General features: G+C 53.1%; 58 protein-coding genes and 2 tRNA genes (2 of these 60 running past the window's edge). 22 read left to right on the forward strand and 38 right to left on the reverse strand.

The features are described from left to right. From pnp to rlmE, 14 genes are all read right to left on the reverse strand, one after another. Positions 1-5, reverse strand: the start of a protein-coding gene (gene pnp, locus B9Y90_RS08510; RefSeq protein ID WP_085540972.1) for a polyribonucleotide nucleotidyltransferase. The gene continues 2,125 nt to the left of window position 1, outside the view; only the first 5 of its 2,130 coding nucleotides appear in the window; the start codon lies at positions 3-5; the stop codon falls past the left edge of the window. A 247-nt stretch (positions 6-252) separates the two neighbouring features. Beyond that, positions 253-522: a 30S ribosomal protein S15 gene (gene rpsO, locus B9Y90_RS08515; RefSeq protein ID WP_008454776.1), complete on the reverse strand. Its 270-nt coding sequence runs from the start codon at positions 520-522 to the stop codon at positions 253-255. A gap of 154 nt (positions 523-676) precedes the next feature. Continuing rightward, a complete protein-coding gene (gene truB, locus B9Y90_RS08520) occupies positions 677-1,621 on the reverse strand; it encodes a tRNA pseudouridine(55) synthase TruB (RefSeq protein WP_085540973.1) in 945 nt (314 codons plus the stop codon). After that, a complete protein-coding gene (gene rbfA / locus B9Y90_RS08525) occupies positions 1,621-2,022 on the reverse strand; it encodes a 30S ribosome-binding factor RbfA (protein WP_008454782.1) in 402 nt (133 codons plus the stop codon). Before rbfA ends, truB begins: the two co-directional genes overlap by 1 nt. Before the next feature lie 65 nt (positions 2,023-2,087). Beyond that, positions 2,088-4,775 carry a translation initiation factor IF-2 gene (gene infB, locus B9Y90_RS08530; RefSeq protein WP_085540974.1) on the reverse strand — a complete coding sequence of 896 codons (2,688 nt, stop codon included), beginning with the start codon at positions 4,773-4,775 and terminating at the stop codon, positions 2,088-2,090. 24 nt (positions 4,776-4,799) lie between these two features. Then, complete coding sequence (gene nusA / locus B9Y90_RS08535; RefSeq protein ID WP_039288081.1) at positions 4,800-6,287, reverse strand: transcription termination factor NusA; 1,488 nt, start codon at positions 6,285-6,287, stop codon at positions 4,800-4,802. A gap of 27 nt (positions 6,288-6,314) precedes the next feature. Then, complete coding sequence (gene rimP, locus B9Y90_RS08540; RefSeq protein ID WP_008454786.1) at positions 6,315-6,767, reverse strand: ribosome maturation factor RimP; 453 nt, start codon at positions 6,765-6,767, stop codon at positions 6,315-6,317. 213 nt (positions 6,768-6,980) lie between these two features. Beyond that, positions 6,981-7,057: transfer RNA gene (locus B9Y90_RS08545), tRNA-Met, on the reverse strand. A gap of 59 nt (positions 7,058-7,116) precedes the next feature. Continuing rightward, a tRNA-Leu gene (locus tag B9Y90_RS08550) sits at positions 7,117-7,203 on the reverse strand. Positions 7,204-7,252: 49 nt separating this feature from the next. Next, positions 7,253-7,585, reverse strand: a complete 333-nt coding sequence (secG, locus tag B9Y90_RS08555) for a preprotein translocase subunit SecG (protein ID WP_038478508.1) — start codon at positions 7,583-7,585, stop codon at positions 7,253-7,255. Between the two features lie 235 nt (positions 7,586-7,820). After that, positions 7,821-9,158, reverse strand: a complete 1,338-nt coding sequence (glmM, locus tag B9Y90_RS08560; RefSeq protein WP_085540975.1) for a phosphoglucosamine mutase — start codon at positions 9,156-9,158, stop codon at positions 7,821-7,823. Next, complete coding sequence (folP, locus tag B9Y90_RS08565) at positions 9,151-9,999, reverse strand: dihydropteroate synthase (RefSeq protein ID WP_039288092.1); 849 nt, start codon at positions 9,997-9,999, stop codon at positions 9,151-9,153. The genes glmM and folP overlap by 8 nt, the downstream gene beginning before the upstream one ends. Positions 10,000-10,098: 99 nt before the next feature. Next, the gene (ftsH, locus tag B9Y90_RS08570; protein WP_039288095.1) at positions 10,099-12,036 is read right to left on the reverse strand and encodes an ATP-dependent zinc metalloprotease FtsH; all 1,938 of its coding nucleotides are present in this window, start codon (positions 12,034-12,036) and stop codon (positions 10,099-10,101) included. Positions 12,037-12,092: 56 nt separating this feature from the next. Beyond that, positions 12,093-12,722 (reverse strand): 23S rRNA (uridine(2552)-2'-O)-methyltransferase RlmE, encoded by a 630-nt coding sequence (gene rlmE, locus B9Y90_RS08575; RefSeq protein ID WP_008454794.1) that lies wholly within the window; start codon positions 12,720-12,722, stop codon positions 12,093-12,095. A gap of 126 nt (positions 12,723-12,848) precedes the next feature. Here rlmE and yhbY point away from each other — a divergent pair, with 126 nt between their 5' ends. Beyond that, positions 12,849-13,142: a ribosome assembly RNA-binding protein YhbY gene (yhbY, locus tag B9Y90_RS08580; RefSeq protein ID WP_039288098.1), complete on the forward strand. Its 294-nt coding sequence runs from the start codon at positions 12,849-12,851 to the stop codon at positions 13,140-13,142. Positions 13,143-13,247: 105 nt separating this feature from the next. Here yhbY and greA read toward each other — a convergent pair whose 3' ends face one another. Then, positions 13,248-13,724: a transcription elongation factor GreA gene (greA, locus tag B9Y90_RS08585; RefSeq protein WP_039288100.1), complete on the reverse strand. Its 477-nt coding sequence runs from the start codon at positions 13,722-13,724 to the stop codon at positions 13,248-13,250. Positions 13,725-13,975: 251 nt separating this feature from the next. Here greA and dacB point away from each other — a divergent pair, with 251 nt between their 5' ends. From dacB to pmrB, 3 genes are read left to right on the forward strand one after another with little or no spacing between them, the layout of a single operon-like run. Next, on the forward strand, positions 13,976-15,409 hold the full coding sequence (gene dacB / locus B9Y90_RS08590) for a serine-type D-Ala-D-Ala carboxypeptidase (protein ID WP_039296331.1): 1,434 nt from the start codon (positions 13,976-13,978) through the stop codon (positions 15,407-15,409). 2 nt (positions 15,410-15,411) lie between these two features. Beyond that, positions 15,412-16,074 carry a two-component system response regulator PmrA gene (gene pmrA / locus B9Y90_RS08595; protein WP_085540976.1) on the forward strand — a complete coding sequence of 221 codons (663 nt, stop codon included), beginning with the start codon at positions 15,412-15,414 and terminating at the stop codon, positions 16,072-16,074. Further along, positions 16,071-17,126 carry a two-component system sensor histidine kinase PmrB gene (pmrB, locus tag B9Y90_RS08600; RefSeq protein WP_039288105.1) on the forward strand — a complete coding sequence of 352 codons (1,056 nt, stop codon included), beginning with the start codon at positions 16,071-16,073 and terminating at the stop codon, positions 17,124-17,126. Before pmrA ends, pmrB begins: the two co-directional genes overlap by 4 nt. Before the next feature lie 36 nt (positions 17,127-17,162). Here pmrB and cgtA read toward each other — a convergent pair whose 3' ends face one another. From cgtA to rplU, 4 genes are all read right to left on the reverse strand, one after another. Then, a complete protein-coding gene (gene cgtA / locus B9Y90_RS08605) occupies positions 17,163-18,335 on the reverse strand; it encodes an Obg family GTPase CgtA (protein WP_039288108.1) in 1,173 nt (390 codons plus the stop codon). A gap of 16 nt (positions 18,336-18,351) precedes the next feature. After that, a complete protein-coding gene (locus B9Y90_RS08610; RefSeq protein WP_039288111.1) occupies positions 18,352-19,317 on the reverse strand; it encodes a DMT family transporter in 966 nt (321 codons plus the stop codon). 90 nt (positions 19,318-19,407) lie between these two features. Next, positions 19,408-19,665: a 50S ribosomal protein L27 gene (gene rpmA / locus B9Y90_RS08615; protein ID WP_007673187.1), complete on the reverse strand. Its 258-nt coding sequence runs from the start codon at positions 19,663-19,665 to the stop codon at positions 19,408-19,410. Between the two features lie 19 nt (positions 19,666-19,684). After that, positions 19,685-19,996: a 50S ribosomal protein L21 gene (gene rplU / locus B9Y90_RS08620; RefSeq protein ID WP_008454812.1), complete on the reverse strand. Its 312-nt coding sequence runs from the start codon at positions 19,994-19,996 to the stop codon at positions 19,685-19,687. 260 nt (positions 19,997-20,256) lie between these two features. Between rplU and ispB the strand changes: the two genes are divergently transcribed. Continuing rightward, positions 20,257-21,228: an octaprenyl diphosphate synthase gene (gene ispB / locus B9Y90_RS08625; protein ID WP_039296334.1), complete on the forward strand. Its 972-nt coding sequence runs from the start codon at positions 20,257-20,259 to the stop codon at positions 21,226-21,228. Between the two features lie 236 nt (positions 21,229-21,464). Next, positions 21,465-21,728, forward strand: a complete 264-nt coding sequence (sfsB, locus tag B9Y90_RS08630; protein ID WP_039288118.1) for a DNA-binding transcriptional regulator SfsB — start codon at positions 21,465-21,467, stop codon at positions 21,726-21,728. A gap of 45 nt (positions 21,729-21,773) precedes the next feature. Here sfsB and murA read toward each other — a convergent pair whose 3' ends face one another. The 7 genes from murA to mlaF all read right to left on the reverse strand — a co-directional run bounded on the left by murA (position 21,774) and on the right by mlaF (position 26,588). Then, positions 21,774-23,036 carry a UDP-N-acetylglucosamine 1-carboxyvinyltransferase gene (murA, locus tag B9Y90_RS08635; protein WP_039288121.1) on the reverse strand — a complete coding sequence of 421 codons (1,263 nt, stop codon included), beginning with the start codon at positions 23,034-23,036 and terminating at the stop codon, positions 21,774-21,776. Positions 23,037-23,089: 53 nt separating this feature from the next. Then, positions 23,090-23,344 (reverse strand): BolA family iron metabolism protein IbaG, encoded by a 255-nt coding sequence (gene ibaG / locus B9Y90_RS08640; RefSeq protein WP_008454819.1) that lies wholly within the window; start codon positions 23,342-23,344, stop codon positions 23,090-23,092. A gap of 133 nt (positions 23,345-23,477) precedes the next feature. Then, the gene (gene mlaB, locus B9Y90_RS08645) at positions 23,478-23,780 is read right to left on the reverse strand and encodes a lipid asymmetry maintenance protein MlaB (protein WP_085540977.1); all 303 of its coding nucleotides are present in this window, start codon (positions 23,778-23,780) and stop codon (positions 23,478-23,480) included. Beyond that, on the reverse strand, positions 23,780-24,409 hold the full coding sequence (gene mlaC, locus B9Y90_RS08650) for a phospholipid-binding protein MlaC (protein WP_039288128.1): 630 nt from the start codon (positions 24,407-24,409) through the stop codon (positions 23,780-23,782). The genes mlaB and mlaC overlap by 1 nt, the downstream gene beginning before the upstream one ends. A gap of 17 nt (positions 24,410-24,426) precedes the next feature. After that, positions 24,427-24,978: an outer membrane lipid asymmetry maintenance protein MlaD gene (gene mlaD / locus B9Y90_RS08655; protein WP_008454822.1), complete on the reverse strand. Its 552-nt coding sequence runs from the start codon at positions 24,976-24,978 to the stop codon at positions 24,427-24,429. A 4-nt stretch (positions 24,979-24,982) separates the two neighbouring features. Beyond that, positions 24,983-25,765: a lipid asymmetry maintenance ABC transporter permease subunit MlaE gene (gene mlaE, locus B9Y90_RS08660; protein ID WP_039288131.1), complete on the reverse strand. Its 783-nt coding sequence runs from the start codon at positions 25,763-25,765 to the stop codon at positions 24,983-24,985. Positions 25,766-25,772: 7 nt separating this feature from the next. Further along, positions 25,773-26,588 carry a phospholipid ABC transporter ATP-binding protein MlaF gene (mlaF, locus tag B9Y90_RS08665; RefSeq protein WP_085540978.1) on the reverse strand — a complete coding sequence of 272 codons (816 nt, stop codon included), beginning with the start codon at positions 26,586-26,588 and terminating at the stop codon, positions 25,773-25,775. Between the two features lie 229 nt (positions 26,589-26,817). Here mlaF and B9Y90_RS08670 point away from each other — a divergent pair, with 229 nt between their 5' ends. The 11 genes from B9Y90_RS08670 (at position 26,818) to npr (ending at position 34,743) form a co-directional block, all read left to right on the forward strand. Further along, positions 26,818-27,795, forward strand: a complete 978-nt coding sequence (locus B9Y90_RS08670) for a calcium/sodium antiporter (protein ID WP_085540979.1) — start codon at positions 26,818-26,820, stop codon at positions 27,793-27,795. Positions 27,796-27,811: 16 nt separating this feature from the next. After that, positions 27,812-28,798, forward strand: a complete 987-nt coding sequence (gene kdsD, locus B9Y90_RS08675; RefSeq protein WP_085540980.1) for an arabinose-5-phosphate isomerase KdsD — start codon at positions 27,812-27,814, stop codon at positions 28,796-28,798. 16 nt (positions 28,799-28,814) lie between these two features. Then, entirely contained in the window at positions 28,815-29,381 is a 567-nt protein-coding gene (kdsC, locus tag B9Y90_RS08680) for a 3-deoxy-manno-octulosonate-8-phosphatase KdsC (RefSeq protein WP_085540981.1), read from the forward strand. Then, positions 29,378-29,950, forward strand: coding sequence for an LPS export ABC transporter periplasmic protein LptC (gene lptC, locus B9Y90_RS08685; RefSeq protein ID WP_039288147.1), 573 nt, complete (start codon positions 29,378-29,380; stop codon positions 29,948-29,950). The genes kdsC and lptC overlap by 4 nt, the downstream gene beginning before the upstream one ends. After that, positions 29,919-30,470: a lipopolysaccharide ABC transporter substrate-binding protein LptA gene (gene lptA, locus B9Y90_RS08690; RefSeq protein WP_039288150.1), complete on the forward strand. Its 552-nt coding sequence runs from the start codon at positions 29,919-29,921 to the stop codon at positions 30,468-30,470. Before lptC ends, lptA begins: the two co-directional genes overlap by 32 nt. 6 nt (positions 30,471-30,476) lie before the next feature. After that, complete coding sequence (gene lptB / locus B9Y90_RS08695) at positions 30,477-31,202, forward strand: LPS export ABC transporter ATP-binding protein (protein WP_008454830.1); 726 nt, start codon at positions 30,477-30,479, stop codon at positions 31,200-31,202. Positions 31,203-31,250: 48 nt separating this feature from the next. Continuing rightward, a complete protein-coding gene (gene rpoN, locus B9Y90_RS08700; protein WP_039288153.1) occupies positions 31,251-32,684 on the forward strand; it encodes an RNA polymerase factor sigma-54 in 1,434 nt (477 codons plus the stop codon). A 22-nt stretch (positions 32,685-32,706) separates the two neighbouring features. Further along, on the forward strand, positions 32,707-32,994 hold the full coding sequence (hpf, locus tag B9Y90_RS08705; protein ID WP_008454833.1) for a ribosome hibernation promoting factor: 288 nt from the start codon (positions 32,707-32,709) through the stop codon (positions 32,992-32,994). Between the two features lie 81 nt (positions 32,995-33,075). Further along, a complete protein-coding gene (gene ptsN / locus B9Y90_RS08710) occupies positions 33,076-33,573 on the forward strand; it encodes a PTS IIA-like nitrogen regulatory protein PtsN (protein WP_085540982.1) in 498 nt (165 codons plus the stop codon). Positions 33,574-33,619: 46 nt separating this feature from the next. Further along, positions 33,620-34,474, forward strand: coding sequence for an RNase adapter RapZ (gene rapZ, locus B9Y90_RS08715; RefSeq protein WP_008454836.1), 855 nt, complete (start codon positions 33,620-33,622; stop codon positions 34,472-34,474). After that, entirely contained in the window at positions 34,471-34,743 is a 273-nt protein-coding gene (gene npr, locus B9Y90_RS08720; protein ID WP_008454837.1) for a PTS phosphocarrier protein NPr, read from the forward strand. The genes rapZ and npr overlap by 4 nt, the downstream gene beginning before the upstream one ends. 15 nt (positions 34,744-34,758) lie before the next feature. On the opposite strand, the gene B9Y90_RS08725 is transcribed toward npr, so the two are convergent. The 7 genes from B9Y90_RS08725 to B9Y90_RS08755 all read right to left on the reverse strand — a co-directional run bounded on the left by B9Y90_RS08725 (position 34,759) and on the right by B9Y90_RS08755 (position 43,433). Continuing rightward, on the reverse strand, positions 34,759-35,895 hold the full coding sequence (locus B9Y90_RS08725; protein ID WP_085540983.1) for a glycerate kinase: 1,137 nt from the start codon (positions 35,893-35,895) through the stop codon (positions 34,759-34,761). Between the two features lie 10 nt (positions 35,896-35,905). Further along, a complete protein-coding gene (locus tag B9Y90_RS08730) occupies positions 35,906-37,174 on the reverse strand; it encodes a GntP family permease (RefSeq protein WP_085540984.1) in 1,269 nt (422 codons plus the stop codon). Positions 37,175-37,312: 138 nt separating this feature from the next. Then, positions 37,313-38,440, reverse strand: coding sequence for a sugar diacid recognition domain-containing protein (locus tag B9Y90_RS08735; protein ID WP_085540985.1), 1,128 nt, complete (start codon positions 38,438-38,440; stop codon positions 37,313-37,315). Between the two features lie 46 nt (positions 38,441-38,486). Beyond that, complete coding sequence (gene mtgA, locus B9Y90_RS08740; protein ID WP_085540986.1) at positions 38,487-39,215, reverse strand: monofunctional biosynthetic peptidoglycan transglycosylase; 729 nt, start codon at positions 39,213-39,215, stop codon at positions 38,487-38,489. Then, positions 39,212-39,865: an isoprenoid biosynthesis glyoxalase ElbB gene (gene elbB, locus B9Y90_RS08745; RefSeq protein WP_039288171.1), complete on the reverse strand. Its 654-nt coding sequence runs from the start codon at positions 39,863-39,865 to the stop codon at positions 39,212-39,214. The genes mtgA and elbB overlap by 4 nt, the downstream gene beginning before the upstream one ends. A gap of 231 nt (positions 39,866-40,096) precedes the next feature. Next, a complete protein-coding gene (gene arcB, locus B9Y90_RS08750; RefSeq protein WP_085540987.1) occupies positions 40,097-42,439 on the reverse strand; it encodes an aerobic respiration two-component sensor histidine kinase ArcB in 2,343 nt (780 codons plus the stop codon). Between the two features lie 61 nt (positions 42,440-42,500). Then, positions 42,501-43,433 (reverse strand): tRNA modification radical SAM protein MnmL/YtqA, encoded by a 933-nt coding sequence (locus tag B9Y90_RS08755; RefSeq protein ID WP_085540988.1) that lies wholly within the window; start codon positions 43,431-43,433, stop codon positions 42,501-42,503. Between the two features lie 679 nt (positions 43,434-44,112). On the opposite strand from B9Y90_RS08755, the gene gltB reads away from it, so the two are divergent. Together gltB and B9Y90_RS08770 are read left to right on the forward strand one after the other, a co-directional pair. Further along, the gene (gltB, locus tag B9Y90_RS08765; protein ID WP_139827370.1) at positions 44,113-48,573 is read left to right on the forward strand and encodes a glutamate synthase large subunit; all 4,461 of its coding nucleotides are present in this window, start codon (positions 44,113-44,115) and stop codon (positions 48,571-48,573) included. Between the two features lie 9 nt (positions 48,574-48,582). Next, the gene (locus B9Y90_RS08770; protein ID WP_085540989.1) at positions 48,583-50,001 is read left to right on the forward strand and encodes a glutamate synthase small subunit; all 1,419 of its coding nucleotides are present in this window, start codon (positions 48,583-48,585) and stop codon (positions 49,999-50,001) included. Positions 50,002-50,083: 82 nt separating this feature from the next. Here the strand turns inward: B9Y90_RS08770 and sspB are convergent, their stop codons facing one another. The 5 genes from sspB to zapE form a co-directional block, all read right to left on the reverse strand. Beyond that, positions 50,084-50,584 (reverse strand): ClpXP protease specificity-enhancing factor, encoded by a 501-nt coding sequence (gene sspB, locus B9Y90_RS08775; protein WP_085540990.1) that lies wholly within the window; start codon positions 50,582-50,584, stop codon positions 50,084-50,086. Between the two features lie 3 nt (positions 50,585-50,587). Beyond that, positions 50,588-51,229, reverse strand: coding sequence for a stringent starvation protein SspA (gene sspA, locus B9Y90_RS08780; RefSeq protein WP_008454872.1), 642 nt, complete (start codon positions 51,227-51,229; stop codon positions 50,588-50,590). A 325-nt stretch (positions 51,230-51,554) separates the two neighbouring features. Further along, a complete protein-coding gene (gene rpsI, locus B9Y90_RS08785) occupies positions 51,555-51,947 on the reverse strand; it encodes a 30S ribosomal protein S9 (protein ID WP_000829818.1) in 393 nt (130 codons plus the stop codon). A 15-nt stretch (positions 51,948-51,962) separates the two neighbouring features. Next, positions 51,963-52,391 carry a 50S ribosomal protein L13 gene (gene rplM, locus B9Y90_RS08790; RefSeq protein ID WP_008454874.1) on the reverse strand — a complete coding sequence of 143 codons (429 nt, stop codon included), beginning with the start codon at positions 52,389-52,391 and terminating at the stop codon, positions 51,963-51,965. Between the two features lie 227 nt (positions 52,392-52,618). Next, positions 52,619-53,743 (reverse strand): cell division protein ZapE, encoded by a 1,125-nt coding sequence (gene zapE, locus B9Y90_RS08795; protein WP_085540991.1) that lies wholly within the window; start codon positions 53,741-53,743, stop codon positions 52,619-52,621. A 176-nt stretch (positions 53,744-53,919) separates the two neighbouring features. On the opposite strand from zapE, the gene zapG reads away from it, so the two are divergent. From zapG to degS, 3 genes are all read left to right on the forward strand, one after another. Beyond that, the gene (gene zapG, locus B9Y90_RS08800; protein WP_008454880.1) at positions 53,920-54,318 is read left to right on the forward strand and encodes a Z-ring associated protein ZapG; all 399 of its coding nucleotides are present in this window, start codon (positions 53,920-53,922) and stop codon (positions 54,316-54,318) included. A 174-nt stretch (positions 54,319-54,492) separates the two neighbouring features. After that, a complete protein-coding gene (gene degQ, locus B9Y90_RS08805) occupies positions 54,493-55,863 on the forward strand; it encodes a serine endoprotease DegQ (protein ID WP_039288186.1) in 1,371 nt (456 codons plus the stop codon). Between the two features lie 88 nt (positions 55,864-55,951). Next, positions 55,952-56,549 carry the 5' portion of an outer membrane-stress sensor serine endopeptidase DegS gene (gene degS / locus B9Y90_RS08810; protein WP_039288188.1) on the forward strand. It continues 470 nt past the right edge of the window, so the window shows 598 of its 1,068 coding nt (coding positions 1-598); it begins with the start codon at positions 55,952-55,954; its stop codon lies beyond the right edge, outside the window.

Below are 56,549 nucleotides of genomic sequence, written 5' to 3' on the forward strand. Positions count from 1 at the left end.
AGCAAAATAAGATCCTTTAAAATGACGGGCAGCACGTGGCTTCACGCGCCGCCGTTGGTACCCGACCTTCATCGCATCCTCGCGACTAATGACAATCCTAACCCGCTCTGACGGGTAAAGCCTCTCATTAGCCGCGCGAACCTCTGCAATAAAGATCACACTCAGCAACAATACATTAGTTTCCATAGAATTGCTGCCGTCTGGTTGAAAAAAGGGGCCCTTACAGGCCCCTTTTTCTGAAACTCGCAAGAACTAGCGACGCAGACCCAGGCGCTCGATCAGGCCAGTGTAACGTGCTACATCTTTACGTTTCAGGTAGTCGAGCAGTTTACGACGCTGAGAAACCATACGCAGCAGACCACGACGGCTGTGGTGATCTTTTTTGTGCTCTGCAAAGTGACCCTGCAGGTGGTTAATCTGTGCAGTCAGCAGTGCAACCTGAACTTCGGTAGAACCGCTGTCGTTAGTACCACGACCAAACTCGGAAACGATTTTAGCTTTAGCTTCAACGCTTAGAGACATTTTCAACTCCAACATTATAGATAAATAAACAGGGTGCCGATCTCTAATTCAGCAACCCCAGTGCACGTCTGAACCAGTTGTTAAACAATGGGCCAGCCGTTAAGCCGCGCTATTTTACCTGTAGCGCCCTTTTACCGCAAGGTAGCGACAAAAGTCAGACGGGATATTCGACGACCAGGCGACGCGGAGCAACCCGGCCCTCACCATCGATTTCACCCATGCCGATAAACTTCTTCTCTTCGCCTTCAGTGACGCGCACCAGCCCTTCGGCTTGAACGCCAGCCACCCGAACTGGATTACCGTTTTTAAAGTAGACGGCTACTTCAGGCAGCAAATTCACCAGCGGGAAATCTGAGGCAGGGCTATCCATCGGCATCAGCAACGGATCCAGCATCTCCGCAGGCTCGCGCTCCTGTCGATGCGCCTGTTCAACCAGCTCGTTGAGCTGCTCCAGAGTGACCATGCGCTCAATCGGATATTTACTTACAGCCAGGCGACGCAGGAAAATAACATGCGCTCCGCAGCCAAGTTTTTCACCGAGATCGTCAACGATCGTACGAATGTACGTTCCCTTAGAGCAGTGAACTTCCAGCTCCAGCTCATCCCCTTCATGGCGAATAAACAGCAGCTCATACACCGTGATAGGGCGAGCTTCACGTTCAACTTCAATACCCGCGCGCGCATATTCGTACAGGGGCTTACCCTGATGCTTAAGCGCAGAGTACATCGATGGAACCTGCTCGGTATCCCCGCGAAAGCTCTCCAACGCAGCAGCAAGCTGCCCGGCGCTAAAGCTAATTGGGCGCTCCTGGACCACAATGCCGTCGGCATCAGATGTGTCCGTGCGCTGCCCAAGTTTGGCAATCACGCGATAACGTTTGTCGGAATCCAGCAGATACTGGGAGAACTTCGTCGCTTCACCAAGACAAATCGGCAGCATACCGGTCGCCAGAGGATCCAACGCCCCGGTATGACCTGCGCGGTTTGCGTTATAAAGACGTTTTACTTTTTGTAATGCGTCGTTGGACGAAAGGCCCTGAGGCTTATCGAGCAACAGTACACCATGAATATCACGACCACGACGACGAGGACGACTCATCAATCCTCCTTGCTGTCGTCCGTATTCACGCGACGCTCGTCATCATGACGGATGACATTGGAAACCAGGTTAGACATGCGCATCCCTTCAACCAGCGAGTTATCGTAGAAGAAGGTCAGTTCCGGCACGATACGCAGACGCATAGCCTTACCCACCAGGGTGCGGATATAGCCCGATGCATCCTGCAGAACTTTGATGCCTTCTTTGATGGCATCTTCGTCTTTGTCGTTCAGGAAGGTCACAAATACTTTGGCATACGCCAGGTCACGGGAGACTTCGACCCCAGAAACGGTGGTCATCATGCCCAGACGCGGGTCTTTAATTTCGCGCTGCAGGATAATGGCAATTTCTTTCTGCAATTCCTGAGAAACGCGCTGCGGGCGACCAAATTCTTTCGCCATAATAATTTCTCCAGACAAAACGGGGGGCACACGGCCCCCCTAAGATAATTGATGCGGTACGGCTATCAGGAGATGGTACGCTTGATCTCGATAATTTCGAAGACTTCGATCATATCGCCCACGCGCACGTCGTTGTAGTTCTTAACGCCGATACCACATTCCATGCCGTTACGGACTTCGCTTGCGTCATCTTTGAAGCGGCGCAGGGATTCCAGCTCGCCTTCATAGATAACCACGTTGTCGCGCAGTACGCGGATTGGGTTGTGACGTTTCACCACACCTTCGGTAACCATACAGCCAGCAATCGCGCCAAACTTCGGTGATTTGAAGACATCACGAACTTCAGCCAGGCCGATGATCTGCTGTTTCAGCTCTGGAGACAGCATACCGCTCATCGCCGCTTTCACTTCGTCAATCAGGTTATAGATGACGGAGTAGTAGCGCAGATCCAGGCTTTCAGCTTCAATCACGCGGCGTGCAGAAGCGTCGGCACGGACGTTGAAGCCAACCAGAATAGCGTTGGATGCTGCAGCCAGTGTTGCGTCAGTTTCGGTGATCCCACCCACGCCGGAGCCGATGATTTTAACTTTAACTTCATCGGTAGACAGTTTCAGCAGGGAGTCGCTGATCGCTTCCACAGAACCCTGAACGTCGGCTTTCAGCACGATATTCACTTCGGACACTTCGCCTTCGGTCATGTTGGCGAACATGTTTTCCAGTTTGGATTTCTGCTGACGAGCCAATTTAACTTCACGGAATTTACCCTGACGATACAGAGCAACTTCACGGGCTTTCTTCTCGTCACGAACAACGGTCACTTCGTCACCTGCGGCAGGTACGCCGGACAGGCCGAGGATCTCAACAGGAATAGAAGGACCCGCTTCGGTCACTTCACGGCCCATTTCGTCACGCATCGCACGCACGCGGCCATACTCGAAGCCACACAGAACGATATCGCCTTTGTTCAGGGTACCTTCACGCACCAGAACGGTTGCAACCGGACCACGACCTTTATCCAGGAAGGATTCGATGACCACACCGCTTGCCATACCTTTACGGACAGCTTTCAGCTCCAGGACTTCGGCCTGCAGCAGGATGGCATCCAGCAGGTCGTCGATGCCGGTACCGGCTTTCGCAGAAACGTGGATGAACTGGCTTTCGCCGCCCCACTCTTCCGGCATGATGCCGTACTGGGACAGTTCGTTTTTAACGCGATCTGGATCGGCTTCTGGCTTATCGATTTTGTTCACCGCGACGACTACCGGTACCTGCGCCGCTTTTGCGTGCTGGATAGCTTCGATAGTCTGTGGCATCACGCCATCGTCAGCGGCAACAACCAGAACAACGATATCCGTTGCCTGAGCACCACGAGCACGCATAGAGGTAAACGCTGCGTGACCTGGGGTATCCAGGAAGGTGACCATGCCGTTGTCGGTTTCTACGTGGTAAGCACCGATGTGCTGGGTAATACCACCCGCTTCGCCGGAAGCAACTTTAGTAGAACGAATGTAGTCGAGCAGAGAGGTTTTACCGTGGTCAACGTGACCCATAATGGTCACAACCGGTGCACGGGTCTCTGCCGCAGCGCCTGTATCACGGTCGCTCATTACCGCTTCTTCCAGCTCGTTCTCACGACGCAGGATAACTTTGTGGCCCATCTCCTCAGCAACCAACTGAGCGGTTTCCTGATCGATAACCTGGTTGATGGTCGCCATTGCACCCAGCTTCATCATCGCTTTGATGACCTGAGAGCCTTTAACTGCCATTTTGTTAGCCAATTCAGCAACGCTGATGGTTTCACCAATCACAACGTCACGGTTAACGGCCTGCGCTGGCTTGGTGAAGCTCTGCTGCAGGCTGCTTGGCTTACGCTTGCCTTTGCCACCGCGAACGGCTGCGCGAGCTTCTTCGCGATCAGCTTTAGACTCGCCGTGCTTACCGCCAGCTTTTTTCTGACGTGGTGCTTTCGCTGCAGTACGGCCACGACCACGGCCGCCTTCAACTTCACGGTCGTTTTCGTCTTCCGCCTGGCGAGCGTGCTGGGAAGTGGTGACGTGATAGTCAGACTTATCGTCTTCTACCTTCTCCTGCTCTTCCCAAACGCCAGCGTTAGCTTCAGCCATTTTACGGGCTTCTTCCGCCACACGACGGGCGTCTTCTTCAAGTTTGCGACGGGCTTCTTCTTCAGCTTTGCGCTTCAGTTCAGCAGCTTCCGCTTCACGGCGAGCCTTCTCGGCGTGGGCGGCTTTCGTCATTTCATCAGTTTGTTGATTGCTCACTTTGTCTTTTTCCGCAGCTTCACGTTTCGCTTTATCAGCGGCTTCGCGCTTAGCTTGTTCTTCAGCTTCACGCTTAGCTTTTTCTTGTGCCGCACGTTTGGCAGCTTCCTCTGCCTCACGCTGGGCTTGCTCTTCCGCTTCACGCTGCGCCTGTTCTTCCGCTGCAAGGCGCTCTGCCTCTTGCGGATCACGTTTCACAAAGGTGCGCTTCTTGCGGACTTCGATTTGTACCGATTTACTTTTCCCACCGGTACCTGGAATGTTTAAAGTACTGCGCGTTTTGCGCTGTAAAGTCAACTTGTCTGGACCTGAACCATGCTCATGATTCAGGTGTGCCAGGAGCGTTTGTTTCTCTTGCGCCGAAACGGAGTCGTCAGCAGACTTCGGGATCCCTGCATCAGCAAATTGCTGTACCAGGCGGTCCACGGAGGTCTGAATCTCTGCGGCCAGCGCTTTTACGGTTACATCTGTCATGCTGTTCCTTCCTGCTACAGTTTATTACGCTTCGCCGCCAAACCAGCAAATGTTACGCGCTGCCATGATCAATTCGCCGGCTTTCTCGTCCGTTAAGCCTTCGATATCAGACAGATCGTCAACACCTTGCTCGGCAAGGTCTTCCAGCGAGCTAACACCACGAGCAGCCAGTTTAAAGGCCAGCGGGCGATCCATACCGTCGAGGTTCAGCAAGTCCTCGGTAGGTTTTTTATCGCCAAGACTCTCTTCTTGCGCCAGAGCCAGTGTGGTGAGCGCGTTTTTAGCGCGATCGCGTAATGCTTCCACGGTGTCTTCATCAAGGCCGTCGATTTCCAGCAGCTCGTTCATTGGCACATAGGCCAGTTCTTCAAGCGTGGAGAAACCTTCTTCGACCAACACGGTGGCGAAATCCTCGTCAATGTCGAGGTATTTGGTAAAGGTATCAATAGCCGCATGCGCTTCAGCCTGATGTTTAGCCTGCAGGTCATCAACGGTCATGACGTTGAGTTCCCAGCCGCTCAGCTGTGATGCCAGGCGAACGTTCTGACCGTTACGGCCAATGGCCTGGGCCAGGTTGCCTGCCTCTACCGCGATATCCATCGTATGTTTGTCTTCATCGACAACAATGGATGCTACGTCAGCCGGTGCCATTGCGTTGATAACAAACTGTGCCGGGTTGTCGTCCCACAGTACGATATCAATACGCTCACCGCCTAACTCAGTAGAAACCGCCTGAACGCGCGCACCACGCATACCAACGCATGCACCGACCGGGTCGATACGCTTGTCGTTTGTTTTCACGGCGATTTTGGCACGAGAGCCAGGATCGCGTGCAGCGGCTTTAATTTCGATAACTTCTTCACCGATTTCCGGCACTTCAATGCGGAACAGTTCGATCAGCATTTCAGGTTTAGAGCGGCTAACGAACAGCTGCGCACCGCGAGCTTCAGGACGCACTGCGTACAGCACGCCGCGAATACGGTCACCCGGACGGAAGTTTTCGCGTGGCAGCATATCTTCACGCAGAATCACGGCTTCAGCGTTGCTGCCGAGATCCAGAGAGATGTTGTCACGGTTAACCTTTTTCACCACGCCAGTGATGATCTCACCTTCATGCTCGCGGAACTGATCGACTACCATCGCGCGTTCTGCTTCGCGAACTTTCTGCACGATAACCTGTTTAGCGGTCTGGGTAGTGATACGGTCAAAGGTTACGGATTCAATCTGATCTTCAACGTATTCACCCACGGTGAACGCTGGATCTTCAAACTGAGCCGCTTCAAGAGTGATTTCACGCGTAGGTTGAGTCACTTCTTCAACGATAACCCAACGACGGAAGGTATCGAAATCACCGCTTTTGCGGTCGATTTCAACGCGAACGTCAATCTCTTGCTCGTATTTTTTCTTGGTCGCCGTTGCCAGTGCACTTTCCAGCGCTTCGAAAATTTTCTCACGCGGCAGCGCTTTTTCGTTGGAAACTGCTTCAACAACAGCCAAAATTTCTTTGTTCATCCTGGGTTTTCACCTCAATCCAAACTATTAAAAGTGGGGTACCAGGTTCGCTTTCTGGATGTTGCTCAGCGCGAACACTTCGTCTTTTCCTTCGACCGTTACCGTGATCATCTCACCGTCTACGGCTTTAATAATACCCTGCCATTTGCGGCGGTTTTGCACAGCCATACGCAGGACAATGCTCACTTCTTCGCCGGTAAAACGAACGTAGTGTTCTGCAGTGAACATTGGGCGATCGAGGCCAGGTGAGGACACTTCCAGGTTATAGGCCACGGTGATGGGATCTTCGACATCCAGTACGGCACTGACCTGGTGACTGACATCAGCACAATCATCAACATTGATGCCATCTTCACTATCAATATAGATGCGCAGCGTAGACGTGCGGCCCCGAACGAATTCGATGCCCACAAGTTCATAGCCCAGTGCTTCGACCGGTGCTGAAATCATCTCTGTTAATTTTTGCTCTAATGTGGACAAGCCCACCCCCAAGACATAAAAAAAGGGCATATAGCCCAGTTATTCTAAAGTCAGATAACAAAAAACCCCGATAAATCGGGGCTTTATATAACTGAACCCTGTATGCCGCAACTGCGGCCCGGACACCGTCCAGGAGAATTTTTTTCTAAATTCTTCGCGAAGGCACCGAAACTGGTGTTCACAGTATATTTGAAAAAGAACTCTCAGGGAAAGTGGTTGCGGGGGCCGGATTTGAACCGACGACCTTCGGGTTATGAGCCCGACGAGCTACCAGGCTGCTCCACCCCGCGTCCGAAAACGTGGCAAATACTACGCCAGAATTGCATTAAATGCAAGAATTGCTAGGATTTGGTACCGAGGACGGGACTTGAACCCGTAAGCCCAATCGGGCACTACCACCTCAAGGTAGCGTGTCTACCAATTCCACCACCTCGGCACTCTTTGAACACGGCAACCTTCATGTTACCGCATTGAAGCTGACAAACTTACTGTGGGATATCGCTGCTCGGCTTGGTAGGTGCCGCTGGCGCAGTCTGCTCAGTTTGTGCTGGCTGACTCAAATTTTCCCACTCACTTCCTTTACTGGTTTTATTGGTGCTGAGGTTACCCAGAACCAGGCTCAGGATAAAGAACAACGTTGCGAGCACACCGGTCATGCGGGTCATGAAGTTACCAGAACCACTTGAACCGAATAACGTAGCGGAAGCGCCTGCTCCGAAGGAGGCTCCCATATCAGCGCCTTTACCTTGCTGCAGCATGATGAGACCTACAAGGCCTAACGCTACAATAAGGAAAACAACCAAAAGAGCTTCGTACATAATCAACCTGTTCCTTGCGGGGTTACCGCACGCCAATTGCTTCAAACCAGTTAAGCGGATACGTTTGTCATTACCCACTGAAGCGGGTGAGAATACTAACCAAAGCCAGACAGGTGCGCAAGGGCAATTTATTCACAATGCACTGACTGCGGAAAAAAACAGCAAACGAGTCACTTTCTCTGAAGAAACAGGCGGCAACTGCCGCCTTTTCAATCAGTTTGCGATAACCAATGTATTAAACGGCTTTTACTGCATCTGCGATTTGGTGAGCAAAAGAAGTCACCTGAGCTTCATCCTCACCCTCAACCATCACGCGAATGAGTGGCTCCGTTCCGGATTTACGCAGCAACACCCGACCACGGTTGCCCAATGCAGCTTCCACTTCAGCCGTAACGCGTTTGACCTCTTCGTTTTCAAGAGGATCGCCGCTGCCTGCGGTAAAGCGAACGTTAACCAGAATCTGCGGGAAGAGCTTCATCCCGCTACACAGATCGTGCAGGCTCATGTGGTTACGAACCATTGCGGTGAGTACTTGTAACCCTGCGATGATACCGTCGCCAGTCGTCGTTTGATCAAGAAGAATAACGTGCCCTGAGTTTTCAGCCCCAATCCGCCAGCCTTTCTCCTGCAGTTTTTCCAGCACATAGCGGTCACCGACTTTGGCACGAGCAAATGGAATGCCCAACTGCTTCAGCGCCACTTCAAGCCCCATATTGCTCATTAGCGTACCCACGGCACCGCCGCGTAGTTGCCCCTGACGCAATCCTTCCCGGGCAATAATATAAAGGATCTGATCGCCATCGACTTTATGCCCCAGGTTATCCACCATGATCACCCGGTCACCGTCACCGTCAAACGCAATGCCGAGGTCGGCTTTTTCCGCCAGCACGCGTTCTTGCAGCATACGCACATCCGTCGCACCGCATTTTTCATTAATGTTCACTCCATCTGGCTCACAGCCGATGGCAATGACTTTTGCGCCTAGCTCACGCAATACATTAGGTGCGATGTGATAAGTCGCGCCGTTGGCGCAGTCTACGACGATTTTGAGGCCATTCAGGCTCAGTTCATTCGGGAACGTGCCTTTACAGAATTCAATATAGCGACCTGCTGCATCAACAATACGGCTGGCTTTACCCAACTCTGCCGAATCCACACAGGTGATCTCTTTTTCCATCTCAGCTTCAATAGCTTCTTCGACTTCATCCGGCAGTTTAGTCCCGTCGATGGAGAAGAATTTGATGCCGTTGTCATAGAATGGATTGTGTGAAGCGGAGATAACAATGCCGGCTTCCGCGCGGAATGTACGGGTTAAGTAAGCAACCGCAGGCGTAGGCATTGGCCCGGTGAAAGACGCGGACAATCCGGCTGCTGCCAGACCCGCTTCCAGTGCAGACTCCAGCATGTAGCCGGAAATTCGCGTGTCCTTACCAATAATAATTTTACGCGAACCGTGACGCGCGAGGACTTTGCCCGCAGCCCAGCCCAGTTTCAGAACGAAATCAGGGGTTATAGGCGCATCGCCCACGCGACCACGAATACCATCGGTGCCAAAATATTTACGGTTACTCATAGTATTTGTTTTCCTTCACTGAAAGCGTAGCTTCGACCACGCGCATAGCTTCAACAGTCTCTTTTACGTCATGGACGCGAAGAATTTGAGCCCCCTGCATCGCAGCAATCACCGCACAGGCCAGGCTACCGCTCAGGCGTTGATCCGGGCCAACATTCAGCAGTTGCCCGACCATCGATTTACGGGACATTCCTACCAGCAGCGGCATACCATAGTGATGAAATTCAGAAAGGCGAGCCAATAACTGATAATTGTGGGTGAGATTCTTACCGAAACCAAAGCCCGGGTCGAGCAGCAATTTATCTTTTGAGATCCCTGCGGCCTCACAGCGGGCAATGTGCTCCACAAAGAAGCGATTCACATCGGCAAATACGTCATCGTACTGTGGCGCCTGTTGCATCGTTTTCGGTTCACCCTGCATATGCATCAGGCAAACGGGGAGCCCCGTTTCCGCAGCAGCAGCTAGCGCACCAGGTTCCGTTAAGGAACGAATATCGTTGATAAGATGTGCCCCCACTCGTGCAGATTCGCGAATAACTTCGGCTTTTGATGTATCCACCGAAACCCAGACTTCAAAACGTTGAGCGATCGCTTCGACCACCGGAATAACGCGCTCAAGTTCTTCTTCTGTGCTCACCTCTGCCGCACCAGGCCGGGTTGACTCTCCGCCAACATCAATGATTGTGGCTCCGGCATTGATCATCGCGTTTGCATGCTTGAGGGCTTCAACCAGAGAATTGTGCTGCCCCCCGTCGGAAAAAGAGTCCGGCGTGACGTTTAAAATCCCCATGACGTGAGGATGCGAGAGATCCAGCGTGGAGCCTTGCGCGGTGAGTTTCATTCTTCTTCCTTTGCGTTCGTCTTAGGCTGTACAAAAACAAAAACCCCGGGGCAAGCCCGGGGTTCATAGATTACTGCAAAAACATCAGTCGTGAGCGTCTTATTTGTCGCCCAGTTGCTCTGACATCGTGTTACCTGGATTTGGCGTGCGCGGTTCATCAACCGGGCGTGGCGCATTCGGGGTACCGTTGTTGTCAGAGTTATTGCTGTTTTTGCTCGCATCTTCCCAACCTGCTGGCGGACGCACTTCGCGGCGCGCCATCAGGTCGTCAATCTGCGGGGCATCGATGGTTTCATACTTCATCAATGCGTCTTTCATGGTGTGCAGAATATCCATGTTCTCATTCAGCAACTGGCGAGCACGAGCATAGTTGCGTTCAATCAGGGACTTAACTTCCTGATCGATGATACGCGCGGTCTCATCAGACATATGCTTCGCTTTTGCCACTGAACGGCCCAGGAATACTTCACCATCTTCTTCCGCATACAGCAGCGGACCAAGTTTGTCGGAGAAGCCCCACTGGGTCACCATGTTACGCGCCAGGTTAGTCGCCACTTTAATGTCGTTCGACGCACCGGTAGAAACATGTTCTGGCCCGTAGATAATCTCTTCAGCCAGACGACCGCCATACAGCGTGGAAATCTGACTTTCCAGTTTCTGACGGCTGGCGCTGATTGCGTCGCCTTCAGGCAGGAAGAAAGTCACACCCAGCGCACGGCCGCGAGGGATAATCGTCACTTTGTGTACCGGATCGTGTTCCGGTACCAGGCGACCGATAATCGCATGGCCAGCTTCGTGATATGCGGTTGATTCTTTCTGCGCTTCCGTCATCACCATGGAGCGGCGTTCTGCACCCATCATGATTTTGTCTTTCGCTTTCTCGAATTCAACCATCGAAACCACGCGCTTGTTACCGCGAGCAGCAAACAGCGCTGCTTCGTTTACCAGGTTGGCCAGATCGGCACCGGAGAAGCCAGGCGTACCACGAGCGATAATTGCAGCGTCGATGTCCGGAGCAAGCGGTACGCGGCGCATATGCACTTTCAGGATCTGCTCACGACCACGAACATCCGGCAGGCCGACAACAACCTGACGGTCGAAACGGCCTGGACGCAGCAACGCAGGGTCAAGCACGTCAGGGCGGTTAGTTGCCGCAATAACGATGATCCCTTCATTGCCTTCAAAGCCATCCATCTCAACCAGCATCTGGTTCAGGGTTTGCTCACGTTCGTCGTGACCGCCACCCAGACCAGCACCACGCTGACGACCGACGGCATCGATTTCATCGATAAAGATAATGCACGGTGCCGCTTTTTTGGCCTGTTCGAACATGTCACGCACACGGGATGCACCAACACCAACGAACATTTCAACAAAGTCAGAACCGGAAATTGTGAAGAACGGTACTTTCGCTTCACCAGCAATCGCTTTTGCCAGCAGCGTTTTACCCGTACCCGGAGGGCCGACCATCAGCACGCCTTTCGGGATTTTACCGCCCAGTTTCTGGAAGCGGCTTGGCTCACGGAGGTATTCAACCAGCTCACCCACCTCTTCTTTCGCTTCATCACAGCCAGCGACGTCAGCAAAGGTAGTTTTGATTTGGTCTTCCGTTAACATGCGCGCCTTGCTCTTACCGAACGACATGGCACCTTTGCCACCGCCGCCCTGCATTTGGCGCATAAAGAAGATCCAGACCCCAATCAGCAGCAGCATTGGGAACCAGGAAATGAAGATAGTTGCCAGCAGACTCTGCTCTTCAGGCGGCTCGCCCACAACTTTCACATTCTTGGTAATCAGATTATCAAGCAGCTTGGGATCATTAACGGGGATGTAAGTCGTGTATCGGTTACTATCTTTCTTGGTAACGTTGATTTCACGTCCGTTGATGCGCGCTTCGCGAACCTGGTCCTGATTAACTTCAGACAGGAAAGTGGAGTAATCCACCCTACGGCCATTTGACTCGCTGGGCCCAAAGCTCTGGAATACCGACATTAGCACAACGGCAATGACCAGCCAGAGTATTAGGTTTTTCGCCATGTCACTCAAGGGATTAACCTCATATTACAACTGTGTTAACAAACAGCGTCAGGGTACTATAGTTTGCGCCCGGTCGCTACAATGTACACTTCACGTGAGCGGGCACGAGAAGAGTCCGGCTTACGAACTTTAACCGTCGTAAACAGGGAGCGAATTTCTCGCAGGTATTCATCGAAACCTTCGCCCTGAAACACTTTCACTACAAAACTACCGCCCGGCGCCAGTACGTCCCGACACATTTCCAGTGCCAGTTCAACCAAGTACATAGCGCGGGGAATATCGACTGCCGGTGTCCCGCTCATGTTTGGCGCCATATCTGACATGACAACCTGCACTTTACTGTCACCAACACGTTCCAGCAGGGCCTTGACGACTAATTCATCACGAAAATCGCCCTGAAGGAAGTCCACACCAACGATAGGATCCATTGGTAAAAGATCGCAAGCGATGATTCGCCCCTGATTCCCGATTTGCGTCACGACATATTGTGACCACCCGCCGGGTGCAGCACCAAGATCAACAATAGTCATTCCTGGCTTAAAAAGTTTGTCACTTTGCTGTATTTCATCAAGTTTAAACCAGGCACGGGACCGCAACCCCTTTTTCTGTGCCTGTTGAACATATTTATCGCTAAAGTGTTCCTGCAGCCAGCGACTGGAGCTGGCAGAACGCTTCTTACCTGTCATCTCAATATCCAACTTTGTTCATCGTGAATAGCAGGCTAACTAACAATCAGCACAGCCGATTTGGCGATACACTGGAGATGGCGGTAGAATGAACCGTTTTCAATCCCAACGTAAGCAAAAAATACGATGAATCTGAGTACTAAACAAAAACAGCACCTAAAAGGTCTGGCCCATCCGCTCAAGCCGGTGGTTATGCTTGGCAATAATGGTTTGACCGAAGGGGTACTGGCCGAGATTGAACAAGCGCTTGAGCACCATGAATTAATCAAGGTGAAGATCGCAACGGAAGATCGCGAAAACAAAACCTTAATTGTGGATGCCATCGTGCGGGAAACCGGCGCCTGTAACGTACAGGTCATCGGTAAAACGCTGGTGCTCTATCGCCCTTCTAAAGAGCGTAAGATTTCTCTGCCGAAATAAGCAGAGGTGTGCAAAATGCCACGCTATGTTCGTTGATAAAAGGCCGCTATGCGGCCTTTTTCTTTTCTTTACAATACGCCAACCCTTTAGTGGGCGTAGTAAAAATTACAGATATTCTACCTTTAAGATTTCAAATTCGACATCGCCACCCGGCGTGCGAATTACGACAACATCATCGCATTCTTTACCCACAAGACCGCGAGCAATAGGCGAATTTACAGAGATAAGATTCTTTTTAAAATCAGCCTCATCGTCGCCAACGATGCGATAAGTAAGCTCTTCGTCATTGTCCAGGTTCAGTACTGTTACGGTAGTACCAAAAATCACACGGCCATTATTTGGCATTCTTGTGACATCGATCACCTGAGCATTAGAAAGCTTAGCTTCGATATCCTGGATGCGGCCTTCACAAAAACCCTGCTGCTCACGCGCGGCATGATATTCAGCATTTTCTTTCAGATCGCCATGTTCACGAGCTTCGGCAATGGCAGCAATGATTTCAGGACGGCGAACGGATTTCAGGAAATCCAGTTCTTCGCGAAGTTGTTCAGCGCCACGTAAGGTCATCGGAATAGGTTGCATTTGTTATACCTCTTAAAATCAGTCCTCTGCAGCAGGGCAAAACACCGCGCTGGCTTAAGAGCATGGCCGGTAACGTGCGTCTCTCCGGCAACAAATAAAAGAAAACCGACCCGGGGTGATAACTCCAGGTCAGTAACAGTTTTCAAATTGACCGGTATTTTACCCTGGAGTTCCCTAAGGGTCATCGTTTACTTTGCACCATAATGCACCGTAGTATGGCGGTCACGTTTCCAGGCCGTTACCGCGAGATTATGCGATTTTTGAGATTTGTCATTGGGTTGACCGCTGCCGTAGCCATGAATGTTCAGGCTGCGAACGTTGAAGAGTACACCTCCCAGTTGCCTGACGGGGCGAACCTGGCGCTGATGGTGCAAAAAGTCGGTGCCACGAGCCCGTTCATCGATTATCACAGCCAGCAAATGGCTCTGCCTGCCAGTACTCAGAAAGTGATTACGGCGCTAGCGGCCCTCCTTCAACTGGGCCCGGATTTTCGTTTTACCACAACGTTAGAAAGTCGTGCTCAAATCGATAATGGCGTACTTAACGGCGATCTTATCGCCCGCTTCGGCGGCGATCCTACGCTAAAGCGTCAGGATATTCGCAACATGGTTGCCGAATTAAAAAAAGCAGGCGTCCAACAGATTAAGGGCAACGTGCTGGTCGACACATCTATTTTTGCCAGCCACGATAAAGCCCCCGGCTGGCCGTGGAACGACATGACGCAGTGCTTCAGCGCACCGCCAGCCGCCGCCATAGTAGACCGAAACTGCTTCTCTATTTCCTTATACAGCGCCCCGAAAGCTGATGATTTAGCCTATATCCGCATTGCTTCTTACTATCCAGTGGTGATGTTTAGTCAGGTCAGAACGCTGGCCAAAGGCTCTCCCGACGCCCAATACTGTGAACTGGATGTTGTCCCAGGCGATCTCAACCGCTATACGCTTACAGGCTGCCTTACACAGCGTGCCGATCCGCTGCCATTAGCCTTCGCCATTCAGGATGGGGCCAGCTATGCAGGCGCAATCATCAAAGATGAATTGAAGCAGGCAGGGATCAGCTACAGCGGAACACTGCTGCGCCAGACGCAACCTAATGAGCCGGGAACGGTTATCGCCAGCAAGCAATCAGCACCGCTACACGATCTGCTTAAAATCATGCTCAAGAAATCCGATAACATGATTGCCGATACCGTATTCAGGACCATTGGACATAACAGGTTGGGTGTTCCTGGCACCTGGCGGGCAGGTGCTGATGCTGTACGCCAGATATTGCGTCAAAAAGCAGGCGTAGATTTGGGGAACAGTATTGTCGTCGATGGCTCAGGCCTATCGCGTCATAACCTGATTTCACCGGCCACAATGATGCAGGTGCTGCAATACATCGCACAGAACGATAATCAGCTAAACTTTATCTCCATGCTTCCACTCGCTGGTTATGATGGCTCCCTGCAGTATCGCGCAGGCCTGCATCAAGCGGGCGTCGACGGCAAAGTGTCGGCGAAAACAGGCTCGTTGCAAGGGGTTTATAATCTGGCTGGCTTCATTACAACGGCAAGCGGGCAACGTATGGCTTTCGTGCAGTATCTCTCCGGCTATGCCGTTGAACCTGCAGACCAACGTAATCGCCGCATTCCGCTAGTGCGCTTCGAAAGCCGACTTTACAAGGATATTTACCAAAATAATTAGCTATGAAACTGCTTATTGTTGAAGACGATTTACTGCTACAGGAAGGTCTTTCACTGGCATTAGGCGGTGAAGGCTATGCGTTGGACTGCGCCGCCACGGCAGCGGAGGCCGATGCTCTGCTGCAAAGCGGTGAATACAGCCTGATCATTCTCGACCTGGGCCTCCCTGACAAAGACGGTGCGACACTGCTAAGCCAGTGGCGTCGTCGCGGGATAAAAAATCCTGTGCTTATCCTGACCGCTCGTGATGCACTTGAAGACAGGGTAAACGGTCTGGACTCCGGTGCTGATGATTATCTGGTTAAACCTTTTGCGCTGGCAGAGCTTCAGGCGCGTGCAAGGGCATTGATCCGCCGCTATCAGGGCCACAGCGACAACCTGCTTCAGGAAGACGATTTAACTCTCAATTTGCAGACTCAGCAGGTGCTGCTCGCCAACCAGGCTGTAGAAATTACGCCCAAAGAATTCGCGCTTCTGACCCGCCTGATGATGCGCATCGGCCAGACGGTCCATCGCGAAACACTGCAGCAGGATATTTACAGCTGGCAGGACGATCCGGGCTCCAATACCCTTGAAGTGCACATTCATAATCTACGTCGAAAATTAGGCAAAGACAGAATCAAAACCGTGCGTGGCGTTGGCTACCGGCTGGAAACCCGTTCATGAGCAGCATGCGCCGGCGCCTGATGATCCTGCTGGCGCTTATTTTGCTTTTCTTCCAGCTGATTAGCGTTGTCTGGCTTTGGCATGAAAGTCGCGAACAGATTGGCTTTTTGGTGAGTGAAACGCTCTCCGCAAAAGCCCGAAACCAGCAGGTCGAGAAAGAGATTCGTGAAGCGATTGCCTCTCTGCTAGTCCCTTCTCTGGTTATGGTTGCCTTTACGCTGTTTTTCTCTTTCTGGGCAATTACCTGGATAACCCGTCCGCTAAATCAATTGCGTTCAAGCCTGGCTAACCGTTCAGCCGACAACCTCACTCCCCTACCCATGTTTTCCGACATGGACGAAATGGTGGCAGTGACCAATTCCCTCAACCAGTTGCTTGGCCGTCTGGACCATACCATTCAACAGGAGCGCTTATTCACTGCAGATGCGGCCCATGAACTGAGAACACCGCTTGCGGGCCTCAGGTTACATCTGGAATTAATGGTAAAAAATGGGGTAACACAGGCCCCGATGCTGCTAACACGTATCGATCAGCTCATGCATACCATTGAACAGCTCCTGATGCTTTCCCGCGCCGGGCAAGCTCTGGCCAGCGGACATTACAATACTCTGACCTGGAGCAGCGACATCGTTGCGCCGCTGAAGATGGAAATGGAAGAATTGGCTGCGCCTCGCGGGCAAAAGCTCATCTGGCCTGCGGATTTATCTCTGACCGTGCAGGGTGATGCCGTGCTGCTGCGTTTAATGCTGCGTAACCTGCTGGAAAATGCCTCCCGCTATAGCCCAGAAAAAGGCGTGATTCATGTGATGTTGGCAGAGAAAGAGGGAGGAACTCTGTTGAGCGTTGCCGACAGCGGGCCGGGCATTAAAGCTGAGTATCTTCAGCAGATAACGGAACCTTTCAGGCGTATGGACCAGCGTTACGGCGGTAGCGGGCTAGGCCTGAACATTGTGCTACGTATTGTGCAGCTCCATCATGGCCGTCTTGAACTGGATAACCGCGCTGAAGGCGGCTTGCAGGCTGACTGCTGGCTTCCGAACAGCATCCAATAAAAAAGGCCGGGAGCACCGGCCTTCTTCGTTTGAGACTTACTTCTGGTAGATAATTTCGACGCCTTCGTCGTCTTCATCGTCCCAGTCGTCATCCCAGTCTTCTTCTGCTTCAGCTTCCATTTCGTCGAGCTGCTGGCGATGGTAATCATCCCACATAAACTCGACTTTCTCTGGCTGCTTGGCGACTTCAGCCGCCGTAATTGGGTTTTCGATGATAAACGTCATCACATCCCAGCAGAGGTCTTTCACGCCCATCTGGCTTGCCGCAGAGATAAGGTAGAATTTATCTTCCCAGCCGAGTGCTTCGGCAATCGCCTTCGCCTTCTCTTCAGCCTGCGCTTTGTCCATCAGGTCGATTTTGTTAAATACAAGCCAGCGAGGTTTAGATGCCAGGCTTTCGCTGTATTTTTCCAGCTCGCCAACGATGATACGGGCGTTTTCAACCGGATCGGAACCATCGATAGGCTCAATGTCGATGAGATGCAGCAGCACGCGACAGCGCTCAAGGTGCTTAAGGAAGCGAATACCGAGGCCAGCACCGTCGGCAGCACCTTCAATCAGTCCCGGAATATCCGCGACAACGAAGCTCTTCTCGTTATCCATACGGACAACGCCAAGGCTTGGCACCAACGTGGTAAACGGATAATCAGCCACTTTTGGCTTCGCAGCAGATACCGCACGGATAAAGGTGGATTTACCCGCATTTGGCATACCCAGCATACCCACATCAGCCAGCAGCATCAGTTCTAGCTGCAGGTCGCGTTTTTCACCTGGCGTCCCCATCGTTTTCTGGCGTGGAGTACGGTTAACCGAGGATTTAAAACGGGTATTACCCAGACCATGCCAGCCGCCTTTAGCAACCATCAGCTTCTGACCGTGCTGAGTCATATCGCCCATGGTTTCGCCGGTGCCCTGATCGATAACTCGGGTACCGACTGGCACCTTCACGGTGACGTCATGTCCACGCTTACCGGTACAGTCACGGCTTTGGCCGTTCTGGCCACGCTCGGCGCGGAAGGCTTTTTCAAAACGGTAATCGATGAGTGTGTTCAGGTTCTCGTCAGCTTCAAGCCATACGTCACCACCATCACCACCATCACCGCCATCCGGGCCGCCTCTCGGGATATATTTTTCACGGCGGAAGCTAACGCAGCCGTTACCACCATCACCTGCTACGACCAGGATCGTTGCTTCATCAACAAACTTCATCTTACTTCTCCGTAAATCATTCGCCCGAACGCTGCACTGGTGTGGCCGTTTCGGTTTTATGCCAGCGCCCCCAAAGGCGATGGCCAATCGCGGAATACATCGCACCAGCCACAACCACAAGTGCCCCGATATAACCCACGAGGTTAAGCATCGGTATGGCGAAATACTCGGGCCAGGCCTGAGACAGCAGGTCTGAGAACAACAACGTAAATAACGGGGTTAGCGTAATGATGGCGCTAACCTGGGAGGCCTGCCAGCGCGCCATCGCCTCAGCGAGCGCGCCATATCCTACCAGCGTATTCAGACCGCAAAAAACCAGACATGCCAGTTGCCAGCCACTAAGCTGGAAAATCACACCTGGTTTTGCCAGCGGCAAAAGTGCAATAGTACATAAAGTGTACAACAAAAAGAGAATCTGCTGTGAGGCTAACCGGCGTAATAACACCTTCTGTGCCACACCATAGCTGACCCAAACCGTTGCCGCCAGCACGCCGAAGATGACACCAAGGGTGTAATCCGTCAGGCGAGTAAAAATCTCTACAAGACTGGTGTTGAAAAACATCACCAGACCACACAAGAGCATAATGGCACCAATAATCTGTGTGCCACGCATTCTCTCTTTCAGCACTACTACGCTCGCCACCATCATTCCTACAGGGGAAAGCTGGCCAATAACCTGAGACGCAGTAGGACTCAAATACTGCAGGGAAGAACTAAAGAGCAGAAAGTTGCCAAACAATCCGCCTGTCGCGATCGCTAACAACACTAGCCACCGGGGCTTGCGGAACATTCTGAGCGGCGGCAATTTTCCCCGAATCGCAAGGAAAATACCCAGACCAATACTGGCCATCAAAAATCGATAAAAGACCACGGTCGGCGGTGCCATGACCGGAAGCACCTGCTTCATCGCTATAGGTAAAGCACCCCAGCACATCGCCGTGGTTAACGCTAAAAGAATACCGATTCCCGCCTGCTGCCCCATGCCCATTCCCTGTTTTAATTTACCAGGCGTACAATGTAAAAAGCCCCGCAACACGTTGCGGGGCTTTCATCCGTTACCGGACCGAAAAACTTACTCAGCAACGATGCTGATGTATTTACGATTGTTCGGGCCTTTAACTTCGAATTTTACTTTACCGTCTGCTTTAGCAAACAGGGTGTGGTCACGACCACAACCTACATTGTTGCCAGCGTGGAATTTGGTGCCACGTTGACGAACGATGATGCTACCAGCCAGTACAGTTTCACCACCAAAGCGTTTTACACCCAGGCGTTTTGCTTCTGAATCGCGACCGTTACGAGTTGAGCCGCCAGCCTTTTTATGTGCCATTTAATCTACTCCTCAGGTCTTAGGCGCTGATGCCAGTGATTTTCACATCAGTGAACCACTGACGATGGCCCGCTTGCTTACGATAGTGCTTACGGCGACGGAACTTAACGATCTTAACTTTCTCGCCACGACCGTGAGCAACAACCTCAGCCTTAATAACGCCACCATCAACGAAAGGAACGCCGATTTTGACTTCTTCACCGTTTGCGATCATCAGAACTTCAGCGAACTCAACAGTTTCGCCAGTTGCGATGTCCAGCTTTTCCAGGCGAACGGTCTGACCTTCGCTTACTCGGTGTTGTTTACCACCACTTTGGAAAACCGCGTACATATAAAACTCCGCTTTCCGCGCTTGCCTTTCATTGGATTCAGGTAGCGCTATAAATATTCACAATAGGGCGCGAATATTACGCAAATCGTGAGGGTTTGACAAGCCCGATCGTCAATTACCGTAGAAAAAAAACGCAACAGCACACACACCGTTTATCTGCCTCGTTTTTTCAGTACAATCTGTACTACAGTATCGAACCTCAACCCTCTCGTTATGCCATACGGACATGGAATAAACAGGACGAAAGCCAGACTTTTGCGATGAATTTAGAAAAAATTAATGAGTTAACCGCGCAAGATATGGCGGGTGTCAATGCGACAATCCTTGAGCAATTGAATTCCGATGTCCAACTGATCAACCAGTTGGGTTACTACATTGTCAGCGGGGGCGGTAAACGCATCCGTCCAATGATTGCCGTGCTCGCTGCACGGGCGCTTTCCTATGAAGGGCAGGCCCATGTCAGAATTGCAGCGCTGATCGAATTCATACATACCGCTACTCTGCTTCACGATGACGTCGTGGACGAATCAGATATGCGTCGGGGTAAAGCTACCGCCAATGCGGCTTTCGGCAACGCAGCAAGCGTCCTGGTCGGTGATTTCATCTATACGCGAGCATTTCAGATGATGACCAGCCTCGGTTCACTGAAAGTGTTGGAGGTGATGTCAGAGGCCGTAAACGTCATCGCTGAGGGCGAAGTGCTGCAGCTGATGAACTGTAATGATCCTGACATCACTGAAGAAAGCTACATGCGGGTCATCTACAGCAAAACGGCTCGCTTGTTTGAAGCCGCTGCTCAATGCTCCGGAATTCTGGCGGGTGCTACGGAAGTTCAGGAAAAAGCCCTGCAGGATTATGGGCGTTACCTGGGCACAGCCTTCCAGCTTATAGATGACCTGTTGGATTACAGCTCAGACGGACAAACGTTGGGTAAAAACGTAGGCGACGATCTGAACGAAGGCAAACCGACGCTGCCGCTGTTGCACGCGATGCGCAATGGCTCACCAGAGCAAGCGCAGATGATCCGTGAAGCGATCGAACAAGGAAATGGGCGTCACCTGCTAGAACCCGTATTAAAAGCCATGTCGGATTGCGGTTCCCTGGAATGGACTCGCCAGCGTGCCGAAGAGGAAGCGGATAAAGCGATCGATGCTCTCTCTGTCCTCCCTGATAGCCCACATCGAGAAGCTCTGATCTCTCTGGCCCACATGTCCGTACAGCGCGATCGTTAGCCTGGACTTTAGCGCGCCGAAAAGGCGCGCTAAAGTTTCCAATAAATCATTCCCCTCACCTTTCCCTTCTTTTCCTTTTCTAATCATTTTCATTAGCTTTCATCATATTTGCGGATGGAAACACAGAATTTATTATTCCTTGCACTTACTGGAATCATTTGGAAATTTTTATGTTATAAATTTCCAGTATTATTGCTCAGTTCAGAGCAGGACTTGTAAGATTACAGGGAGAGATTATGGAAAATCAGTATGTGGACTGGCATCCGGCAGACATCATTGCCGGCCTGAGAAAAAAGAGAACGTCGCTTGCCGCCTTATCACGTCAGTCAGGTTTAAGCTCATCAACGCTCGCAAATGCGTTATCGCGCCCATGGCCTAAAGGGGAGTTTATTATCGCTCGGGCTTTAGGCGTAGCCCCTCAGATCATCTGGCCCTCGCGTTACCACGATCCGGTAACCCATGAGTTTATCGACAGAACCAGAAAGATTCGGCAGCAATAAAAAAGCCGGGGCATGCCCCGGCTTTTTGTCACGATAAAAAGTCGCTTACTCGCTACCCTTCACGCGTTCAATCTTAGCGCCCAGCGCCTGAAGTTTATCTTCAATGCGCTCGTAGCCGCGATCGATATGATAAATACGATCCACTATCGTTGTTCCTTCAGCGATACAGCCCGCCAGAACAAGACTTGCAGAAGCACGAAGATCGGTAGCCATTACCTGAGCGCCGGAAAGCTTTTCAACACCGTGGCAGATAACCGTATTGCTTTCGATCTCAGCATGCGCGCCCATACGGATTAATTCAGGCACATGCATGAAGCGGTTTTCGAAGATAGTTTCGGTAATCACGCCAGTCCCTTCCGCCACCAGGTTTAGCAGCGTGAATTGCGCCTGCATATCGGTAGGGAAGCCTGGGTGTGGAGCAGTACGCACCGTCACGCCTTTTGGACGCTGACCATGCATATCAAGGCTGATCCAGTCTTCACCGGTTTCAACCTCCGCGCCAGCTTCACGCAGCTTCGCCAGCACGGCATCCAGAGTATCGGGCTGTGCGTTGCGGCAAAGAATTTTACCGCCAGAGATTGCCGCGGCCACCAGGAAGGTCCCGGTTTCAATACGGTCAGGCAGCACGCGATAAACGCCCCCGCCCAAACGAGCAACACCTTCGATCGTGATACGATCGGTGCCTGCGCCGCTGATCTTCGCACCCAGGGTGTTGAGGAAGTTCGCGGTATCAACGATCTCCGGTTCACGCGCGGCGTTTTCAATGATCGTTTTACCTTCCGCAAGCGTAGCTGCACTCATGATAGTCACGGTCGCGCCGACGCTCACCTTATCCATCACAATGTGGGCCCCTTTAAGGCGGCCATTCACCGACGCCTTAACGTAACCTTCTTCCAGCTTAATTTCCGCGCCAAGCTGCTCCAGACCGGTGATGTGCAGATCTACCGGGCGAGCGCCGATGGCACAGCCACCAGGCAGAGAAACCTGCCCCTGGCCAAAGCGAGCAACCAGAGGCCCCAGCGCCCAAATAGATGCACGCATGGTTTTCACCAGGTCATAAGGCGCGCAGAAAATATTTACGCCGCTGGCATCAATGTAGACGGAGCCGTTGCGCTCAACTTTGGTACCCAGCTGGCTCAGCAGCTTCATTGTGGTATCAATATCTTTCAGTTTTGGAACGTTCTGAATCTCTACCGGCTCTTCTGCCAGAAGGGCTGCGAAGAGGATCGGCAGCGCGGCGTTTTTAGCCCCTGAGATTGTGACTTCCCCACTCAGGCGGGTAGGCCCCTGCACACGAAATTTATCCATTGAAACTGTTCTCTTTTAAATTCAAAACGTTATCACCAGCCTGAGCCGATGATTCAAAAACCATTTAGTTTGCGGTCGCGCGCCCACTCTTCCGGCGTATAGGTCTTGATAGAAACAGCATGCATGCGGTTGTCAGCGATGAACTCCATCAGCGGGGCATACACCGTTTGCTGCTTTTTGACGCGACTTAACTCGGCGAATAACTCACCCACCGCTATCACCTGAAAGTGGCTGCCATCGCCCGAGACGTGGACTTCCTGGAGGGGCAGTGCGTTCATCAGCACTGTCTGAATTTCATGATTTTCCATGGGGTATCTATTCGTCGATTAATGAATGATGAGATAAGCCACACATCTTAGAGGAAAGTGGCGTCAGCTTAAATAAGCAAAAAGCCCCGGAACTTAACAGTTCGAGGGCTTTGAAAGTAACGTGCTGAAATCATTAGCCTGCCAGATACGGCAACAATGCCTCTGGCAAATTGTAGAGTTGCACCAGCGTGCGTAAATTATCAGTGGCGCCCCTAAGCTCGATCTTGTTTCCCTGGCGAGCCACGATGGCTGTCAGGTGAATAAGCAACGCCAGCCCGGCGGTATCAACGCGAGTTAAGCCACTTAGCTCAAAAAGATTGATACCCGCGACCACTTTCTCACGCTGCTGCCAAAGCGAATTAACGGTGCCGCCATCCAGCTCTCCGAAGAAATGCAGCGTTGTACCGTCCAGCTTCCAGCTTAGTTCTTCCGCCATTACTTTTTACTGTCCAGGGTAATTGGCTGTTTCGAAATCGACTGCAGCTGCGCAGTCAAACCATCAATGCCTTTGGTACGCAACAGATCGCTCCACTCATTTTGTTTGGTGGTGATCATGCTGATCCCTTCGGCGATCATATCGTAAGCCTGCCAGTTCCCGGTTTGGCTATTCTTACGCCACTGGAAGTCAAGGCGCACCGGCGGGCGACCGTTTGGATCGATAATCGTCACGCGGATCGCCACGATATCAGCATTACCCAGCGGTTGCTCGGGAGCAATTTGGTAAGTCTGACCATGGTACAGCGCCAGCGCCTGCCCATAAGCCTGCTTAAGGTACTCTTCAAAAGCCTTGAAGTAGGCATCTCGCTGCGCAGGTGTTGCATCTTTGTAGTAACGCCCTAATACCAGCGCACCCGCGTATTTTACCTGTACGTATGGCAGTAATTCCTGGCCAACGATCTCCCGCAGATAATTCGGGTTCTGTCGAATTTGAGGCTGCTCATTTTTCAGACGATCAAAGGTCTTCTGCGCCGCCTCGTTCATTAATTTGTAAGGGTTAGTCTGGTCTGCCGCCATCGCAAATGGGGCGATTACCAGCATGGCTACCATAATAAGACGCTTAAACATCACTCGTTCCTCTTAAATTAATTCGTAGTACCTGACTGCGGTGCGGCATCAGTATGGCCTGCAGAATGGGCTTCGGCATCGCCAGAATTCTTATTATCTCCGTTGCCGCTCTTATAAAGGAACTGGCCTATCAGATCCTCAAGCACCAAAGCAGACTTTGTGTCCTGAATGGTACTGCCATCTTTCAGCATAGATGACCCCAGCTCGGGATCATCAAAACCGAGGTTAAGAGCAATATATTGCTCGCCCAGCAGGCCAGAGGTGCGAATCGCCAGAGAGCTTGTATCCGGAATCTGGTTGTAGCGCTGCTCAATGTCCAGCGTTACGCGAGGCAGATAGGTTTTCGGGTCCAGAGCAATACCATCAACACGACCAATAACAACACCACCGAGGCGAACCGGGGAACTCATTTTCAGGCCACCGATGTTGTCGAAAGTGGCGTATACCCGATACGTCGGCTCGCTGCGCAGTGAAGTAACATTCGCCACCTTCAGGCAGAGAAAAATAATGGCGACCAGCGCAACCAGCAGAAAAGCACCAACCCAAACTTCAAATTTCTTTGTTTGCATGAACTCAATTCCCAAACATCAGTGCTGTCAGCACAAAATCGAGGCCCAAAACGGCCAGAGAAGCGTGCACAACGGTGCGCGTGGTTGCCCGGCTAATCCCGGCAGAAGTCGGAATAGCATCGTACCCGTTGAATAACGCGATCCACGTTACGGTAATGGCGAAGACTACGCTTTTAATCACGCAGTTAACCAAATCCAGCCGCCATGAGACCGCATTTTGCATTGCTGACCAGAAGAAACCGGCATCAATACCTTTCCAGTTAACGCCCACAAGTGCGCCGCCCCAAACGCCCACGGCAACAAAAATAAGCGTCAGAAGCGGCAGCGAGATCACCCCAGCCCAAAATCGCGGTGACACGACGCGGCGCAGCGGATCGACCGCCATCATCTCCATGCTGGAGAGTTGCTCTGTCGCGCGCATCAGGCCAATTTCAGCGGTTAATGCGGAACCCGCTCGCCCGGCAAACAGCAGCGCGGCAACAACCGGGCCCAGCTCACGGAGTAGTGAAAGGGCTACCAGCATGCCGAGGCTCGATTCGGCGCTGTACGTCGTCAGCACCAGGTATCCCTGCAAACCAAGCACCATCCCGATGAACAGGCCGGACACCATAATAATCAGCATCGACAACACGCCGACGTTATAAAGCTGACGAACCAGCAACGGCGCATGCTTGCGAAACTCCGGCTTCCCTACCAGCGCGTTGAATAACATCAGTCCGGCACGTCCAAACGAGGCGCAGGTTTTTATCCCGCGTCGCCCGATAGATGCCAGTGCATTTAGCAGCATGAGCAGTTTAGCTCCTCGTTCCAGGTAATAAATCTTGTCGATAATCCCCGGCGGGATAACGGAATGGCACCGGGCCGTCCGCGATCCCATCAAGGAACTGTCTAACGCGTGGATCGTGGTTTTCACGTAACTCCGCGGGACTACCTTGCGCCACAATGTGCTGATCGGCAGCAATATAAGCGTAATCCGCGATGCTTAAGACTTCTGGTACATCGTGTGATACCACAATGCAGGTGACGCCAAGAGCGCTGTTAAGTTCTGAAATAAGCTTAACCAGCACGCCCATGGTAATAGGATCCTGCCCGACGAAAGGTTCATCAAACATAATCAGGTCTGGCTCAAGTGCAATAGCGCGGGCAAGCGCGGCACGGCGTGCCATCCCGCCAGATAATTCAGAAGGCATCAGATTCGCTGCCCCGCGAAGCCCGACAGCTTCCAGCTTCATCATCACCGTACTGTGTAATAAAGGTTCTGGTAACTGAAGATGTTCACGCAGCGGATAAGCCACGTTTTCAAACACGTTAAGATCGGTAAACAAGGCGCCAGATTGGAACAGCATGCTCATGCGTTTACGCACGGTAAAAAGCCGTGAGCGCGACATCGCCGGTACATTTTCGCCATCAAACAGAATTTCCCCTCTGTCCGGCTGGATCTGCCCGCCGATAAGCTTCAAAAGCGTTGTCTTACCGATCCCCGATGGCCCCATGATCGCCGTCACTTTGCCGCGTGGTACGGTCAGCGAAATGTTCTCGAAGATCTGCCGCTCTCCGCGGGAGAAACTCATCCCACGGATCTCAACCAGATTCGCTTCTGTCTGACTCATCGCCCTTCCTTTTTTGTGTTTGCCGGCAAGCATGGCCTCAAAGGGATGCTAAAACCCAACATTTTTACAGAATATTACCTGCGCAGGTTAGCTAAAGCTGGCATTTGTTTTACTTTTTCGCCGCATAAAGTCAGAATTACGACTTATCGCCAGGCTCAGGCTGCACTTCGTTTTGCCCGACCCTTCAGGCCCTCAGGATCGGCGATTATACCCTAATAAAGGATTTTTCATGCTGTTAGCTACGGCGCTATTAATTATTGGTTTACTTCTGGTGGTCTATGGCGCCGACCGTTTAGTTTTCGCCGCAGCAATCCTTTGCCGCAGTATTGGGATCCCACCGCTGATTATCGGCATGACGGTGGTCAGCATCGGCACCTCGCTTCCTGAAATCATCATCGCCAGTACTTCTGCGCTGCACGGCCAGTTGGATTTGGCCGTAGGAACAGCGATTGGTTCAAATATCACCAATATTATGCTGATTCTGGGGCTGGCCGCCCTGCTGCACCCATTTACCGTTAATTCCGATATTCTACGCCGTGAGTTGCCTCTAATGTTGGCGGTGAGTGCCGCCGCAGGTCTGTTTCTCTATGACGGGGAGCTGACGCAGGCAGAAGGTGTCATGCTGCTGACAATCGCGGTGTTATATCTACTCTTTATCATTAGAATAGGCCGCCTTGCGGAACGGCAAGGTGTCGATAGTCTGACGCGGGAACAACTGGCCGAACTCCCTCAAGAAGGCAGCCTTTCCGTCGCATTTTTATGGCTAGGCGTTGCGTTAGTTATAATGCCAATGGCAACGCGGATGGTCATCGATAATGCCTCGGTGCTTGCCCATTATTTTGGCGTAAGCGAACTGGTTATCGGTTTGACGATCATTTCGATTGGCACCAGCCTGCCAGAATTAGCGACCGCCATAGCCGGAGCGCGCAAGGGTGAAGATGACATTGCGATTGGTAATATCATCGGCTCGAACATTTTTAACGTGGTGTTTGTGCTTGGCATTCCTGCACTGCTGGCGCCGGGCCATCTGAACCCGTTAGCTTTTGCCCGGGATTATTGGCTGATGTTAGCGGTAAGTGCTGTTTTTGCGCTGCTCTGCTGGCGTAAACCTCGCCAAATCGGCAAGCTCGCGGGCGCTCTGTTAACATGTGGGTTCATCATATGGATCGTGGTGCTGTGGTTCGTTGCGCCACCTGTCGTCGGATAAAGTGGGAACGGGAATTATGTCTCATATAGATTTAGCACCGGGTTTTGACTTTCAACAAGCGGGCAAAGACGTGCTCAATATTGAACGTGAAGGCCTGGCTCAGCTCGACCAGTACATTAACGACGATTTCTCACTGGCCTGTGAGAAGATATTCTACTGTCCCGGCAAAGTTGTTGTCATGGGGATGGGGAAATCGGGTCATATTGGGAAAAAAATAGCGGCAACCTTTGCCAGCACCGGCACGCCAGCTTTTTTTGTGCACCCAGGGGAAGCCAGCCACGGTGATTTAGGCATGGTCACAGCACAGGATATAGTTCTGGCGATTTCTAATTCCGGTGAGTCGAACGAAATTCTGGCGCTCATCCCGGTCTTAAAGCGTCTTCAGGTTCCTCTGATTTGCATGACCGCCCGCCCGGAAAGTTCAATGGGACGCGCAGCGGATATCCATCTGTGCATCAAAGTGCCTCAGGAAGCTTGCCCTCTCGGCCTCGCGCCAACCTCCAGCACAACGGCGACGCTGGTTATGGGCGATGCGCTAGCCGTGGCGTTACTGAAAGCCCGTGGTTTTACCGCTGAAGATTTTGCGCTGTCTCATCCTGGGGGCGCGCTGGGTCGTAAGCTGTTACTCCGCGTAAACGATATCATGCACACTGGTGATGATATCCCGCACGTGAGCAAAGAGGCTTCTTTGCGCGATGCGCTGTTGGAGATTACCCGTAAAAATATGGGAATGACGGTCATCTGCAATGACCTGATGAAAATTGAAGGCATCTTTACCGATGGCGATTTGCGTCGCGTGTTCGATATGGGCGTCGATTTACATACCTTACGTATTGCGGATGTCATGACAACAGGCGGCATTCGCGTACGTCCAGGAACATTGGCTGTTGATGCATTAAACCTGATGCAGTCACGCCATATTACTTCGGTTCTGGTCGCAGATGGCGACCAGTTGCTGGGTGTGGTACATATGCATGACATGCTACGCGCAGGCGTAGTTTAAAAAAGGATTAGCCTTAATGAGTAACCGTGATGCGCTGCTCAATACCTGTTATGGACCGGTAAGCGCGCAGGTCATAGCGCGGGCGAAAGAGATTCGTCTGCTGATTCTGGACGTCGACGGCGTGATGTCTGACGGCCTTATTTACATGGGCAACAGCGGTGAAGAGCTTAAGGCCTTCAACGTGCGCGATGGCTATGGCATTCGCTGTGCCCTGACCTCAGGAATAGAAGTCGCTATTATTACTGGAAGGAAAGCAAAGCTGCTGGAAGAACGCTGCACAACGTTGGGCATTACCCATCTCTATCAAGGTCAATCAGATAAGCTTGTGGCGTTTCAGGATTTGCTGTCAAAGGTTGCGCTGTCTCCCGATCAGGTGGCCTATATTGGCGATGACTTGATCGACTGGCCAGTCATGGAACGAGTCGGTTTAAGCGTTGCCGTTGCTGATGCTCACCCATTATTGACGCCAAAAGCGGATTATGTGACCAGAATTAGCGGTGGGCGAGGTGCAGTGCGGGAAATCTGCGATCTTCTGTTGATGGCGCAAGGCAAGCTTGATGAGGCTAAAGGGCAATCCATATGAGCAAGACCAAACGTTGGATTATTTTCCTGCTCGCCATTGCGGCATTAGTGCTTATCGGCCTGAATCTGACGGAGAAGGACGAACCTAGCGTAACCGTTAACAACGACACGCCGACTTACCAAAGCGAATTCTCCACAACGGTCGTATACAACCCGCAGGGCGCGTTGAACTATAAGCTTATTGCTCAACACGTTGAATACTTTTCCGATACTGGCATTTCATGGTTCACTAAGCCGGTCATGACTCAGTACGATGAAAATAAAATCGCCACATGGGAAATTCACGCGGATCGCGCCAAACTTACCGATGATAAAATGCTTTATTTGTACGGCAACGTCATCGTCACAGCGCTAACGCCTGATTCTCAGTTACGCAAAATCACGACGGATAATGCGCAGGTGAATTTAATCACTCAGGATGTCGCTTCTGACGATCTTGTTACCCTGTACGGCACCACATTTAACTCCAGTGGCCTGAAAATGCGTGGCAATTTACGCAGCCAAACTGCACAGCTGATTGAAAAGGTTAAGACCTCTTATGAAATCCAAAATAAACAAACTCAGCCTTAAACTTGTTCTGCTTGGTTCGCTCTTTGCCGCACCTTTGTCTGCCTGGGCACTGACGGGTGATACCGACCAACCTATTCATATCGAATCCGACCAGCAGTCTCTCGATATGCAGGGCAACGTCGTCACCTTCACCGGCAATGTGGTTGTGACCCAGGGCACGATCAAAATCAACGCCGATAAAGTCGTTGTGACCCGCCCAGGCGGTGAACAAGGCAAAGAGGTGATTGATGGCTATGGTAACCCTGCTACTTTCTATCAAATGCAGGACAACGGTAAGCCGGTAAAAGGCCACGCCTCAACCATGCATTATGAATTGGCTAAAGACTTCGTTGTGCTGACCGGCAACGCTTACCTTGAACAACTGGACAGCAACATCACCGGCGACAAAATCACCTACCTGGTGAAAGAGCAAAAAATGCAGGCGTTTAGCGAGAAAGGCAAACGCGTGACCACCGTACTGGTACCGTCTCAGTTGCAAAACAAAAACGGCCAGCAACCGGCACCGAAAAAGAGTAACTGATTCGTTATGGCAACTTTAATTGCGAAAAACCTGGCCAAAGCCTACAAAGGCCGCCGCGTAGTCGAAGACGTCAGCCTGACCGTTAAATCAGGTGAAATTGTGGGGTTACTCGGGCCGAACGGTGCCGGTAAAACTACGACGTTTTACATGGTGGTGGGGATCGTGCCACGCGATGCGGGCAACATCATTATTGATGAAGAAGACATCAGCTTACTGCCACTACATGCTCGCGCGCGTCGCGGCATCGGTTATTTGCCGCAGGAAGCGTCCATTTTCCGTCGCCTGAGCGTATTTGATAACCTGATGGCGGTACTGCAGATTCGTGACGATCTTACGTCAGAGCAGCGTGACGATCGCGCTAACGAGCTGATGGAAGAGTTCCACATTTCGCACCTGCGCAACAACCTTGGGCAGTCGCTCTCCGGCGGTGAACGTCGCCGCGTTGAAATCGCCCGCGCGCTGGCGGCCAACCCGAAATTCATTTTGCTGGATGAACCCTTTGCCGGGGTTGACCCTATTTCCGTTATTGATATCAAACGCATCATCGAGCACCTGCGTGACAGCGGCCTCGGCGTGTTGATTACCGATCATAACGTCCGCGAGACGCTGGCCGTCTGCGAACGCGCTTACATCGTTAGTCAGGGGCATCTGATTGCCCACGGCACACCGGAAGAAATCCTTGAAGACGAGCAAGTTAAGCGAGTCTATCTGGGCGAAGAGTTCAGACTCTGATAGGGTGGGAAGTCTTACACGACTTATTTGAGGAAGTTTGCTCTGAACATGAAGCAAGGTTTGCAATTACGGCTTAGCCAACAACTTGCTATGACGCCCCAGCTGCAGCAGGCCATTCGTCTGCTACAGCTCTCAACGTTAGAGCTTCAGCAAGAACTCCAGCAGGCACTGGACAGTAATCCATTGCTTGAGCAAACCGACCTGCATGATGAGATCGATACTCAGGAAATGCCTGAGAGCGAAGCAATGGATACCCGTGAAGCCCTCGAGCAGAAAGAAATGCCCGATGAGCTGCCTCTGGATGCCAGTTGGGATGAAATTTACACCGCCGGTACCCCTTCAGGGACAGGAACGGACTATCTGGACGATGAGCTACCGATCTACCAGGGTGAAACGACCCAGTCACTCCAGGATTACCTGATGTGGCAGGTCGATCTGACACCATTTTCCGATACGGATGCCGCTATTGCGACGTCTATTGTCGATGCGGTGGATGAAACCGGGTATCTCACTGTTCCACTGGAAGACATTCTCGAGAGCCTGGGCCACGACGATGTCAGCCTTGACGAAGTGGAAGCCGTCCTCAAACGTATCCAACGTTTTGATCCCGTCGGCGTTGCCGCGCGGGATTTACGCGATTGCCTGCTGATTCAGCTTTCTCAATACGCCAAAGAGACCCCATGGCTGGCGGAAGCCCGGCTTATCGTTAGCGATCATTTAGATCTGCTGGCAAATCATGACTTCCGGACGTTGATGCGCGTCACGCGTATCAAAGAGGACGCGCTTAAAGAGGCCATGTGCCTGATTCAGTCTCTTGATCCCCGCCCTGGCCAGTCGATCCAAACGGGTGAACCTGAGTACGTTATCCCTGATGTACTGGTGCGCAAACACCTGGCGCGCTGGGTTGTAGAGCTTAACGCAGACAGCATCCCGCGTCTCAAAATCAACCAGCAATATGCAGCCATGAGCGGCAATACGCGCAATGACAGTGACTCGCAGTTCATCCGCAGTAACCTGCAGGAAGCGAAATGGTTGATCAAAAGCCTGGAAAGCCGCAATGATACGCTATTGCGCGTGAGCCGCTGCATTGTCGAACAGCAGCAGGCCTTCTTTGAGCACGGTGAAGAGCACATGAAGCCGATGGTGCTGGCCGATATTGCTCAGGCGGTGGACATGCATGAGTCGACAATCTCCAGGGTGACCACTCAGAAATATTTGCATAGCCCACGCGGCATCTTTGAATTGAAATATTTCTTCTCCAGCCACGTCAATACCGAAGGCGGCGGTGAAGCCTCCTCCACGGCAATTCGGGCGCTGGTGAAGAAGTTAATAGCTGCGGAAAACCCCGCCAAACCGCTGAGCGACAGTAAGTTAACCTCAATGCTGTCAGATCAAGGTATCATGGTGGCGCGCCGCACAGTTGCGAAGTACCGAGAGTCTTTATCCATTCCACCGTCAAACCAGCGTAAACAGCTGGTGTGACTTCACCGATAAGGAAGACACTATGCAGCTCAACATTACGGGACAAAACGTCGAGATCACTGAGGCACTACGTGAATTTCTGAACTCGAAATTTGCCAAACTGGAGCAGTACTTCGAAAGAATCAACCAGGTCTATATTGTATTAAAGGTGGAAAAAGTCACCCATACAGCGGATGCTACGCTGCATGTGAACGGTGGAGAACTGCATGCCAGTGCCGAAGGCCAGGACATGTATGCGGCGATTGACGGCCTGATTGATAAACTGGCCCGACAGTTAACGAAACACAAAGATAAACTAAAACAACACTGATAATCCGGGCATCCGATGTGCATATGGCCGGCCCGCTGCTTAAGTAGCGGGCCGTTTGCACAAAAGTGCTTAGGTGAACTTATGATGAACAACGATTCCGCTCTACAACTGAGCAATGTCCTTAACCAGGAATGTACTCGCAGTGGCGTCCACTGCCAGAGTAAAAAACGTGCGCTGGAAATCATCAGCGAACTGGCAGCCAAGCAGCTTGGTCTTCCACCACAGGTCGTTTTCGAAGCCGTACTGACCCGTGAACGTATGGGCAGTACCGGCATTGGCAACGGCATCGCTATTCCTCACGGTAAACTGGAGGAAGATACGCTCCGCGCCGTTGGCGTCTTTGTTCAACTGGAAACGCCAATCGCTTTTGATGCCATCGACAATCAACCGGTTGACCTGTTATTTGCGCTGCTGGTACCGGCTGACCAGACAAAAACTCACCTGCACACGCTTTCCCTGGTGGCCAAGCGTCTGGCGGATAAAACTATTTGTCGCAGACTGCGCTCAGCCAGCAGCGACGAAGAGCTTTACCAGATAATTACTGAAACAGAAGTCGATCACGACGGCGAAAACGAATAATCGGCGCGTTTGATGTCTCAGACAGATAAATCGGGGGAATGATTACATGGTGCTGATGATTGTCAGCGGCCGCTCAGGTTCAGGGAAGTCTGTAGCCTTGCGCGCACTGGAAGATATGGGATTCTATTGCGTGGATAACCTGCCGGTTGTCCTGTTGCCAGAGCTGGCAAAAACGCTTGCCGATCGGCAAATCTCTGCTGCGGTCAGCATTGACGTGCGCAACATGCCGGAGTCGCCGGAGATCTTCGAGCACGCGATGGACAGCCTGCCAGACGCTTTTTCTCCGCAGTTACTGTTCCTTGATGCCGATCGTAATACGCTGATTCGCCGCTATAGCGACACACGCCGTCTTCATCCGCTTTCCAGCAAAAATCTCTCTTTGGAAAGTGCGATTGATGAAGAAAGCGATCTCCTCGAACCGCTAAAATCCCGAGCGGACCTGATCATCGACACTTCAGAAATGTCGGTGCATGAACTGGCAGAGATGCTGCGTACTCGCCTGCTGGGTAAACGTGAACGCGAACTCACCATGGTGTTCGAGTCTTTCGGCTTTAAGCATGGCATACCAATTGACGCCGATTATGTGTTCGACGTACGTTTTCTGCCGAACCCGCACTGGGATCCAAAACTTCGCCCAATGACCGGCCTCGACCGCCCGGTCGCCGCCTTCCTCGACAGGCACACAGAAGTACACAATTTTATCTACCAGACCCGCAGCTATCTTGAGTTATGGTTACCGATGCTGGAAACCAACAACCGTAGCTACCTGACCGTGGCGATTGGCTGTACCGGTGGTAAACACCGCTCGGTTTATATTGCAGAGCAACTGGCCGACTACTTCCGTTCACGCGGGAAGAACGTCCAGTCCCGTCACCGCACGCTGGAAAAACGTAAAACATGAGCGTAAAGCAGACCGTTGAAATCACCAACAAGCTGGGCATGCACGCGCGCCCGGCGATGAAACTGTTTGAGCTGGTACAAAGTTTTGATGCAGAAGTGATGCTGAGAAATGAAGCGGGGACCGAGGCCGAAGCCAGCAGCGTGATTGCCCTCCTGATGCTGGATTCAGCCAAAGGAGGCCATATCGAAATAGAAGTCACTGGCCCGGAAGAAGAGCAAGCCCTGGCTGCCGTGATTGCTCTGTTCAATGCCGGATTTGACGAAGACTAACCGCTGTGCGCGGCTCTAACCGCGCCCTATTTTCCATACTGCGGCAACGTTTCGCGCCGTCACGTTAATATTCTCGCCCGCCCTTTCCAACGCCTCCGGCAGTGTCTGTACCCGATTAAGCACCGAGAAAACGGCGTCGAGACCGTGCTGATGGACTACGCCGTAATCAGTCGTCATCCCACCCGCCAGCGCAATAACCGGTACCTGAAAACGCTTAGCTACCCTCGCCACGCCAATCGGCGTTTTGCCGTAAATGGTCTGACTGTCTATACGTCCTTCTCCGGTAATAACCAGGTCTGCTCCCTGAACGGCGTCGGCAAGCCGCAAAGCGTCCGTTACAATTTCCACTCCGGGCTGCAGGCGAGCATGAAGTAAACCAAACAAAGATGCCCCCATGCCTCCTGCTGCCCCGGCACCTGCCACGGTAATCACAGCCTTGCCGCTGATGTGCTCCAGCTGTTCGCCATAATGCCTGAGAGCAGTATCAAGCTGCGTAACCTGTTCGGGCGTAGCGCCTTTCTGCGGCCCAAAGACCGCCGACGCACCGCGCTCACCGCACAGTGGATTATCAACATCGCAGGCAACCATAATGTCGCACTGCGCCAGGCGAGTATCCAGTTGGCTAACATCTATCTCTGAAAGCCCGGCCAGGGCAGCACCGCCGGCACAAAGCTCATTGCCTTGCTCATCACGAAGCCTGACGCCCAGCGCCTGCATCATACCGGCCCCGCCGTCATTGGTCGCACTGCCGCCGATACCAATAATGATTTTGCGAGCACCGCGATCCAGCGCCGCCAGAATAAGCTCCCCGGTGCCAAAAGTGCCGGTCAGCAGCGGATTTCGTTTTTCGGGCTGCACCAAATGCAGCCCTGATGCGGCCGCCATTTCAATGATGGCGGTTTCACCGTCGCCCGTTATGCCAAAGAAAGCCTCAACAGGCAGCCCCAGCGGGCCGGTCACAGTTACAGGGATGATTTGCCCGTGCGTCGCGGCAACCATAGATTCAACGGTGCCTTCTCCTCCGTCGGCCATCGGCAGCTTGATATACTCTGCGTTCGGGTAAATCTCGCGAAAACCTTGCTCAATGGCCTCAGCGACCTGCATCGCGCTCAGGCTCTCTTTGAAAGAATCGGGGGCAATAACAATTTTCATGGCAACCTCATTAACCCGCTAAATTAAACACGCCAAACATCAGGGTTGAAACAAAAGCGATGGCCAAACCAACGGCGGTTTCATAGGGAAGCAGTTTTAAGCGTTCGTGAACCTGCATATTCACGCTCCCCCCAGTGGCATGGAAAAAGCTGCCGTGCGGCATATGGTCAAGCACCGTTGCCCCGGCATGGATCATTGCCGCCCCGGCGAGTGCAGAAATGCCCATATCGACAAGCGTTGAACTAAACACGGCAGAAGCCACCGCCGTCCCGGCCGTTGTTGATGCCGTAGCCATTGACATCAGCGCTCCGGAAAAAGGAGCCAGAAGGTAGGACGGCATGCCGGAGGCAGTTAAACCGCTAATCAGTACACCCTTCAACCCGGAGTTGGCGATGATCCCGGCCAGCGTTCCGGTCCCCAGCAGCATAATCGCTACCGGAGACATACGCGCCAGCCCCGACACCATAAAATGATTTGTCTGCCGCCACTGCCCCATCACTATAGCCCCAATCAGGCCGCCTATCGGCAACGCAACCAGCGGATCAATCGCAATGCCGGCAATCGGGCGAAGTGCAAGCAGGCAGATAGCCACCAGCGGAGCCGCTATTGCCGCACCAAACGCGGGCAAGGCCTTCTCTTTTTCCCCGGCAATAAGCTCGTTACTGGAAACTTTGGAGCCCCGATGCTGCAACCGCTTCGCCAGGAAATAGGCTAACACCAGACCAAACAGACCCGGCACGATGCCCGCCATCATTAAGTCGGTGAGGGGAACATGGAAAGCGTCGGCCGCCGAAATCGTATTAGGATTGGGCGACATAACGTTGCCGGCCTTCCCGCCGCCAATCATTGCCAGCAGAATAGCCATTTTCGAAATATCGGCCCGGTGAGCAATCGCGAGTGCAATAGGTGAAACGGTAATTACGGCGACATCGATAAATACGCCGACGGCGGTCAGCAACATGGTCGCCACTGCCAGAGCAAATAGCGCCCTTTTCTCGCCAACCTTACGGACAATAGTTTCGGCAATTGTGTTGGCGGCCCCGGACTCAATCAGCACCCCCGCCAGTATGCCTGCCCCTAGGATGCGCAGTACCGCATTGGTAATCCCCTGCGCCCCGGTAATCATTAGCGAAAGCGTCTGCACTAAATCGGCGCCGCCGACTAATCCGCCAGCAAGAGCACCGGCAATCATGCCGTAGGCCGGGGGAACCTTGCGTAAAATAAGAACAATAGAAACAACCAGCGCCACCAGGGCGCCCAGAGCCGAAACCGTGGTCATAACTCACTCCTGTTTTGATTTTTTTAGGGAGATCGAAAGGTACGGCGGGACATTACCCTGAGCAGGCAGCGAATAGCTTGAGAGGAAACACCAGAAAATGGACGGCGTAAGAAATGCTTTTTTGTAGATTGCTACAAATCAGTCGCTAAGCTGCATACCAATAAACAGCTGAAGAACTGAATCTAACTTATTAATATTTAAAGCCGTTATTGATTCTATCTTGCTGAGTCGATAGCGCAGTGTATTGACGTGAATATGCAGCAATTTTGTCGTTTGAGACAGATCACAATTCTGTTCAAAATAGCAGCGCAACGTGCGGCGAAGCACACCTTTCGAATCAGCCTTACAGAGAGTTTGCCACGCTCGCCCCATTTCATCGGCCTGCCAGCTGCCGGAAAGTCCGTTGAGCAGCACAGGCAATAAAAGATCCTGATAGTACAAAATCGACCGGCCAACTTTTTGCCTTGCAGACATCTCATGTAGCGCTACGGCACTAAGCCAGGAACGCCGTAACCCATCGTCACCGTCGAAGAATCCTCCGACTGACAGGGTGACCTCAAAATGCGCCAGCAGCTGAGAATGAAGTTTCCGCAGCGTTTTTTTCAACAAAACCAGCGGCTCCTCAGCTCGTCCGCCGCCCAGGGGTAACAGCATTGCGATTTGTTCAAAGCCGACGGGCGTCACTAACGCCTGGCTGTCGTAACCGCCGAGTCGCTCGAGCAGCTCCCGCTGGCGCAAAACATCCCGAGAGGGAAAATCAATCATCAGCGCAACCCGTGGCAGCTCAAGATCTACGCCAAGACCGCTGGCCATAGGGCGCAGTTCCGCCAGACTTTGCTGCCCGGAAATAATTTGCGCTGTGAGTTGCTCCCGGTAGCGCTTTTCCCACTGATTTTGCTCAAGCATTTCCGCCTGTTCAAGGATCAACTCGGCCGCCATTTTGACCAGTTCAGCGTAAGCCTGCACTTTCTCTGGCTCGCCAGAAATCCCCACCACGCCAACAATTTTCTGGCGAAAGACAATAGGCAAATTAATGCCGGGTTTAACCCCTTTCAGCCGCCGGGCAGAAGCTTCATCAATAATAACGGTTCGGTTTTCTGTCAGGGCCAGGACAGCACCTTCATGACGCTGATGCAGACGACGCGGATCGCCAGAGGCAATAATCACGCCCTGTTCGCTCATCACATTCACCGAGTGATCGATAATGCTCATGGTGCGCTGGACAATTTGCCGGGCGGTATCTTCTTTAAGGCAGGAGGTCATCATAGCGTTTACCTTGTCGGGGAGGCAGTGCGAGTGCGCCAGGTGCGGGTTATTTTAAATTGTATTGCTCAAGGAATGACTCCCCGCCCAGCTGGCGCATCTGCCGCAAAATCCACTGCTGGCGCTGGCGAATATAGCCTGAAGGCGCATTAGCCTTAAAACGAATCGGATTAGGCAGGACGGCGGCGAGCAGCGCGGCTTCGGCGGGCGTCAGCCGGCTGGCTGGCTTGTTGAAGTAACGACGAGAGGCTTCCTCCACGCCGAAAACGCCTTCACCAAATTCGGCAATATTCAGATACACCGTCAGAATACGTCGCTTGCTCCACGCGGTTTCAAGCCCCACCGTGAGGCCGGCTTCCAGCCCTTTACGTAGCCAGCTCCGCCCATCCCACAAAAACAAATTCTTTGCAGTTTGCTGGGAAATCGTCGACGCGCCTCGTACCCTTTTTTCGTTACGCTCGTTGTGAGACAGGGCCTTTTCTATGGCATCGGTATCAAAGCCCCAGTGCTCGGGAAACTTTTGGTCCTCAGAGGCGATCACCGCTAGCCCCATCCACGGCGAAATATCATCCATGGAAACCCAGTCAGAATGGGCAACGTAACCGAAGTTGCCGCTGAACCACGCGCTGAACTGCCGCTCCACCATCACTGCGGAAAACGGCACCGGGAGGAAGCGGAAAACCAGGATGCCCATGAACCAGACCGCCAAAACCGCCAGAACAGCTTTCAGCAGCCAGCGTTTAACCCACTGCCACGGCGCGAAACGCCCTTTACTCATGCGCTAAGTTCCAGCACGCGGGCAACCAGCTTGTCGATCCCGGCAGCGGCCTCAGCGATATTTTGCGCGAGCATGTAAGCAGGAGTGGTGACGACCTTCTGTTCTTCGTCCACCACGATATCATCTACCGGACAAGGAACATGCTCAGCGCCCATAGCTTCAAGCACTTCAGCGGTATCGATATCCGTGCCAATGGTGAGACGCACAGGCATATCCAGAATCTTTGGCAGCATCGCCGGGGCAATACACATAAAACCGAGCGGCTTGCCCTGTTCGTGACATTCCCTCGCCAGGCGGCGTAAATCTGCATCAACCTCACAATCAGCGCCCTGCGAAGCAAAGGTGCTTAGATTTTTAGCCGCGCCAAAACCACCCGGCACAATCAATGCGTCAAGGTTTTCAGACAAAGCTTCACGCAACGGCTGAATATTGCCGCGAGTGATGCGCGCCGCTTCTACCAGCACGTCGCGAGTTTCTGCTGCAGCTTCGCCTGTTAAATGATCGATCACGTCAGACTGAGGTTTATCCGGCGCGAAGCAAACTGCTTCAGCACCAGCACGAGAAATGGCCAACAGCGTTAATACGGCCTCATGAATCTCACTACCGTCATAAACCCCACAGCCGCTTAGCACTACGCCTATTTTTTTCATCCGTCCGCTCCTTTTTGTTCCCGGTGAATCAGTATCAGCCACGTTAATTTGATCGCTATGCTTCACATATTTTACTGATTCACGTAACAAATATTTTAAGGTTTGCTATCTTATATGGCTGACAGCCCGCGAATTGCTGGTTGTGCCATTCGATAATTCAACGCTAAAAAAGGCGCAACCCTGTTTTCCCTGGTGTTGGCGCAGTATTCGCGCACCCCGGCCTGGCCGGGGTCATTTTTTTCCAGCGTCCGCAACCCACGCTCTTAATACGCTAACGTCATGTTGCCACTCTTGTTTCAGCTCTTCGATCCATTCCCCGACATTATCAGACCACGCAGGTAAATCTGGGGACTGAATTTGCTGGGCAACCTGCTGTAAATGCCGCAAACCAACAGAACCTGCCGCACCTTTAATTTTATGCCCCTCTTCCACCACGCCCTTGTTATCCCGCGCGGTCATATTGGAATCGAGCACCTCTAAATAACCCGGCATCATTTTTTCAAACATCGCCAGGCCATCGATAATCAGTTTCGGCCCCACCAGCTCGATATATTGTTCGAGCATCGGAATATCGAGTAACGCTTGCTGTTTTTCACTATCGACTTTTGCCACCACAGGCTCCTTCTCCGTTATCTGCTTATCCCAGAATTTTTGGATCATCGACATCAAGGCAGGCACGGCGAGCGGCTTACTCAGCACATCATCCATCCCGGCCTCAAGATACTCAGTTTTGTTTTTCAGCACGTTAGCCGTTAGCGCCACCAGCGGCGGCAGCTCGTCTTTGCTAAAGCGTTTATTCAGCTCGCGGGAGATATCCAGCCCGGTCATATCCGGCAACTGGATATCCAGCAGCACCAGATCGTATTCGCCCGGTATAAACATCTCCAGTGCGTCTTTCCCGGTCATTGCTACGTCAACGCTGTTGCCAAGCTTCTCGAGCACAGAACGCGCCACGATAACGTTAAGCTCAATATCCTCCACCAGCAGCACATGCAGGGCAGGCAGCGGCATATCGTCATCTTCCAGCGTGTCTTCCACTTCCTCGGCCACGCTCGGCGCCTGAACGGTCAGCGTGAACAGGGAACCTTCACCCGGCTTGCTGGTGACGGTAATATCCCCGCCCATACTTTTCGCCAGACGGCGAGAAACAGCCAGCCCAATCCCCGTTCCGGTCGCAGGCTTGCCGCCGTGGCTGTCTTTAACCTGATAGTACATAGCAAAGATTTTGTCCTGCTCGTCCACCGGAATACCAATCCCTGAATCCTGAACCTCAAAGCGCAGGCAGCTCTCTTCTTCATAGCGAACCCGTACCGTGACTAATCCCCCTTTTGGCGTGAACTTCACGGCATTGCTGATCAGGTTCCAGAGGATCTGACGCAGACGCGTCCCGTCCGTCACCACTTTGTGCGGCAACGGTAACGTCGGGTCCATCACAAACGACAGCCCTTTCTGCTGAGCCTGCAGCCCAGAGAGGTTTTCCAGATCGGCCAGGAAGCTGGTGAAATCTACCGACTGGTTATCGAGCTGCACTTTGCGGCGCTCGAGCTTGTCCATATCGATGATATCGTTGAAAATATTGCCCAACGTAATGGCAGAAACATGAATCGTTTTCAGATAGTTGGTCTGCTCGGCGGTGAGATCGGTATCCAGCAGAATACGGCTCAGGCCGACAATGCCATTCAGCGGCGTACGCAGCTCGTGGCTGATGGTGGAGATAAAGGTGGTCTTGTCCCGGCTCGCACGCTCCAGCGCGTCCTGATAGCGCTTACGCTCGGTAATATCGCGGCCAAAGCCCATCAGCCCGTGGCGTTTACCGACACGGTCGTAATAAGGCACTTTACGAATTTCAAAGCAGGCTTTACGGCCATCCGGGTAGTCCAGCCATTGCTCATAGGTCAGAGACACGTTGTGGCGGAACACTTTTTCGTCTGTTTCCAGCACCTTCTCAGCGGCTTCGGCAGAGTACACATCCTGCGGCTTGAGGTGGATAAGCTGTTTCTCGCTCTTGCCGGTCAGCAACTCCATCGCCCGGTTGCAGCCTGAAAACTCCCGGTCTTCGTTGCGATAGAAGACCAGATCGGGCGAAGCATCAAGGAAAGAGCGCAGGAAAGAGGATTGCTGCTCGAGCCGGATTTGCGTCTCCTCACGCTCCTGCATTTCAACTTTAAGCTGCTCCAGCATGGTCTGGCGCTCGGCTTCCGCTTTTACACGGTCGGCGATTTCCTGGTTAAGCTGGGCGATATTGTCCTTAAGCTGCACGTTAAGAATGAGGTCGCGCTCACGCATCTCCTCCAGCTTTTCCACCAGCTTCGACAGCCGTTGCCTGGACTCCTCAAGCTGTTCAACCACAACTGACAGGAAGTAAACCGCCCAGGGCGTAATCAACAACCCAAAGAAGATAGAGCGGACAACGTCGATACTTTCAACCTGGCCGCTCAGCAGCATGGTGACGGCCATTTGCACCACCATCGCCAACACGACCAGCGCCGAAGCCAGCAGCAGGGAGAAGCGCACCAGCCCCAGCTTCACCATAAGATCAACGTAATACTGCGCCAATAACCGAATTTGCTTCATGGAACGATTCCTTCGCCTTGGATGCGCTAAATATACCGCAAAAAGGAACCGGGCTCAGGATTTACGAAAGAACTGAGAGATCCCACGGCGTGCCCAGCGCTGACCCCTGCGCCCCGTGCGCCAGCAAATACTTGTCGATATCCACCATCGCGGCCCAGCGGTTCTCACACCATAAAGGGGCAAGCAAGGTTGGACGCCGGGCATTAGCCGAAATGCGATGGAACACGACATCAAGTGGCGTATGGCGAATCATTTCTCCCGCGGTGACGACATACTCATCCAGCGTGATCCCCTCAAGGCGACCTGCTCGCCAGCTTTTGGCCATAATGCTTCCGTCAACGATATGCAGAGGGTGTAGCTTCAGGCCGTCTACACCGGTTTCAACCACTTGCTCCAGCGTGTCCCTACATTGCTGCTGGCCTTCACCCGGTAAACCGACAATCAGATGGCTGCAAACCTTTAACCCCCTCGCTCGGGCCCGGCGGGTAGTTTCCTGATAACAGGCAAAATCGTGCCCACGGTTGATGCGATGCAGCGTTTTGTCATTCGCCGTCTGTAACCCCAGCTCCAGCCACACTTCATAGCCCTGAGCGTGATAATCGCTTAGCAAATCCAGCACGCTGTCGGGCACGCAGTCAGGCCGGGTACCCACGCACAGCCCCACGATGCTGGTCTGGCTGACCGCCTGCTGGTACATCGATCGCAACACCTGCACTTCAGCCCAGGTGCTGGTATAGGCCTGGAAATAAGCCAGATAGCGCTGAGCACGATTCACACGGCTGGCCTGGTGTGCGAGCTGCTCGGCAATGGAATTGTGCTGCTGAGTTTCATCAGCGAAAGAGGCCACGTTGCAAAAAGTACAGCCGCCTCGCCCGATCGTACCGTCGCGATTGGGGCAACTGAAACCGCCATGCAGCGTGAGTTTATGGACTTTTTGCCCGTAGCGACGAGAGAGATCGCCGCCAAACATATTGACTAATTTCTGTAACTGCATAATCTGATGGGCCGTCCCGAAAAAGGGGACTAGCCTGCCATTTTCTTCTCGCACCGGCGATGACCTGGATCAATCGCTTCGGCGCAGCCTTACCTATTGCATATAAACTCAAAATAAGTGCAACTCTATTCACATCAGGCTTGATTACTTTTCCTTATGATGCGGCCCTTTATTTAAAGAATATGACGAACGGTGAAAAACAGTGTCATGCTGCACTTCACGGGGATTAAGCAGCATATCATGCTGGCAATATCATTCATGCCAGCATGGTCTGGAGTTTCACGGCCTTTCGGATAGTGAGGACGATCACATAACACTCGGCGTTCGTCGTCGTTTCCCCACAGTCAAAAAAGAACAAAAAACCATTAAATTCATAATATTAAGTCACTCTTAGCACAGTTTTGTATAAATAAGAATGCCATTTGACCTGTGTGCTCTTTCCCGATAAGTTGGAAATCCGCTGGAAGCTTTCTGGATGGGTTCTGTGCCCATCATATTTATGCAGTAATTGAGATTCCCTCTAAAGCAAGTCCTCAACACTTGTGACACCGGATGCGTTGGACATTAAGAGGGCGACACGCGAGGCAAGCGTATGATGCGCAAACCCCGTCGCCATGCCCTTGCTGCGTCCACGCGCAAACGGTTGGGAGTAACGTAGAGCCTGGGGAGGTTCACTGATATGTTGTACGATAAATCCCTTGAGAAGGATAACTGTGGTTTCGGCCTGATCGCCCACATAGAAGGCGAACCTAGCCACAAGGTAGTGCGTACCGCTATTCACGCGCTAGCCCGTATGCAGCACCGTGGTGCCATCCTTGCCGACGGTAAAACCGGCGACGGTTGTGGTCTGCTGCTGCAAAAACCCGATCGTTTCTTCCGCATTGTTGCAGAAGAGCGCCACTGGCGTTTGGCCAAGAACTATGCCGTTGGCATGATTTTCTTGAACCAGGATGACGCGCTTGCCCGCGCCAGCCGCCGCATTGTTGAAGAAGAGCTGCAAAACGAAACGCTGTCTATTGTTGGCTGGCGTGAAGTGCCGGTGAACAAAGACGTGCTCGGTGAAATCGCCCTCTCCTCTCTGCCACGTATTGAACAAATTTTCGTTAACGCCCCGGCGGGCTGGCGCCCTCGTGATATGGAACGCCGCCTGTTTATCGCCCGTCGCCGCATCGAAAAACGCATCCAGGAAGATAAAGACTTCTATATCTGCAGCCTGTCTAACCTGGTGAACATTTATAAAGGTCTGTGTATGCCGGCTGACCTGCCGCGCTTCTACCTGGACCTCGCGGACCTGCGCCTGGAATCGGCCATTTGCCTGTTCCACCAGCGTTTTTCCACCAACACCGTGCCACGCTGGCCGCTGGCTCAACCGTTCCGCTATCTGGCGCACAACGGTGAAATCAACACCATCACCGGTAACCGCCAGTGGGCGCGCGCACGTACCTATAAATTCCAGACGCCGCTGATCCCCGATCTGCACGACGCCGCTCCGTTCGTGAACGAAACCGGCTCCGACTCCAGCTCCATGGATAACATGCTTGAGCTGCTGCTGGCGGGCGGGATGGATATCGTGCGCGCCATGCGTTTGCTGGTTCCGCCTGCATGGCAGAACAACCCGAACATGGATCCTGAGCTGCGTGCCTTCTTCGACTTTAACTCCATGCATATGGAGCCGTGGGACGGCCCGGCCGGTATCGTTATGTCGGACGGGCGTTTCGCCGCCTGTAACCTGGACCGTAACGGCCTGCGTCCGGCACGTTATGTGATCACCAAGGACAAGCTCATCACCTGCGCCTCTGAGGTCGGGATCTGGGACTACCAGCCGGATGAAGTGGTTGAGAAAGGCCGCGTTGGCCCGGGCGAGCTGATGGTTATCGACACCCGTGTCGGGCGTATTCTGCACTCCGCTGAAACCGATGCCGAGCTGAAAAGCCGCCATCCGTATAAAGAGTGGATGGAGAACAACGTTCGCCGCCTGGTGCCGTTTGAAGACCTGCCGGACGAAAAAGTGGGCGCACGGGAGCTCGACGACGACACGCTCGCCAGCTACCAGAAACAGTTTAACTACAGCAGCGAAGAGCTGGATTCAGTGATCCGTGTGCTGGGCGAAAATGGCCAGGAAGCCGTGGGTTCAATGGGCGATGACACCCCATTTGCCGTACTTTCCAGCCAACCACGCATTATTTACGACTACTTCCGCCAGCAGTTTGCGCAGGTGACCAACCCGCCAATCGATCCGCTGCGTGAAGCCCACGTCATGTCCCTGGCCACCAGCATTGGTCGCGAAATGAACGTCTTCTGTGAAGCAGAAGGCCAGGCACACCGCCTGAGCTTCAAATCGCCGATTCTGCTGTGGTCCGATTTCCAGCAGCTCACCACGCTGGAAGAGGAACACTATCGCGCCGATACGCTCGACATCACCTATGACGTGACCGAGAAGTCGCTGCACGAAACGGTGATGGCGTTGTGCGACGAAGCGGAACGCATGGTTCGCAACGGCACTGTCTTGCTGGTGCTGTCCGACCGTAATATTGCCAAAAATCGCCTGCCGGTTCCGGCTCCAATGGCCGTGGGCGCCATCCAGACTCGCCTCGTTGAGAAGAGCCTGCGCTGTGATGCCAACATCATTGTTGAAACCGCCAGCGCCCGCGATCCGCATCACTTCGCCGTGCTGCTGGGCTTCGGCGCGACCGCAATCTACCCGTACCTCGCCTATGAAACCCTGGCGAAGCTGGTCGACAACGGCGCTATCGACAAAAACTACCGCACCGTGATGCAGAACTACCGCAACGGCATCAACAAAGGGCTGTACAAGATCATGTCCAAAATGGGCATCTCGACTATCGCCTCTTACCGTTGCTCTAAGCTGTTTGAAGCGGTGGGTCTGCATAAAGAAGTGTCCGAGCTTTGCTTCCAGGGCGCGGTCAGCCGCATCGGTGGTGCAGGCTTTGGCGACTTCCAGCAGGATCTGTTGAACCTGTCCAAACGCGCCTGGCTGGTACGTAAGCCGTTGGATCAGGGTGGTCAGCTGAAATTCGTTCACGGCGGGGAATACCACGCCTATAACCCGGACGTAGTGCAAACGCTGCAAAAAGCGGTGCAGAGCGGCGAATACAGCGACTATCAGCAATACGCGAAGCTGGTTAACGAGCGTCCTGTCGCCACGCTGCGCGATATGCTTGCGCTGAATCCGCAGGACGAGTCCGTCAAAATTGAAGACGTTGAGCCAGCAACCGAGCTGTTCAAACGCTTTGATACCGCGGCGATGTCTATCGGCGCCCTGAGCCCGGAAGCACATGAATCCCTGGCTGAGGCGATGAACAGCATCGGCGGGAACTCTAACTCCGGCGAAGGCGGCGAAGATCCAGCGCGCTACGGCACCAATAAAGTGTCCCGTATCAAGCAGGTCGCTTCCGGCCGCTTTGGCGTGACGCCTGCCTACCTGGTCAACGCCGACGTTATCCAGATTAAAGTTGCACAAGGCGCAAAACCGGGCGAAGGCGGTCAGCTGCCGGGTGATAAAGTGACACCTTACATCGCCAAGCTGCGCTATTCCGTGCCCGGCGTGACGCTGATTTCACCTCCGCCTCACCACGATATTTACTCTATCGAGGATCTGGCGCAGCTTATTTTCGACCTGAAGCAGGTTAACCCGAAGGCGATGATTTCCGTGAAGCTGGTTTCCGAACCGGGCGTCGGCACCATCGCGACGGGCGTAGCCAAAGCCTATGCTGACCTGATTACTATTGCCGGCTACGACGGCGGCACCGGCGCAAGCCCGCTGTCGTCCGTGAAATACGCGGGCTGCCCGTGGGAACTTGGCCTGGTGGAAACTCAGCAGGCGCTGGTGGCTAACGGCCTGCGCCATAAGATTCGCCTGCAGGTAGACGGCGGCCTGAAAACCGGCCTCGACATCATTAAGGCGGCCATTCTTGGGGCTGAAAGCTTCGGCTTCGGTACCGGGCCAATGGTTGCACTGGGCTGTAAATACCTGCGAATTTGTCACCTGAACAACTGCGCAACCGGCGTTGCAACTCAGGATGACAAACTGCGTAAAAACCATTACCACGGCCTGCCGTTCAAAGTGACCAACTACTTTGAATTCATCGCTCGCGAAACCCGCGAACTGATGGCGCTGCTGGGCGTGAAACGTCTGGTTGATTTGATTGGCCGTACCGACCTGCTGAAAGAGCTGGACGGGTTTACCGCCAAACAGCAGAAGCTGGATCTGTCTGCTCTGCTGAAAACGGCTGAGCCGATGCCGGGCAAAGCGGTGTACTGCACCGAGCATAACCCGCCGTTCGATAAGGGCGACCTTAACGCACAGCTGCTGAACCAGGCGCAGGCGTATGTGGACGACAAGCAGAGCAAAACGTTCTGGTTTGATATTCGCAACACTGACCGTTCGATTGGGGCTTCGCTTTCCGGCTACATCGCCCAGCAACACGGCGACCAGGGCCTGGCGTCTGACCCAATCAAGGCGCACTTTAGCGGTACCGCAGGCCAGAGCTTCGGCGTCTGGAACGCAGGCGGCGTTGAGCTGCACCTGACCGGTGATGCCAACGACTATGTCGGCAAAGGCATGGCTGGCGGGCTGATTTCTCTGCGTCCACCGGTGGGCTCAGCCTTCCGCAGCCACGAAGCGACCATTATTGGCAACACCTGCCTGTACGGTGCCACTGGCGGGAAGATGTATGCCGCAGGCCGTGCCGGTGAACGTTTCGCGGTGCGCAACTCCGGTGCGATCACCGTGGTTGAAGGCATCGGCGATAACGGCTGTGAATACATGACCGGCGGTATCGTCTGTATTCTGGGCAAAACGGGGGTTAACTTCGGGGCTGGTATGACGGGCGGTTTCGCCTATGTACTGGACGAAGACGGTGAATTCCGCAAACGCGTGAACCCGGAACTGGTTGAATTACTGAATGTAGAAGAACTGGCGATTCATGAAGAGCACTTGCGCGGCATGATCACCGAACACGTTCAGCTGACCGGCTCCCAGCGCGGCGAAGAGATCCTGGCCAACTGGCCGGCATTCGCCTCGAAATTCACCCTGGTTAAACCGAAGTCCAGTGATGTCAAAGCATTGTTGGGTCACCGCAGTCGTTCCGCAGCTGAGCTGCGGGTGCAGGCGCAGTAAGAGGTCACGATGAGTCAAAACGTTTATCAATTTATCGACTTGCAGCGCGTTGATCCGCCGAAGAAGCCGCTGAAGATCCGCAAAATTGAATTTGTGGAAATCTACGAGCCGTTCTCTGAGGGGCAGGCCAAGGCGCAGGCTGACCGCTGCCTCTCCTGCGGCAACCCGTACTGCGAGTGGAAGTGCCCGGTTCATAACTACATTCCAAACTGGCTGAAACTGGCCAATGAGGGCCGCATTATTGAGGCAGCCGAGCTGTCTCACCAAACCAACAGCCTGCCGGAAGTCTGCGGCCGCGTCTGCCCGCAGGACCGTCTTTGCGAAGGCTCCTGCACGCTGAACGACGAGTTCGGGGCGGTGACCATCGGCAATATCGAGCGCTATATCAACGATAAAGCGATTGAGATGGGCTGGAAGCCGGACCTGACCGGCGTGAAGCAAACCGGTAAGCGCGTGGCTATCATCGGTGCAGGCCCTGCCGGGCTTGCCTGTGCGGACGTTCTGGCGCGTAACGGCGTGAAGGCAGTGGTTTATGACCGACACCCTGAAATCGGCGGTCTGCTGACCTTCGGCATTCCAGCCTTTAAGCTGGAAAAAGAGGTAATGACCAAGCGTCGCGAAATCTTCAGCGGGATGGGGATTGAATTCAAACTCAATACCGAAGTAGGCCGCGACGTGCAAATGGACGAACTGCTGAGCGAATACGACTCCGTGTTCCTGGGCGTCGGCACCTATCAGTCCATGCGCGGTGGTCTCGAAAATGAAGACGCGCCAGGCGTGTATGACGCCCTGCCGTTCCTCATCGCCAATACCAAGCAGATTATGGGCTTCAGCGAAACAGCCGAAGAACCGTATGTCAGCATGGAAGGCAAGCGAGTTGTCGTGCTGGGCGGCGGGGATACCGCTATGGACTGCGTGCGTACTTCAGTGCGCCAGGGTGCAACCCACGTGACCTGTGCCTACCGTCGTGACGAAGAAAACATGCCGGGCTCTAAGCGCGAAGTGAAAAACGCGCGTGAAGAAGGCGTAGAGTTCCAGTTCAATCTGCAGCCACTGGGCGTGGAAATTAACGCTAATGGCCGGGTGTGCGGTGTGAAAGTGGCCCGTACCGAGCTGGGTGTGCCGGATGCTAATGGCCGTCGCCGCCCGGAGATCGTCGCCGGTTCCGAGCATGTACTGCCTGCCGATGCGGTGGTAATGGCCTTCGGTTTCCGCCCTCACAGCATGACGTGGCTGGAGCAGCAGAGCGTTGAGCTGGACAGCCAGGGGCGCATTCTCGCGCCAGAAGCTAGCGAGAATGCTTTCCAGACCAGCAACCCGAAAATCTTCGCCGGTGGCGATGCGGTTCGCGGTTCCGATCTGGTGGTAACGGCTATTGCTGAAGGGCGCAAAGCTGCTGACGGGATCCTGAACTTCCTCGAAGTATAAGCGTTAAAATCTGGCGGCTTCGGCCGCCAGCTTTAGTCGCTATCGCACCATAAAAAAAGCCAGTCTTTCGACTGGCTTTTTGTTATTTCACCACGCGCAGTGCGGGGCGACCACCGCGAGGCGGCGGCGGATCGTCATCCGGGTTATTCTCATCATCACCGTGATCCGGGCGATCGCCGTCAATAACCTGCATCACTTTTTCAGTCTCACCGAGGACTGGCTGGTCATCGTTGTGGCTTTCTGCGTCTTCGTCATAGCCCGCTTCCGGCTCAAACATAGTGCCCGCGCCATTTTCACGTGCATAAATAGCCAGCACGGCAGCCATAGGCACGTTAACCTGGCGAGGTACGCCGCCGAAACGCGCGTTAAAGCGCACTTCGTCGTTGGCCAGCTCCAGATTCCCTACGGCACGAGGTGCGATGTTCAGCACAATTTGCCCGTCACGCGCATACTCCATCGGAACCTGTACGCCCGGCAGCGTGATATCTACCACCAGATGCGGCGTGAGCTGGTTATCCAACAGCCACTCATAAAAGGCCCGCAGCAGATAAGGACGGCGCGGCGACAGCTGCGACATATCCATCAATTAGCCTCGGGTCTGCAGACGCATTTCGCGCTCAGGTTCGGTCAAAGAGGCCAGGAAGGAGTCACGCTCGAAGACGCGGGTCATGTACCCTTTCATCTCTTTGGAGCCAGCACCTGTCAGCTCAATGCCCATCTGCGGCAAGCGCCACAGCAGCGGAGCCAGATAGCAGTCGACCAGGCTGAACTCGTCGCTCAGGAAGAAAGGCTTCTGGGTAAAGACCGGGGCGATGCTCAACAGCTCTTCACGCAGCTGCTTACGAGCGGCTTCCGCTTCCTGCGCTGAGCCATTCATCACCACATTCATCAGCGAATACCAGTCTTTCTCAATACGGTGCATGTACAGACGGCTTTCACCACGCGCAACCGGATAAACCGGCATCAAAGGTGGGTGCGGGAAACGCTCATCAAGGTATTCCATGATGATGCGGGATTCCCACAGCGTCAGCTCGCGGTCAACCAGGGTCGGTACGCTGTGATTGGGGTTGAGGTCAATCAGATCCTGAGGCAGGTTATCCGTTTCCACATGCTCAATTTCAACGCTAACACCTTTCTCAGCCAGGACGATACGTACCTGGTGACTGTAGATGTCAGTAGGACCGGAAAACAGCGTCATCACCGAACGTTTGTTGGCAGCGACAGCCATGAAAACCTCCAAGTTTATCCAGAAAATTACTGCTAATAGCCGCAAGCGGCGACTAACCTGACCGTTTATTACCCAATGCTTCGCCAGAACATCGCTGACGCCCTTTAAGGGGCGAAAACAACCGGATGCCGACATTTGGGCAGAAAATTGGATGATAGTTTACCAGATTTTACTGGTTTTGTGGTGGTCGTATATTGAATTTGCCTGAAAGGCAAATCATTTCAAAATGTTAGACGCAATAATATAAATTACAGGCATAAAAAAACCCGGTACCAGGACCGGGCTTTTTGCCAACTGTCTTGCTGCCTGGAAAGGCAGAGAACAATTAACGTTTGGAGAACTGAGGACGACGACGTGCTTTACGCAGACCGACTTTCTTACGTTCAACCTGACGAGCATCACGGGTAACGAAGCCAGCTTTACGCAGCTCGGAACGCAGGGACTCATCGTACTCCATCAGAGCGCGGGTGATACCGTGACGGATCGCACCAGCCTGACCAGAGATACCACCACCTTTAACGGTGATGTACAGATCCAGTTTCTCAACCATGTCGACCAGTTCCAGCGGCTGACGAACTACCATGCGGGCAGTTTCACGACCGAAGTACTGTTCCAGAGAACGTTGGTTGATAACGATTTTGCCGTTGCCCGGTTTGATAAACACGCGAGCTGCGGAACTTTTGCGGCGACCAGTGCCGTAGTATTGATTTTCAGCCATTGCCTATAATCCCGATTAAATGTCCAGAACTTGCGGTTGCTGTGCCGCGTGGTTGTGCTCGGTGCCCGCGTAAACTTTCAGTTTACGGAACATTGCACGACCCAGCGGGCCCTTTGGCAGCATGCCTTTAACCGCGATTTCAATCACACGCTCAGGACGGCGGGCAATCATCTCTTCAAAGGTCGCTTGTTTGATACCACCGATGTGGCCGGTGTGGTGGTAGTACACTTTGTCAGTACGCTTGTTGCCGGTTACAGCAACTTTGTCAGCGTTCAGAACGATGATGTAATCACCAGTATCAACGTGCGGAGTGTATTCCGCTTTGTGCTTACCGCGCAGACGGCGAGCCAGTTCAGTAGCCAGACGACCTAAGGTCTTACCTTCAGCATCAACGACATACCAGTCGCGCTGTACAGTTTCTGGTTTAGCTGTAAAAGTTTTCATTAAAAGCTTACCCAATATATAGTTACACGTTGGTGAACACCCAAACGTTTAAAATCAGTCGAGGTTCACGCGACATTGTCCAGCAAACCTACCCCTTCGAATAGCCTATGCCGGCACGACAAAAGTTTTGGGAAAAAAACTTTGGTTGTAACGTGGGGTCGCAAGATTATAGAGAAGTCGACCTCAAAGATCGACCACAATTTGTCGTTGATATCACATATTCATCGTCACGGCAGATGAGGCCGGCGCAAATACTCTTCACTTTGCATTTCCTGCAGCCTGGAAAGACAGCGCTGGAACTCAAACTTAAGCCTTTCCCCTTGATAAATATTGAATAGCTCGGCCTCAGCGGACACAACCAGCTTGACGTGGCGCTCATAGAATTCGTCCACCATAGCGATAAAACGGCGTGCCTCACTTTCCATCAGCGTTGTCATCACCGTTACATTAAACAGCAGGACAGTGTGGAACTGGCGCGAAAGCGCGATGTAATCATGCTGGCTGCGGGCATCCACACATAGCGTACTGAAGTCGATAGCCAGCGTCTGGTTTGCGGCCCCCATCGTCACCATTGGCCGGTGGTTGATTTCCAGCACCGGCACACCTTCGCGCTTTGCCCCGGCCAGAGCGACATAAAGCTTTTCCATTTGTACGGCGGTGTCTGCATTCAGCGGTGACAGCCAGAGGTGCGCCTGAGTCAGCGTTCTCAGGCGATAATCAATCCCGGCATCCACGTTCATCACGTCGCAATAGCGTTTGATTGCTTCGATGGCGGGTAAGAATCGCGCGCGCTGCAGCCCATTGCGGTACAAATCATCGGGCGGGATGTTCGACGTGGCCACCAGCGTAATGCCTCGCGCAAAAAGCGCTTTCATTAATGTGCCCAGCAGCATGGCATCGGTGATATCAGAGACAAAAAATTCGTCGAAGCACAGCACATCTGCTTCGGCCTTAAAGCCGTCAGCAATGATTTCTAAAGGATCGGTGTGGCCCTGCTGCTGCGCCAGCTCTTCGTGAACCCGAAGCATAAAGCGGTGAAAGTGCAGCCTGAGTTTGCGCTCTCCCGGCAAACTCTGAAAAAACATATCCATCAGCCAGGTTTTACCTCGCCCCACGCCTCCCCACATATACAAACCCCGGGCAGGCTCCTGCCCGGCCTGAACCTCTTTTTTACCGAACAGCTTGCCGAACTTAGTCAGCAACCCACCGGCAGGCGCAGGCGTTGGTGCAACGGACAATGCTTGCCAGATCGCGTCCAGGCGCATAATCGCCTCGCGCTGTACGTCATCAGGTTGAAAACTGCCTTCTGCCAGGGCCTGCTGGTAGCGCGATGCAGGAGAGAGATTTTGCATGGTATTATTATCTTCCCTTTATAATCGGATAGCCGTTCATTGCCATTTTCGAACCGGTTGTCCAAAAAAAGGCCGTTCTACCCTAAGCGATGCAGCGTCAGGATTCCACTTCTCTTAGGTTAACGGTTATAGTGGCTACATTACCCTACGGAATCACAAGATAACGGGAGAAGTTCATGACTTGGGAATATGCGCTTATTGGGTTAGTGGTGGGCCTTATTATCGGCGCCGTAGCCATGCGTTTCGGCAACCGTAAGCTGCGCCAGCAGCAAGCTCTGCAGTATGAGCTGGAAAAAAACAAAGCGGAGCTTGAAGAGTACCGCGAAGAGTTAGTCAGCCACTTTGCCCGCAGCGCCGAGCTGCTGGACAACATGGCGCACGATTATCGCCAGCTGTATCAGCATATGGCAAAAAGCTCCAGCAGCCTGCTGCCAGAGATGACAGCGGAAGCCAATCCGTTCCGTAACCGCCTTGCCGAATCTGAAGCCGGGAACGATCAGGCGCCGGTTCAGATGCCGCGTGATTATTCAGACGGTGCTTCCGGCCTGCTTCGCGCCGGTGCAAAACGCGATTAATCCCTGTTTTAGCTTTTCCGGGGCACAGTTCAGGTGCCCCATCCTTTCCTGACCCAGCTATCATTTAATTGTCTTGTGCTTTCTTATTACGCCATTGTGAGTCGATTGATATTTCAATAACATCCATTGCGTGAGTGGGCATTCCTTTTTCCAGGTGACGAGAGCCAGCATCCAATGAAGAAACAAACACGGCTGTTGAGTGCATTAGCGTTAAGCGTCGGTCTGACGCTCGGCGTATCCCCTCTGGCAAGCGCGTCACTGCCTTCCCAGGTTCCAGGCCAGCCGGCTTTGCCAAGCCTTGCGCCGATGCTGGAAAAAGTCTTGCCGGCGGTCGTCAGCGTGCAGGTTGAAGGCACCGCCTCGGCTTCCAGCCAGAAAGTGCCGGAAGAGTTCAAAAAGTTCTACGGCGATGATGCCCCCTCCGACGCGCCGCAGCAGTTTGAAGGTTTAGGCTCTGGCGTCATCATCAACGCCGCGAAAGGCTATGTCCTGACCAACAATCATGTGATTAATCAGGCACAGAAAATCAGCGTGCAGCTGAATGACGGGCGTGAATTTGATGCCAAACTGATTGGCGGAGACGATCAAAGCGACATCGCACTGCTTCAGTTGCAAAACGCGACCGGGCTTACCGAAATCAAAGTGGCCGACTCTGACAAGCTTAAAGTAGGTGATTTTGCGGTTGCGGTGGGTAACCCCTTTGGCCTTGGTCAAACAGCGACCTCCGGCATCGTTTCCGCACTGGGCCGCAGCGGCCTGAACCTTGAAGGCCTGGAAAACTTTATTCAGACCGATGCTTCAATCAACCGCGGCAACTCCGGCGGCGCGCTGCTCAACCTGAACGGTGAGCTGATTGGCATCAACACAGCGATTCTTGCTCCCGCCGGCGGCAGCGTAGGGATTGGTTTTGCTATCCCGAGCAATATGGCCCAAACCCTCGCCAAACAACTGATGGAATTTGGTGAAATCAAACGTGGGCTGTTGGGTATTAAAGGCATGGAGATGAACGCCGACATCGCCAAAGCGTTTAACCTTTCCACCCAGCGCGGCGCCTTTGTCAGTGAGGTCCTGCCTCAGTCAGGCTCGGCAAAAGCGGGCGTTAAAGCCGGGGATATCATCACCAGCCTGAACGGTAACCCGCTGAGCAGTTTCGCCGAGCTACGAGCGAAAATCGCCACAACCGAGCCAGGCACCGTGGTGAAACTGGGCTTGCTGCGCGACGGTAAACCACTGGAAGTCAGCGTGACGCTGGACAAGAGCACCGCCTCTTCCGCCAGCGCGGAAATGATCCTGCCAGCGCTGCAGGGGGCCACGCTAAGCGATGGGCAACTGAAGGACGGCGGAAAAGGTATTCGTCTGGATAACGTGGATAAAGGCACGCCTGCGGCTCAGGTCGGCCTGCACAAAGACGATATTATCGTCGGCATTAACCGCGAGCGAATTCATACCATCGCCGAAATGCGCAAAGTGCTGGAAACCAAGCCTGCGGTTATCGCGCTGCATGTTGTTCGCGGTGAACAGAGCCTCTATTTGCTGTTGCGTTAACGGAAGCAGAGAAACGGACATCGTCTGTACGATGTCCGTTCAACTCATGCTATTCTGCGGTCGATTTCTCACTCATTAACTCAAACTCATGTTTCTAAAGATCTTACGTTCGATTGTCATTGGGCTAATTGTTGCGGGGCTTCTGCTGCTCGCGATGCCGTCGTTGCGCAAAGCCGTTGGCCCACTTGCGCCTGCGCAATATGACAGCACAGACGAAACGCCGATGAGCTTTAATCCGGCGGTGCGCCGCGCTGCCCCGGCGGTAGTGAATGTGTACAACCGCAGCGTAGGCAATAACGGCCAAAACCAGCTTCAAATCAAGACGCTCGGCTCCGGCGTTATCATGGACGGGCGTGGCTACATCATCACCAACAAGCACGTGATCAACGATGCCGAGCAGATCATCGTCGCGCTCCAGGACGGGCGGGTGTTTGAAGCCCTGCTTATTGGCTCCGATAGCCTGACCGACCTCGCAGTGTTGAAAATCAACGCCACTAACCTGCCGATCATTCCTATTAACGGCAAGCGCCAGCCCCATATTGGCGACGTGGTCATGGCCATCGGTAACCCTTACAACCTGGGGCAGACGGTCACGCAGGGCATTATCAGCGCTACCGGGCGCATCGGCCTGAGCCCTTCGGGCCGACAGTCGTTCCTGCAAACTGACGCTTCGATTAACCGTGGCA

The sequence above is a fragment of the Cedecea sp. NFIX57 genome, from assembly GCF_900177785.1.
GTDB lineage: Bacteria > Pseudomonadota > Gammaproteobacteria > Enterobacterales > Enterobacteriaceae > Cedecea > Cedecea neteri_C.

Coding starts and splice junctions, on each gene's coding strand:
- rpsO (WP_008454776.1), bottom strand. CDS start 522: ATGTCTCTAAGCGTTGAAGCTAAAGCTAAAATCGTTTCCGAGTTTGGT.
- truB (WP_085540973.1), bottom strand. CDS start 1,621: ATGAGTCGTCCTCGTCGTCGTGGTCGTGATATTCATGGTGTACTGTTG.
- rbfA (WP_008454782.1), bottom strand. CDS start 2,022: ATGGCGAAAGAATTTGGTCGCCCGCAGCGCGTTTCTCAGGAATTGCAG.
- infB (WP_085540974.1), bottom strand. CDS start 4,775: ATGACAGATGTAACCGTAAAAGCGCTGGCCGCAGAGATTCAGACCTCC.
- nusA (WP_039288081.1), bottom strand. CDS start 6,287: ATGAACAAAGAAATTTTGGCTGTTGTTGAAGCAGTTTCCAACGAAAAA.
- secG (WP_038478508.1), bottom strand. CDS start 7,585: ATGTACGAAGCTCTTTTGGTTGTTTTCCTTATTGTAGCGTTAGGCCTT.
- glmM (WP_085540975.1), bottom strand. CDS start 9,158: ATGAGTAACCGTAAATATTTTGGCACCGATGGTATTCGTGGTCGCGTG.
- folP (WP_039288092.1), bottom strand. CDS start 9,999: ATGAAACTCACCGCGCAAGGCTCCACGCTGGATCTCTCGCATCCTCAC.
- ftsH (WP_039288095.1), bottom strand. CDS start 12,036: ATGGCGAAAAACCTAATACTCTGGCTGGTCATTGCCGTTGTGCTAATG.
- rlmE (WP_008454794.1), bottom strand. CDS start 12,722: ATGACAGGTAAGAAGCGTTCTGCCAGCTCCAGTCGCTGGCTGCAGGAA.
- yhbY (WP_039288098.1), top strand. CDS start 12,849: ATGAATCTGAGTACTAAACAAAAACAGCACCTAAAAGGTCTGGCCCAT.
- greA (WP_039288100.1), bottom strand. CDS start 13,724: ATGCAACCTATTCCGATGACCTTACGTGGCGCTGAACAACTTCGCGAA.
- dacB (WP_039296331.1), top strand. CDS start 13,976: ATGCGATTTTTGAGATTTGTCATTGGGTTGACCGCTGCCGTAGCCATG.
- pmrA (WP_085540976.1), top strand. CDS start 15,412: ATGAAACTGCTTATTGTTGAAGACGATTTACTGCTACAGGAAGGTCTT.
- pmrB (WP_039288105.1), top strand. CDS start 16,071: ATGAGCAGCATGCGCCGGCGCCTGATGATCCTGCTGGCGCTTATTTTG.
- cgtA (WP_039288108.1), bottom strand. CDS start 18,335: ATGAAGTTTGTTGATGAAGCAACGATCCTGGTCGTAGCAGGTGATGGT.
- B9Y90_RS08610 (WP_039288111.1), bottom strand. CDS start 19,317: ATGGGGCAGCAGGCGGGAATCGGTATTCTTTTAGCGTTAACCACGGCG.
- rpmA (WP_007673187.1), bottom strand. CDS start 19,665: ATGGCACATAAAAAGGCTGGCGGCTCAACTCGTAACGGTCGCGATTCA.
- rplU (WP_008454812.1), bottom strand. CDS start 19,996: ATGTACGCGGTTTTCCAAAGTGGTGGTAAACAACACCGAGTAAGCGAA.
- ispB (WP_039296334.1), top strand. CDS start 20,257: ATGAATTTAGAAAAAATTAATGAGTTAACCGCGCAAGATATGGCGGGT.
- sfsB (WP_039288118.1), top strand. CDS start 21,465: ATGGAAAATCAGTATGTGGACTGGCATCCGGCAGACATCATTGCCGGC.
- murA (WP_039288121.1), bottom strand. CDS start 23,036: ATGGATAAATTTCGTGTGCAGGGGCCTACCCGCCTGAGTGGGGAAGTC.
- ibaG (WP_008454819.1), bottom strand. CDS start 23,344: ATGGAAAATCATGAAATTCAGACAGTGCTGATGAACGCACTGCCCCTC.
- mlaB (WP_085540977.1), bottom strand. CDS start 23,780: ATGGCGGAAGAACTAAGCTGGAAGCTGGACGGTACAACGCTGCATTTC.
- mlaC (WP_039288128.1), bottom strand. CDS start 24,409: ATGTTTAAGCGTCTTATTATGGTAGCCATGCTGGTAATCGCCCCATTT.
- mlaD (WP_008454822.1), bottom strand. CDS start 24,978: ATGCAAACAAAGAAATTTGAAGTTTGGGTTGGTGCTTTTCTGCTGGTT.
- mlaE (WP_039288131.1), bottom strand. CDS start 25,765: ATGCTGCTAAATGCACTGGCATCTATCGGGCGACGCGGGATAAAAACC.
- mlaF (WP_085540978.1), bottom strand. CDS start 26,588: ATGAGTCAGACAGAAGCGAATCTGGTTGAGATCCGTGGGATGAGTTTC.
- B9Y90_RS08670 (WP_085540979.1), top strand. CDS start 26,818: ATGCTGTTAGCTACGGCGCTATTAATTATTGGTTTACTTCTGGTGGTC.
- kdsD (WP_085540980.1), top strand. CDS start 27,812: ATGTCTCATATAGATTTAGCACCGGGTTTTGACTTTCAACAAGCGGGC.
- kdsC (WP_085540981.1), top strand. CDS start 28,815: ATGAGTAACCGTGATGCGCTGCTCAATACCTGTTATGGACCGGTAAGC.
- lptC (WP_039288147.1), top strand. CDS start 29,378: ATGAGCAAGACCAAACGTTGGATTATTTTCCTGCTCGCCATTGCGGCA.
- lptA (WP_039288150.1), top strand. CDS start 29,919: ATGAAATCCAAAATAAACAAACTCAGCCTTAAACTTGTTCTGCTTGGT.
- lptB (WP_008454830.1), top strand. CDS start 30,477: ATGGCAACTTTAATTGCGAAAAACCTGGCCAAAGCCTACAAAGGCCGC.
- rpoN (WP_039288153.1), top strand. CDS start 31,251: ATGAAGCAAGGTTTGCAATTACGGCTTAGCCAACAACTTGCTATGACG.
- hpf (WP_008454833.1), top strand. CDS start 32,707: ATGCAGCTCAACATTACGGGACAAAACGTCGAGATCACTGAGGCACTA.
- ptsN (WP_085540982.1), top strand. CDS start 33,076: ATGATGAACAACGATTCCGCTCTACAACTGAGCAATGTCCTTAACCAG.
- rapZ (WP_008454836.1), top strand. CDS start 33,620: ATGGTGCTGATGATTGTCAGCGGCCGCTCAGGTTCAGGGAAGTCTGTA.
- npr (WP_008454837.1), top strand. CDS start 34,471: ATGAGCGTAAAGCAGACCGTTGAAATCACCAACAAGCTGGGCATGCAC.
- B9Y90_RS08725 (WP_085540983.1), bottom strand. CDS start 35,895: ATGAAAATTGTTATTGCCCCCGATTCTTTCAAAGAGAGCCTGAGCGCG.
- B9Y90_RS08730 (WP_085540984.1), bottom strand. CDS start 37,174: ATGACCACGGTTTCGGCTCTGGGCGCCCTGGTGGCGCTGGTTGTTTCT.
- B9Y90_RS08735 (WP_085540985.1), bottom strand. CDS start 38,440: ATGATGACCTCCTGCCTTAAAGAAGATACCGCCCGGCAAATTGTCCAG.
- mtgA (WP_085540986.1), bottom strand. CDS start 39,215: ATGAGTAAAGGGCGTTTCGCGCCGTGGCAGTGGGTTAAACGCTGGCTG.
- elbB (WP_039288171.1), bottom strand. CDS start 39,865: ATGAAAAAAATAGGCGTAGTGCTAAGCGGCTGTGGGGTTTATGACGGT.
- arcB (WP_085540987.1), bottom strand. CDS start 42,439: ATGAAGCAAATTCGGTTATTGGCGCAGTATTACGTTGATCTTATGGTG.
- B9Y90_RS08755 (WP_085540988.1), bottom strand. CDS start 43,433: ATGCAGTTACAGAAATTAGTCAATATGTTTGGCGGCGATCTCTCTCGT.
- gltB (WP_139827370.1), top strand. CDS start 44,113: ATGTTGTACGATAAATCCCTTGAGAAGGATAACTGTGGTTTCGGCCTG.
- B9Y90_RS08770 (WP_085540989.1), top strand. CDS start 48,583: ATGAGTCAAAACGTTTATCAATTTATCGACTTGCAGCGCGTTGATCCG.
- sspB (WP_085540990.1), bottom strand. CDS start 50,584: ATGGATATGTCGCAGCTGTCGCCGCGCCGTCCTTATCTGCTGCGGGCC.
- sspA (WP_008454872.1), bottom strand. CDS start 51,229: ATGGCTGTCGCTGCCAACAAACGTTCGGTGATGACGCTGTTTTCCGGT.
- rpsI (WP_000829818.1), bottom strand. CDS start 51,947: ATGGCTGAAAATCAATACTACGGCACTGGTCGCCGCAAAAGTTCCGCA.
- rplM (WP_008454874.1), bottom strand. CDS start 52,391: ATGAAAACTTTTACAGCTAAACCAGAAACTGTACAGCGCGACTGGTAT.
- zapE (WP_085540991.1), bottom strand. CDS start 53,743: ATGCAAAATCTCTCTCCTGCATCGCGCTACCAGCAGGCCCTGGCAGAA.
- zapG (WP_008454880.1), top strand. CDS start 53,920: ATGACTTGGGAATATGCGCTTATTGGGTTAGTGGTGGGCCTTATTATC.
- degQ (WP_039288186.1), top strand. CDS start 54,493: ATGAAGAAACAAACACGGCTGTTGAGTGCATTAGCGTTAAGCGTCGGT.